We start from the raw sequence: 55403 nt of genomic DNA, 5'->3' as shown, positions 1-55403 counted from the left end.
ATCGTCGCGACGGCACAGGCGTGCGGGGCGGACGCGATATACCCCGGCTACGGCTTCCTGTCGGAGAACCCCGATCTGGCGGCGGCATGCGCGGCGGCCGGCATCACCTTCGTCGGCCCGAGCGCGGAGGTGCTCGAGCTCACGGGTAACAAGTCCCGGGCGATCGCGGCGGCGCGGGCGGCGGGTCTTCCGGTGCTCGCTTCCTCGCCACCGTCGACATCGGTGGACGAGCTGGTGGCCGCCGCCGAGTCGATGACGTTCCCGCTGTTCGTCAAGGCCGTCGCCGGTGGCGGCGGGCGCGGGATGCGCCGGGTCACCGACGCGGCGTCGCTGCCCGAGGCGATCGAGGCCGCCAGCCGCGAGGCGGAATCCGCGTTCGGGGACGCGTCGGTGTTTCTCGAGCAGGCGGTGATCAATCCGCGCCATATCGAGGTGCAGATCCTGGCCGATAGCCAGGGCAACGTCATTCACCTCTACGAGCGGGACTGCAGTGTGCAGCGCCGCCACCAGAAGGTTGTCGAGATCGCACCGGCACCCAACCTGGATCCGGCACTGCGCCAACGGATCTGCGCGGACGCGGTGGCTTTCGCGCAGAGCATCGGCTATACGTGCGCCGGCACCGTGGAGTTCCTGCTCGACGAACGCGGCAATCATGTGTTCATCGAGATGAACCCGCGCATCCAGGTGGAGCACACGGTCACCGAGGAGATCACCGACGTCGACCTGGTGTCGGCGCAGCTGCGGATCGCCGGCGGGCAGAGCCTGGAACACATTGGCTTGAGCCAGAATTCGATCGTTCCGCACGGTGCGGCCTTGCAGTGCCGGATCACCACGGAGGATCCGGCGAACGGGTTCCGGCCGGACACCGGCCGGATCACCGCCTATCGCACCCCGGGTGGCGCGGGAATCCGGCTGGACGGCGGCACCACGCTCGGTGCCGACATCAGCGCGCACTTCGACTCGATGCTGATCAAGCTGACCTGCCGGGGCCGCGACTTCGCCACGGCGGTGCGTCGGGCGCGCCGTGCGGTCGCCGAGTTCCGCATCCGTGGTGTCTCGACGAATATCCCCTTCCTGCAAGCGGTTCTGGACGATCCGGACTTTCAGTCCGGTCGCATCACCACGTCCTTCATCGAGGAGCGCCCGCAGCTGCTCACCGCCCGCAGCTCCGCCGATCGCGGCACCAAGATTCTGAGTTACCTGGCCGACGTCACCGTCAACAAGCCCCACGGCGAGCGTCCGTCCGCGGTGTACCCGCACGACAAGCTGCCAGACGTCGACCTGTCGGTGGATCCGCCGGCGGGTTCCAAGCAGCGGTTGACCGAACTCGGGCCGGAGCGATTCGCGGCGTGGCTGCGGGAGTCACCCGGTGTCGGCGTCACGGATACCACCTTCCGCGACGCCCACCAGTCCCTGCTGGCGACGCGGGTGCGCACCAGCGGACTGATCAAGGTGGCGCCCTACATCGCCCGGACCACACCGCAGTTGTTGTCGATCGAGTGCTGGGGCGGTGCCACGTACGATGTCGCGCTGCGGTTCCTGAAGGAAGACCCCTGGGAGCGGCTGGCAACGCTGCGCGAGGCGTTGCCGAACATCTGCCTGCAGATGCTGCTGCGCGGACGCAACACCGTCGGGTACACCCCTTATCCGGAGACGGTCACGACGGCGTTCGTCGAGGAAGCGACGGCAACGGGCATCGACATCTTCCGGATCTTCGACGCGTTGAACAACGTCGACTCGATGCGGCCGGCCATCGACGCCGTGCGCGAAACCGGGGCATCGGTGGCCGAGGTGGCGATGTCCTATACCGGCGATCTCAGCGATCCCGCCGAAAAGCTTTACACGCTGGACTATTACCTCAAGCTCGCCGAACAGATCGTCGAAGCGGGCGCGCACGTGCTGGCGATCAAGGACATGGCCGGGTTGTTGCGCGCGCCCGCGGCGACCACCCTGGTCTCGGCGCTCAAGTCCCGATTCGACCTGCCGGTGCACGTGCACACCCACGACACCCCGGGTGGGCAGCTGGCGACCTATGTGGCGGCCTGGCACGCCGGGGCCGACGCCGTCGACGGCGCCGCGGCCCCGCTCGCGGGAACCACCAGCCAGCCCGCGCTGTCGTCGATCGTGGCCGCCGCGGCCAACACCACCTACGACACCGGGCTGTCACTGGCCGCGGTGTGTGACCTGGAGCCGTATTGGGAAGCGCTCCGAAAGGTGTACGCCCCCTTCGAATCCGGCCTCCCCGCCCCGACGGGCCGCGTCTATCACCACGAGATCCCCGGTGGTCAATTGTCGAATCTGCGCCAGCAGGCCATCGCCCTGGGGCTCGGTGACCGGTTCGAGGACATCGAAAACGCCTATGCCGGAGCCGATGCCATCCTGGGGCACCTCGTCAAGGTCACCCCGTCCAGCAAGGTGGTCGGTGATCTGGCGCTGGCGCTGGTGGGCGCCGGCGTCAGCGCGCAGGACTTCGCCGAGGACCCCGCCCGCTATGACATCCCCGACTCCGTCATCGGCTTCCTGCGCGGAGAACTCGGTGACCCGCCCGGCGGCTGGCCCGAACCGTTGCGCACCAAGGCATTAGAAGGACGCGGCCCGGCGAAGCCTGAACAGGAGCTGTCGGCCGACGACGATAGGGCGTTGGCCACCCCGGGCGCCGACCGCCAGGCGGCGCTGAACCGGCTGCTGTTCCCCGGGCCCACCAAAGAACTCGAGGACCATCGCGAACAGTACGGGGACACCTCTCGGCTGAGCGCCAACCAGTTCTTCTACGGATTACGCCACGGCGACGAGCATCGCGTCGAGCTGGAGCGCGGTGTGGAGCTGTTGATCGGCCTAGAGGCCGTCTCGGATGCCGACGAACGTGGCATGCGCACGGTGATGTGCATCCTCAACGGTCAGCTACGCCCGGTCGTGGTGCGCGATCGCAGCATCGCCTCCGACGTGCCGGCGGCCGAAAAGGCCGACCGCGCCAACCCGGACCACATCGCGGCTCCCTTTGCCGGGGTCGTGACGGTGACCACCGACGTCGGCGAGGAAGTCGAAGCCGGCCAGACGATCGCGACGATCGAAGCGATGAAGATGGAAGCCGCCGTCACCACGCCGAAGGCCGGCACGGTCGCGCGAATCGCGGTCTCGCAAACGGCACAGGTCGAGGGCGGCGACCTTCTGGTGGTGATCGACTAGCGCCGGAGGCTGCTCTTGATCAGGGCAGCGCGCGCCAGGGTCTGTTCGGCCTGCTTCACGTGGGCGGCGTCGACCAGCACGCCGTTCACCCCGACGGCACCGCGGCCCTTGGCCTCGGCCGCCCGGTAGGCGGCGACATTGGCTTCGGCCCGGGCGATTTCGTCGGCGGTCGGGGCGTAGACCTCGTTGGCGACGGGAACCTGGTCGGGATGGATGGCCCACTTGCCGGTGTAGCCGAGCAGCGACGCGCGCCGCGCGTCGCGTTCGTAGCCCGACAGGTCCCGGTAGTCGGGATACGGCGCGTCGATCGCGTCGATGCCGGCGATGCGGGCGGCCACGATCACCTTGTTGCGCGCGTAAGCCCAGAATTCGCCGGGATATTCGCCGAGTGGGACGAAGTTGGTGTCCACCCGGGCGCCCTGCGACAGCGAGAAGTCACCCACGCCGAAGATCAAGGCATCCAGCCGAGGGCTGGCCGCCGCGATCTCTTCGGCGTTGGCCAGGCCTTCGACCTCTTCGATGAGGACCTCGAGCCGAATGCGGTTGCTCAGGCCGAGTTTGGCCTCCAGCTGAGTGAGCAGCACGTCCACCCACCACACGTCGCGGGCCCTGCGGGCTTTCGGAATGATGATCGTGTCCAGGTTCTGGCCGGCCTTGGTCACCACCTCGACGACGTCGTCGTGGCACCACGGGGTGTCCAGCCCGTTGATCCGGATGGCACGGGCGGTGTGGCCCCAGTCGATGTCGTTGAGGGCGGCGATCGCCTTGGCGCGCGACTCCTCCTTGAACGCCACGGGCACCGCGTCTTCGAGATCGAGGAACACCAGGTCGGCGCCGCACTGGGCGCCCTTCTCGAACATGTTGTCGTTGCTCGCGGGTACCGCGAGTTCGGAACGACGGAGCAGATCGGTCACCAGTGAGGTCCTTTTGTCACAGCACGCCGCGGGCGTGCAGGTCGTCAATGTCGTTGGCGGTCAGCCCGAGTAGTTCGCCATAGACCTCGGCGTTGTGTTCGCCGAGGCGAGGTCCGAGATGCTCGACCGTGCCGGACACCGAGGAGAACCGCGGAACGGGTGCCTGCACCTTCATGGCTCCCAGCTGGGCGTCCTCGACGGTGATGAACACCTCCCGATGCGCCAGTTGCTCGTCGGCGATTAGATCGCCGATGTCATAGACGGGGGCCGCGGCCACCTCGTGGGCGTCGAAAATGGCCATCGCTTCCGAAAGAGTCTTTGTGGCAACCCAATCGGCCACCACCGCGTCGACCTCCCGGGCTCGGGCCAGCCGTCGCTGCGGGTCGGAGAACTCCGCGTCGGCCAGCAGGTCGTTGCGGCCGATCGCCCGGAACACCCGCAGGGCCAACGCCGGTGAACTGCCCGACATTGCCAGCCACTTGTCGTCGGCGGTGCGATAGGTGTTGCGCGGCGCGGAGATATCCCATCTGTTGCCCGATCGCTCGGGCACCAGACCCAACTGGTCGTAGCCCAGCAGCGTCTGCTCCAGCAGCCGGGCCAGCGGATCGATGAGGTTGACGTCGATCAACTGCCCGGGCCCGCCGTGCACGTCACGGTGATAGAGCGCCATCAGCACCGCGTAGGCCGCGTTCAGCGAGGCGACACCGTCGGCCAGCATGAACGGCGGCAGGGTGGGAGGCCCGCCGGCCTGGCCGGTGATATGCGCGAATCCGCTCATCGCCTCACCGAGCGTGCCGAACCCCGGGCGCTCACTCTTCGGCCCGCTCAATCCGTAACCGGTGATGTGCAGCATCACGATCCGGTCGTTGACCGCACGCAGGCTCTCATAGTCCAGCCCCCACTTGCGCAATGTCTGGGGGCGGGTGTTGAAGATGGCGACGTCGGCGCGCGCCACCAGACGGCGCACCAACGCCTGGCCCTCGGCGCAGCGCAAGTCCAGCGTGATCGAACGCTTGTTGCGCGAAATTGACTTCCACATCAACCCGACTCCGTCGCGCTGATTGCCCCAGCCGCGGATCGGGTCGCCGTGCCCGGGTTGTTCCACCTTGATCACGTCGGCGCCGAACTCGCCCAGGTAGGTCGCCACCAGGGGTGCGGCGGCCAGGGTGGCGAGGTCGAGTACCCGCAGCCCGTCAAGCATTGGCACCGGCGGCCACCCGCGCGCACGAAGGGCGCTGCAGCCCAAGGTGTTCCCGCAACGTCGACGCCTCGTACTCGGTGCGGAACAGCCCCCGGCGCTGCAGCTCCGGAACCACCATGCGCACAACGTCTTCGAACGCCCCGGGCAGATGCGTTGCGGCCAGCACGAATCCGTCGCAGGCTCCGGTTTGAAACCAGTCCGCCATCTGATCGGCGACCTGGGGGCCGGTGCCCACGAAACGGGGGCCCTGCAGCAGGGTGGCGCGATGGTTGGCGAGGTCGCGCAGCGTGACCGCTTCCCCGCCGATATGGGTGCGCAGGTTCTGCACCAGACCGCGGATTCCGGAGACGGAGGCCAGCAGTTCGTCGGTGACCGGATCGTCGAGATCGTGTTGGGCGAAGTCGTAATTCATCAATTCCGACAAGAGCGTCAGCGATGCCATCGGATGAACCAGATCATCCAGGAACATGGCTTCGCGCTCCTTGGCGTGGGCTTCCGACTCGCCGACCACAGCGTATGCCATGGGGCAGATGCGAACCGCGGCGGGATCGCGGCCGGCGTCGGCGATGCGGTCCTTCTGATCGGTGTAGTGGCTGCGCGCCACGTCGATCCCGGGATCACCGGTGAAGATTAATTCCGCCCACCGCGAGGCGAATTCGCGTCCCCGTCCCGACGAACCGGCCTGGATGATGACCGGGCGGCCCTGCGGGGTTCGCGGCACCGTCAACGGCCCGCGCGTGGAGAAGAATCGGCCGACGTGGCCCAACTCGTGCACCTTGGTGGGATCCGCGTACTGCCCCGACACCCGGTCGTGCAGAACGGCGCCGTCCTCCCAGGTGTCCCACAGCCCGGTTACCACGTCCATGAATTCGTCGGCTCGGTCGTAACGTTCGTCGTGGCCGAGGTGGGCGTCGACGCCGAAGTTCTGTGCCTCGCTGTCGTTGACCGAGGTGACCACGTTCCATGCGGCGCGGCCGCCCGACAGGTGATCCAGCGAGGCGAACGTTCTCGCGACGTGGAACGGCTGGTAGTAGGTCGTCGAGTAGGTGGCGCCCAGCCCGATCCTGGAGGTGGCCTGTGCGAGTACGCCGAGGATCACGCTGAGGTCCAGCTTGACCGGGCGGGCGCCGTACTGGACGGCCTCGCCCACCGAGCCGCCGTAGACGCCGGGCATCGCCAGACGGTCGTCGAAGAACATCAGGTCGAAGCAGCCCTCTTCGAGCTGGCGGCCGATCTTGGCGTAGTAGGAGGCGTCCAGGTATCGGTGCTCGGTTGCGGGATGCCGCCAGGAGCCCGCGTAGACGGAAGTGCTGCCGGCCTGCATGAAGGCGACGAGGGCAATCTTGTCGGTGCGCATTTTTGAAACGTAACATCTGATATTTCAGATATCAAACGCTAGATGTGCCGTTTGGTATTGTGCGCAGGTGCCGAGGATCGATATTTCCGGAACCGTCCGTGAGCGCGCCGCGCGCGAGCTACGCGACCGGATTCTCACCGGCGCACTGCCCGCCGGGGCGCGGGTCGACCTCGATGCGATCACGGAGGAATTCGCGACCAGCCGCACCCCCGTGCGAGAGGCGCTGCTGGAGCTGTCCTTCGAGGGCCTGGTCCAGGTCGCCCCACGCAGCGGCGTGACCGTGCTCGGCATCAGCCCGGACGACGTCCTGGACAGCTTCACCATCCTCGGTGTGCTGACCGGGCAGGCCGCGGCGTGGGCGGCCGCACGGATCGAGCGACCGGAGCTGGAGACACTGCGCGAACTCGCGGCCGACGTCGTCGCTCGATCCGGTGACGACAGCATCGGCGAGGCGAACTGGCATTTCCATCAGATGATCCACCGCGCCGCGCACTCGCCCCGGCTGATGAACCAGATCAAACAGGCCGCCCGGGTGGTGCCGAGCAATTTCCTCACCCTGTTCCCCGAGCACGAGAAGCACTCACTCGACGAGCACCAGGAGCTATTGGACGCGCTCGGCGACAAAGACGCCGAGCGGGCGCGCGCCATTGCCGAACGACATGTCCTGGACGCGGGTCGCTCGCTGGCCGACTGGCTGGAGCAGCGCCGCGACGGTTGACCGCGGGCGCCGGTCAACTGTCAGCCGCCGCCGGCTCCTCCGCCTGCGCCACCCGCGGCACCACCCCCGCCCGCCGGGGGGCTTTCGCCGCTGCCGCCGTAGGGCACTTGCTGCGGAGCGGGCGCAGGTGGAGCCGGACTGGACGATGTCGGCGTCGGCGGCGCCTCGGGAAGAGTTGCCGCTGCACTCGCGCCCGCACCACAACCGACCGCCAGCGCCACCAGGGTGGTACCACCTAGCAGGGTCATCGTCATCATCGCCTCAGATCTCAACGGATCTCCCCTTTTCGTCTGTGAGCATGGCTTCGAGCTCACATACCCGCATTCCGGTTTTGCAATCGCGCGTTAACGATTCGAGGCGGTCAGCTGAGTGCGGGCAAGACCTGGTCGGTGAGCAACTGGACCGACTTCCACGCTTCGTCGACCGGCATGCCGCCGACCAGGGGGTGCATCACGAGGGGCCCATAGTTGTCGGCATCGCGCACCTCCGTGATCAGCTGCTCCGGGGTGAGGAAGCGGTATCGTCCCGACGCCCTGACCTGGTCCAGCGTTTGAACACCGGGCAGGTGCATGAGCGAACGCTGATCGGTGGACCACCGGCCGTAAGTCACTGCCTCCCAAAGGATATGCTGTCCCAGCTCCGCCCACGCCTGGTCGGGGTCCTCGTGCAGGTAGATCATTCCGCGGTTGACCGGCCCCGGCATGAGGATGAACGGCGACATGCCCGCCTCCGCACACAGCTCGCGGTAATAGTCGGCGATATCGGGCAGGTGGTCCGCCAAACTGAGCGGCAGCCGGAACCGGGCCGCGCGCCGCGCCGTGGCACGTGCGCCACCCCCGACGTACAGCGGGGGATGCGGCCGCGACCAAGTGCCGGTGCAGATTCCGTGTTCCGGATCAGTACCCGACCACACGGCGAGCATTCGTTCCAGCAGGGCATCCATCAGTGCACCGCGCCGGCTGAAATCGGCTCCGAGAGCGTCATATTCGACCGTCCGGTAGCCCAGGCCCACCGTTGTGTGCAGACGTCCGCGGCTCATGTTGTCCACGAGGGCGATGTCCTCGGCAAGTCGCACCGGATTCCACAATGGCCCCAACGCGCAATCGACGCTCGCGATCAGCTTCGAGGTCCGGGCCAAAAACATCGCCGCGGCCATGATCGGATTGCAGCTCCACCCGTGTCCGGTCGCGTGATGCTCGTCGACGCTGACGGACGTGATGCCGTGGGACTCTCCCCACTGTCCCAGCTCGAGCGCCGCGGATAAGAGCTTGCCCTGCGTGCGTGGATCGCCTTGCGGGGAGGCGAGATTGAAGCGCAGCACCGTCAACAGCATCTGCCCGCCTTGCTACGCTTCCGGGCCGGCCGCCGCCTGCAGGAAACCCGGAAAGTCCGGGAACAGCGCGCGGTCGACGATCTCGATTCGGGTTCCCGCGTCGTCGACGTAGTAGGCGAAGAGCGCCAGATCGCCGTTCGAAGACGGGTCCGCGGTGTCGGCGGTGGCTTCGAAGCTGAAGCCGTTGTCTTCCAGCATCTTTGCACTCTCGGCCAGGTTGTCGGTCCAGTAGCCGAGGTGGTGGATCGCGTTGCCGGGTGCCGCCGTCCAGGCCGTCCCGGGTACCTCCTTGATCAGTTCGACGTGCGGCGCCTGCAGCGAATAGACGAAAGTCGAAGTGATCTCTTGGGTTCCGCCGGCAGTGCGAAAGGGCAAGGTGTAGCTCACCGGGGTGATCCACCGGTAACCGGCCAGCGCGCTCAGCCTTGCCATCGCCGCGTCGAGGTCGGGCACGATGATGCCGGTGTGGTAGAAGTCCTCGGGCCGTAACGCGAATGCCGTCATGTGTTCCTCGCTATCTGGTTGCGCAGCCAGGCACTCTCCCAGAAGTTCGTGCTGCTGGCGAGAAGTTTTTCATGGGCGTCGCGCAACACGGCGCGAGCCCCCGGATGATCCCCCGGAACAAGCTCGGCCAGGTGGATGGCCTGCAGCGCGCGATCGGCTGCCAAATGAGCCCGGGCACGCTCCAGCAGCGCATCGGCGCCGGCCAGTTCGACTACGTCGGCGGCGACGGAATCGAACCCGACGGGGTAAAGCTCGGTGGTCGATTCGTGGTGGAACCAGCCGGAGTAGTTCTCCCAGACTGCCCGCACGTCCCAGGCGACTTTGCCGTAGCCCTGTCCCACTTCGTATTCCGCGGGAAGCGTGATTTGGCGCATCAACGTGCGAACATCCTTGCCGGCGTTCATCCCGTCAACGGTTTGGTCGTGGATGTACTGGATGGCGTTTCGCAGCCTCGTGAGCTCTCGGTCGATGCGCTCGGCGCCCTGGACGGGCTCGAAGTGCCCGGTCACCAGCAGGTCGGCCTGCAGGTCCCGCACCCTGTCCACCGACGCGATCGCCGTCAACGCGTCCCGATACCGATCGCCGCGCATGGTGACCAGGTTGGGAATGTGCCCGATCAGCGGACCAAAGGTGTTTCCACACAGGCAGATCCGCTCGTTGGGCAGCCATACCACGAGGGAGTCGGTGGTCTCTCCACCGGGCACCGAAATCAGTTCCATTCGCCGGCCGCCGATTTCCAGGCGCAGGGTGTCTTCGAAATCGATGTCGACCACCGGCACGCTCTGGCCCGCCAGCCGCGACGTCCCCAGGCGCCGTTGGATGGCCTGAATGCCGGTGGCCAACGTGTCTTTGAATGCGAAAGCGCTGCGGCTGGCCCGATACGGGATCAGCCGGTCGTTGTCGTCGCGCCAGCTCTTCCAGTTCGCCTGCGCGACAACGATCGTGTCGGGATCACGCACGCTGTCCAGGCCGCCGACGTGATCGACGTGGCCCTGCGTGAAGATGATGTAGCGCACCGGCGACGGGTCGACGGCGTCGAAGTTGGCGCGATGCACCGGCCCCTCGAAGCCCATCCCGGTGTTGATGACCACCCGACCCTCGGTCGTGGTGAGCAGATACGAGTTGGACAGGCCCGGCGAACACCACAGGCCCGGGGCGATCTCCTCGGCCCTCTCGGCGGACGCCGGGCGCATCGCGTCGGCGCCCGGCCGGCTCCGATAGACCGGTTCGGACATCGCTGGTGACTCCTTTTATTCGGGACGGACGTCGAACTTATCGAGGTAGAAGCCGAAACGGCTGCGCAGTTCGTCGGCGGAGGTGCCGAAGTGCCGCTGCAGTTCATAGTGGATGCGGCCGTGTTTTCCCCGTGGATTACCGTCCAGGTAGCGCTGGAACCGTTCGCGTACCTTGGGCGGCAGCTCCACGCCGGCACGCTGGTACAGCTTTTCGAGCACCGGCGTCTCGTTGCCGCCCAGCTGGTGGAAGTTGATGTCGATGCTGCGTTCGGGCGCCACCAGATGGCGGTCGCGCACGCATGCGCTGAGGAGTCGATACACGCGGTCAGTCCAATAGTCCAGCAGCCACTGCGGATCAATGCTGCTGCGGCGCAACCGATCCGAGTACGCCATCATGGTGATCGCCGACTGGATCACCGCGGCGGGGTCGCGGTGCGTGAAGGCTACCGTCGCGTCGGGAAACGTCGCCATCAACGGGCCGAGCTGCTCGCAGTGCTGCGGACTCTTAAGCACCCATGTCCGTGGACCGCGCAGGAAGGTCAGCGCCTGCAGCACCTTCTTCATGTACGCGTAGTGCCGAGTTTGGTCGAGGCCCAAGTAATAGTCGCGCCAATCGGGCACGCGCGCATGCCATTCCAGCACGTACGAGGCCATGTCCAGGTCGAGAAGCTCCACTTCCTCCTCGATCGCCTCGGGAAAACGGTCATGCATCGCGGCCACCACGGGTGCACTCGCCATCAGCGCATCATGTTCCGCTTTCGCGCGGGCATAGCGGGGATCGACGCCGAAGATGTCGGGGCCCTGCCCCAGTGCGGGAATGGGATCCTGGCTCTCCCAATACGGCAGCGCGCGCCGGCGCGGGTCGGAGGCAATGAGATTCACCAGATGGGTGGTGCCCGAACGCGGCATCCCGACGACGATGAACGGTTTTTCGATCGGGATAGATTCTATTTCGGGATAGCGCCGGATGAGTTCGGTGAGCGATATCCGGTTGCGGAGCAGGCGCACGACACGTTGGCGCAGCGATCCGCGGGTGAGCTGGCGCAGCGCGTCGTCGGCTTCGATGGCCCCGACGTGCGCCCGCAGCCGGTCGGCGAAGCCGTCGGTGTCGTCGAGGTCGGCGGTTCCGGCCGGCAGGCCGGTCTGCTCGATGGCCTCGGCGAGCATCCGATCGATGTCCAGATCGACGGGCTTGGCTTCGGTGAATTCCAGGATCTGGCGCTGCACGTCGGTCAGTCGGGGCGCCGTCAGGTCGTCGAAGTCGATGTCGTCAACCGCGGAACCCACCGCAACCCCTCTCCGACGCATCAGGTGAGAAAGACGACACAGACGCTAGCCGCGGCGCAGATCCGTCGTGCATCCACCTCGCCGCGCCCGGCCGGCGCTAGAGGTTGGCCAGATCGTCGGGGACGTCGACCTTGTGTTCTTGCAGCGCCTCCAGGGGCACCACCTCGAGGGTGCTCTCGTGCGTCGCGGCCAACACCACCGGGGCGGCACAACCGTCGTGGTGGGCGCGCAGCCAGTTCAGCGCGGTCACGCACCAACGGTCGCCGGGCAGCAGACCGGGGAACCTGTACTCGGGCACCGGCGTCAACAGGTCATTGCCGATCGAGCGCTGGTGCTCGAGGAATTCGGCGGTCATCACCGCACAGATCGTGTGCCGCCCGAGATCCTGTGGACCGGTCTTGCAACAGCCGTCGCGATAAAAACCGGTCAGCGGGTCCGTGCCGCACGGTTCCAGCGGGCCGCCAAGCACGTTTCGATCTGGCACCCGTTCAGTATTGCGCTCTCGAGGGTGAAGTTTGAAGAAAATCTGCCGACTGCTTCGTCGGGTTTTCGCGTGACGGACCCATCGGGTGCCCGTGTGGACGCCCGGGCATCGGGCGTGTTAACTCGAATCGATGTCGACGCCGCCCAACCAACCCGGAAATCCGCCCGGTGAGCCACCCTGGGGATGGCAGCCTCCGCAGGGATATCCGCCCCCGCAGCCCTACCCCGGCTTCCCGGGGTATCCCGGCTATCCCGGATACGGCGACCCCCAGGCGCCGTACGGCCGCGATCCGGTGACCGGGCTGGCGCTGTCCGACAAGTCTGCGACCACCGCCGGCTTACTTCAGCTGTTCTTCGGCGTGTTCGGTATCGGCCGCTTCTATATCGACTCGACGCAGATCGCGGTCGCGCAGCTGTGCCTGGGGCTGTTCGGGGTTCTCTTCAGCCTCTTTTGTTTTCTCGGATTTCCGGTCCTGCTCGGCGTCACCGTCTGGGCCATCGTCGACGCGATCATGATCTTCACGGGCAGCGTCAAAGACAAGTACGGTCGCAAGCTGCGTTAGGCGCCTGAGTTGGACAACGTTTTCAACTGTCCGCCAACACTTTTGGCTTGCGTTGGGCCCAGATTTTAACCTGGACGACTTCGCCACGATCCAGGGCGCGCCGGTGGTAGTGGTCACGGATTGGTCACGATCGCGGGCGAACTTGGCCGTGCGACGGTGCCGACAACGAACCTGTCGCGACGCGCTGAGCAAATCCCGGGGAAATCGTCCCGAAAACTTATCGTCACATCGTGGAACGACGTACGGCCCTGAAACTCCCTCTGTTACTGGCGGCGGGCGCCGCCGTTGCTCGGGCACCTCGGGCCTCCGCGGAGGAAGCGGGCCGGTGGTCACCCGAGCGCGCGAGCCGTTGGTATCAAGCGCAGGGCTGGCTCGTCGGAGCGAACTACATTCCGGCGAACGCCATCAACCAGCTCGAGATGTTCCAGCCCGATACCTTCGATCCGCGGCGCATCGACACCGAACTCGGCTGGGCCCAGTTCTACGGCCACAACACCGCGCGGGTGTTCCTTCATGATCAGCTGTGGGCCGCCGACCAGCGTGGCTTCCAAACGCGCCTAGGGCAATTCGTCGACATCGCCGCGCGCCACCGCATCAAACCGCTGTTCGTGTTCTTCGATTCCTGTTGGGATCCGCATCCACGCGCGGGGCGCCAGCGCGCGCCCAGGCCCGGCGTGCACAACTCGGGGTGGGCGCAGAGCCCGGGCGCCGAACGACTCGGCGACCCTCGCTACGTCCCGGTCATGCGCGACTACGTCACCGCGGTCATGACCCAATTCCGCAACGACAACCGGATTTTGGGCTGGGACCTGTGGAACGAGCCCGACAATCCCGCGCGCCAGTACCGCAGCGTCGAAAGAAGCGACAAGGAGCAACTGGTCACCAATCTGCTGCCCCAGGTGTTTCGGTGGGCCCGGGCGGTGGATCCCAGTCAGCCGTTGACAAGCGGTGTGTGGCAGGGGGATTGGGGGCAAGCTCAGGGGCGTAGCGCGATCAGCGACATCCAGCTTGCCAACGCCGACGTGATCACCTTCCACTCCTACGCCGGGCCTTCGGGGTTCGAAAATCGGATCAACGAACTCACCCCGCTGGGCCGGCCGATTCTGTGCACGGAGTACATGGCGCGCCCCCAGGGCAGCACCGTCGAATCGATCCTGCCGGTTGCCAAGCGCCACAACGTGGGCGCCATCAACTGGGGCCTGGTGGCCGGCAAGACCCAAACCTACTTCCCCTGGGACTCATGGGATCACCCCTACACCTCGGTCCCCAAGGTGTGGTTCCACGACCTGATCCGGCCCGAGGGCCGCCCGTTTCAAGACATCGAAGCGCTGACGGTGCGAAAGCTGGCCGGTAGCCAGACCTGATCAGGGTTGCGGCCGGGGTAACCCTTCGCTGAAGCCGATCAACGCTCGCCCGCCACAGTCCGTCCGGTAGTAGGGTTATACCTGCTCAGAAGGGGGCGGCGATGGTCGTCGGTGTTGGTCGGCTACTGGCGGCGTCATGACGTGGGAAAATTTCACCGAAGCAGAACTGATCGCGGCGGGCGGCGGCGATCCATGGGCGATCAATCAGAGCCTGCAGGCCGGCAGCCCGTTTCAGATCGACCGTTTGGCGGAGGCCTTTCACGGTGCCGGTCGGCACACCGCCGAAGCCGACCACGCCTTCGAAGACGCGCGGAAACGCTTTGCCGCCGCTTGGAACCACCAGGACGGTGGTCACCCGATCAATGACTCCGACGAAGTCCAACGAGTCACCAAATCCCTTGGTGCACAGTCTGAGCGACTACCGAAGATCGGCGCCGATCTGGAATCCATCGCCGCCGCGTTGGCCGATGCGCAAAAGCAAGGGGCTCAAGAGATCGCCCTGCTGGACAGCGAGCTGCGGGGACTCGACAGACTCATCCACGCGATAAATCATGACCTGACATTCGAACTCTCCGCGTCGGAACGCGACAAATTAGAGAAGCTGAGGGACGCTGCGCACGCCCAGGCCGCGGACGACGTCCGCGAAGCCGTCAAGCAGATGAATTCAATTCGCAACGCCTACTCGGACACCTTACGGAAATCGATGAGCGCTCTGCATGCCGACGGTTACGACATCCCGAAAGCCGTAGACGGTTGGATCGAAAGCCCACTGAAACCCGGTGAGGTAAGAGATCTCGGTCCGATCGCCGGCACCGGCGGCATTCCCGGCATCCCAGGAATTGGGGCGGCCGACTTGGGGGAAGTCGTCGAGGTACCCGGGCAGCCCGGGAAGTACCTCGCTATCTTTGGTGATTCGTTCTCCGGCAATAAGGTCGGTGAGGGCGAGCACTATCGATCTGTCGCCGTTCCAGTGACCTTCGATGCCGATGGACGCCCGCATTTCGGGGCGCCATTGACGGGAGCAGAAGGTAGCGGTCGCGAGCTATTTCCCATCCCAACGGAAGCGAAGGGGGTTACCGACACCCTGCCAGCTGGGACGATCACGCTCGGCGACAAAACCTACATGATGGTGACGGGCACTCAGGGTGACTTGAAACCCGTGGCTTCGTGGCTGGTCGAGGTTAATGGTGACCCCGGTAAGGGGTGGGCCATGGTGCCGGGGTCGTTTCGGGGCGCGGGCGAAGCGCCCACACAGGTCAGCGGCTATAAGGGTACTGACGGCAAGGTCTACATCGCCGCCGATTCCTTCGACCGCAGCCGAGGCATCACCATGTACCGCGCGGATCCCGGCAACGTGTTCGATCGTTCAACCTGGCAGCCGTGGAACGGGAACGACTGGGGAAAGCCCGGACAGCAGGCCGTACAGGTAACCCCGAACCGTTACGGGGAGCTGAGCTTTCGAGAAATCGGCGGGAAGCCCGTCTTGTCTGGCTTTAACGTAGACGCGCATAAGGGAAGTATTGAAGTGCGGGTAGGAGCCAACCCGACCGAAATGTTTAGTGCGAACGTGCCCACAACCCTCGTTGCGCAGAATGGCGACCCAGGAGGCCCGAAGTTCATCCCACAACCGTACGGTGGATATATCCTGCCCGGATCAACGCTCGAAGATTTGAAATTATTTGGAAGTCAATGGAATACGCTTAAGGATGCGAACGGCGTGCCGTTCGGTACTCCGTATAACACTCGAGAGTTTCAACTTAGCCCCTATCACTGACCCGCCTGAACCGATTGGATGCATATGGCCATCAACAAACTGGTCGGCGTCACGACACTCGCCGGAGCTACGTTGTTAGTTGCCTGCACGGCGCACGCCGACCCACCTCGATTTCCCGATCTGAGCGCAGACGCACCAGTGAACGTCCGCGACTACACGATCGACGTTTCCAACCCTGGCCGGCCGCCCCTGCCCACGGTGTATTTCCTCACTCCCGATGGGGTCGTCTGCAACTACATGCCCGACCAAGCACAGTGCACTGGCAACAACCTGCCCGGGATCCCTCCCGCGCCTTCAAATCCCGACGCGGGAATCACCGGAGTCAATTGGATCGGAACCACCACTGGGCTGAAGCAGACGAATGAGGGTGAACCATCACGCGTGATCGACGGACAGCCAGTCAAAACGCTGCCTCCGGGCCATTCCATCACGGTGAACGGCATCATCTGCGGGGTCGACAACTCAGGCACGACCGCGTGCAAGGACCCGCAAGGCCGTGGCTTCGTGCTGTCGCCGAAGGGATCTGGGTGGCTGCCCCACGTGTGAGTACCGCTCGAGCGTGGCGGCAACACAGTCGCCGGGCATAGCGACAGAAGTTACGACTTGAAAAAAGCTTGGTCCAAGGTTTTACGACGCCGCGAAATCCCCGACGGCGGTCATCTTGTTGCCGTCCCAGGCGGTGGCGAAGCCGCCCGCGTTATACGCGCAGTTCAAAATGATGTCTCGGTGCGGTGGACTCTGCATCCACATGTCGAGCGCTTCCTTCGGGGTCGCGGCGGATCCGGTTCCCCAGAAGACGATTTCACCCGAGTACCTGCTCCGATAACCCGCAGCGGTGATTCGCGCCTGCGGTGATGAGCCGTCCGACCCGATGTGGCCGCTGACGCCGTTGCGCAACATGTCATCGGCATGGCGCTGGGCGGCTTCGGTCAAGCGCGGGTCGTCGCTGATCGGCGGGCATCCCGGGCGAAGCTGGTTGATACCGCTGTACAGCGCGGTCCCCGAATCGTCGGCGTGCGCGACGAATCCGGACAGGGCGCCGGGAGCCGTGATGAAGGCAGTACAGATCGCGAAGACGGCGATGATCTCGACTTTGCTGGCCATGATGCCTCTTGTCGCGCGCTCGCTTTGCTGTTTTTGGTATCTAAATGTTACCCATTTTCAACCAAGAACGATCACGAATCGCAAATCGATTCGCGGCGCTCAGTGACCGGCGTTGCGGGCCAGCTCGATTGCGTATTGATTCACGAAGTTGCCGGCCGGCGGATCACCCTTGCCGCATGTTCCGTCCGATTCGCCGGGGCGCTTGATCCACAGGTAGGCGTCTGCGTGTGCGCCCGCGGTGCTGGCGGTCGGCGGAGTGCCCAGTGCTCGGCCGCTGGGGTTGCACCAGTTGAGGTCGGAGTCCGGGGCCGGTCCCGCACCGTTGCGCGACGTGTCGATCACGTAGTGCGAGCCATTCGTGAGGCCCGAAATGGCCTCGCCATAACCGATTTCGTCCTCGGTGGTGAAGAAGTTCGCGGTGTTGATGCTGAAACCCCGCGCGTGGCCGACGCCGGCCTGATTGAGCCGGGCGGCCATGTCGTCGGCGCTGTGCCAACGCAAGTGACCCGCGTCGACGTACACGGCCGCGTTCGGATCGCGGGTGAAAGTGTCGACGGCGTAGCGGATCAGGTCGAAGCGTTCCTGGCGCGCATCACCGGACAGGCAGTCGGCCATGGCCAGCGCATCGGGTTCGACGACGATCGCCACTCGCGAAGCCCCCACACCGGATGCGATGCCGTCGATCCACGAGCGGTAGGCGTCGGCCGAGCCCATGCCGCCGGCGGCGAAACTGCCACAGTCGCGGTGCGGGATGCCATAAATCGCCAGCACCGGAATGGCGCCGGCCGCATTCGCGTCGCCGACATACTTCCCGACCGTTGCCGCCGATCCGCCCGGGACGATCCAGTACGCCTGCGGCGAGTTGGCGATGGCGGTCAGCTCGGGACTCGGCGGATCGGCGCTCTGCGAGGCGCGCATGGCCGCCGATGTCGGGTTGACGTAGAACGGCGCCCCGGCCAGCGGGTCGCCGTCGGCGGCCAGCCGCACCGGCGGGGCGGGACGGACCTGCACGGGGGCCGCAACCAGGCCCATGCCGGCGACGGCCGCAACCGTAATTAAGGGGACGATCCACCGTGCGGCTGCACCTGCAGCTGACAAGTTCACCTGAGGAAAATTAGTGGCTCGCAAGCATCGAGCGCCAATCGACGGTTCGGTCTACTGAGGACGGTTACGGCGACCCGCTTACATCGAGCCGCGCCCGCCGGGACCGCCGGCAAGCAGGCCGGCCGCGAAGGCCGCGCCCTTGTCGATCACCGCGGCGTTGGTCGAATACGTGTCATGCGCGGCGAAATTCATCCCGTCGGAACAGATGGGGTCCTCGGCGGCGCACACCTGGATGGTCTTGGCCTGATAGAGCGGGCCGATGGCAACCGGCGGCTCACCGAAGAAGTTCATCGCCTTCTCGTTGGGCAAGGCGAAGAGCACGACCGAGGAGACGTGGTTGGCGATTTCCGGATCCAGCGGTTTGGGGACGCTCGCGGGATCGATCCCATCAGGTACGACGGGCGAGGTGACGAAGCCCATCACGGCCGCCCCTTGGGAGTAACCGCCGAGCACCATCTTGGTGGTGGGGCAGTCGTGCGCCATCGACACGACGTGTGCGGCAGCGTCTCTGACGCCGGCCTCACCCGCGTTTGTCCAGTCATGCGTGGCGGGGTAATCGACCGCGTAGACGTCGAACGATTTTGCGCCGACGCGCGGCTGCAGCGAGTCGACGAATGCCTGCCCGGTCGGACCGAGGCCGGGCGGATCGTCGGTGCCGCGGGCGAACACGACCTGCACATCCGGGCACGGACGGGCGGTTGCGGCGGGGATGGCGGTCACGAGGGCCGAAGCGGCGGCGCCCGACGCCGCGGCTACCGCTGAAGCAACAAGACAAGGGCCTTGACGTGCGCTCATGCCGCTGTTTGCCCAAAATTGTGATTTTTAAACCGCGGCCATCTGCCGCCGACCGGCGTGAGCCGGGGACGGCGCGCAGAATTCGCTCATGGAACGATCAGCCGGTTCCAGCAAATCTGGCAACCGCTTACGTCCGTGCAGTCTTGGCGGTGGCGGAGGGATTTGAACCCTCGGACGGTTTTAGCCGTCACACGCTTTCGAGGCGTGCTCCTTAGGCCGCTCGGACACGCCACCGCCGAGCAGCTTACCCAACGGCGGGCCCGTCACCCCAATCGCTGGCGGGCGAAGAAGGCCTCCAGTGGCGCGGCACACTCCTGCGCCAGCACACCACCGCGCACTTCGGGGCGGTGATTGAGCCGCCGGTCGCGGACGACATCCCACAACGATCCGACCGCCCCCGTCTTGGGCTCCCAGGCCCCGAACACCAGGCGGGCGATGCGCGACAGCACCAGCGCACCCGCGCACATGGTGCACGGTTCGACGGTGACCGCCAGCGTGGCGCCCTCCAGCCGCCACCCGTCGCCGAGCACCTCGGCGGCCGCGCGCAGCGCCAGGATCTCGGCGTGCGCCGTCGGGTCGCCCAGGGCCTCGCGGGCGTTCACCGCGCGGGCCAACTCGGTTCCGTCGGCGCCGACCACCACCGCACCGATGGGCACGTCACGAGGACCCGCCGTCGCGGCAACCGACAGCGCGGACCGGATCAGGTCTTCGTCAGATCTCACCGACCGGTCCTGATGGCGGCGACCCGCCGCGCCCGGCTCCATCAGCGGTGACGATCCGCTGCGCCCGGCTCCATCAGCGGTGACGATCCGCTGCGCCCGGCTCCGCCGCGCTTGCGATCGCCACGGCCGCGCTTGCGATCACCGACCGAGGCGGTCGATCACCGCCGACAGCTGGTCGGCGAAGCCCATCTCGCGGGCGATGCGGCCCAGCTGCTCGTCGGCGTACAGATCGGTCTCGTCGACGATGACGCCCAGGACCGCCTCGGGAAGCCCGATGTCGGACAACAACCCTAAGTCGCCCTCTTCGAATGGATCCGAGTCCTCCAGGTCCTCCGGATCGAGGTCGGCGTCCAGCTTGTCGAGCACTTCCGCGGCGATGTCGTAATCGAGCGCGGCGGTGGCATCCGAGAGCAACAACCGCGTCCCCGACGGCGCCGGCCGCACGATGACGAAGAATTCGTCGTCGACGTCCAGCAGGCCGAAGACCGCCCCGGAACTGCGCAATTCACGCAACTCCGTCTCGGCGGCCGACAGGCTTGTGAGCGACTTACGGGCCATCGGGGCGCAGCGCCACTGGCCCTCTTCACGCACCACCGCGACGCCGAAACCGTCCGGCGTGTCCGCGGACAGGCCCTGGGCAGAGGCCCGTTGTGCTCCCATGGCCGCTTACGGTAGTCCCTGACCAGGCCCCTGACCAGATGGCGGCGGGTCGCCTCGACATCTGGCGGCACCGCCCCCGACCGGATGTGCCAACCTTGGAATGTGGCACGCCCTCCTTCAAAGACACCGGTGTGTGTGCTCGGGCTGGGGCTGATCGGCGGCTCGATAATGCGGGCCGCCACCGCGGCCGGCCGTGACGTGTTCGGCTATAACCGCTCGGTCGAGGGCGCCCAGGCCGCGACCGCCGACGGCTTCGATGCCACCACCGACCTGACCGCGACGCTGTCTCGCGCCGCCGACACCGGGGCGCTGATCGTGCTGGCCGTGCCGATGCCGGCGATGGCGGGCATGCTCGCCCACGTCAAGGAGACGGCCCCGCACTGCCCGCTGACCGATGTCACCAGCGTCAAGCAGGCGGTGCTCGATCAGGTCGTCGCGGCGGGGCTGCAGGAACGCTTCGTGGGGGGCCATCCGATGGCGGGCACCGCGCATTCGGGGTGGACGGCCGGGTATGCCGGGTTGTTCACCGGGGCTCCGTGGGTCGTCAGCGTCGACGACCACGTCGACCCGGCGGTCTGGTCGACGGTGATGACGTTGGCGCTCGACTGCGGCGCCGTCGTGGTGCCGGCCCGATCCGACGAGCACGATGCCGCCGCGGCGGCCATCTCGCATCTGCCCCACCTGCTCGCCGAGGCGCTGGCGGTGGTGGCCGGAGACGTGCCGTTGGCTTTCGCGTTGGCCGCCGGCTCGTTCCGCGACGGGACCCGGGTCGCGGCGACCGCCCCGGACCTGGTCCGGGCGATGTGCGAGGGCAACTCCGACCAGCTGGTGCCCACCGTCGACCGCCTCCTCGAGCTGCTGTGCCGCGCCCGCGAATCGCTGGCCGCGCACAATTCGGTCGCCGACCTCACCGAATCCGGCCATGCCGCGCGCATCCGCTACGACAGCTTCCCGCGCAGCGACATCTTTCACGTCGTCGTCGGCGCGGAGAACTGGCGTCAGGAATTGGCCGCCGCGGGCCGGGCCGGTGGGGTGATCAGATCCGCTCTGCCAAGCCTGGATAGTCGACGATGAATCCCTCGTCATCGACGCTGACCGTGGTGTCGGAGATCGGCGAGCGCAGTTTGATCTCGGCCGGGCCGCCGGTGTTGCTATAGCTCACGGTGTCCGCCGTGATGGACATCTCCGGCAGGTTCACGTAGACCACAGGCAGCGTCACCGAGGCCGGCCGCTCGTATAACCCGAGCCGCCGGATGGGCAGCGCGTTGAAGAACGGGCTGAACTCCACGTCGACATCGAGCGCACCGTTGTAGGCCGCCCGACGCTCGCCCTGGTGGTCGGTGACCAGCCACATGTTCTCCTCGTCGCGGGCAAGCGAGAAGACCCGCTCCCGCTCGGCCAGGGTGACGGTCATGCCGAGCCGCTTGGTGGCGCCGGTCTCATCGGTCAGCAGGTCGTAATAGGCGCCGAACGCCGGGGTGGTTTCGGTGGCGGCGGCAATGATGCGGCCATTGGCCTTGATTCTGTTGCCGGACACCTGGACTCGTACCGATTCCATGCGGGGAGCATCCTGTGCGCGCCAGGTGAGCATCGCCTGCCACACGCGGCGAGACGGATCAGAGGGGGCTGCGTTCACTCATCTACCGTAAGACGTGCCCGCCAAGCGATGCGGAAGTGCCCGGTATGTTCGCCGCAGCCGCCCGGTGCCCGGCACCGAAATCCACACCGCCAACGCCAGCAGACCGTCGAGCACCAGCGCCAGCGCGGCCACCATCAGCGCCCCAACCAGGGCGAGATGAAACTCACGTTCCTTGATTCCGTCGATCAGGTATCTGCCCAGTCCACCGAGGCTGGCGTAGGCCGCCACGGTCGCGGTCGCCACCACCTGCAGCGTGGCGTTGCGCAGGCCACCCAGGATCAACGGCAACGCATTCGGCACCTCGACGCGCAGCAGCACCTGGGCCTCGGTCATGCCCATCGCCCGGGCGGCATCGACGACCGTGGGCTCGACATTGGCGATCCCGGCATAGGTACCGGCCAGCAGCGCCGGCACACCCAGCAGCATCAGCGCCACCAGCGACGGTCCCAGACCCAGCCCGAAGACCAGCGTGCCGAACAGCAGCACGCCCAGCGTCGGCAGGGAGCGCAAGCCGTTGACGGCGCCGACCACCAGCAGGGTGCCCCGCCCGGTGTGCCCGATGATCATGCCGACGGGAATCGCGATCAACGCAGAGGCGGCCACCGCCAGCGCGGTGTACTCGAGGTGTTCGAGGATGCGGGCGGCGAGCCCGACGGGGCCGGTCCAGTTGTCGGCGGTCAACACGTAGGAGATCGCCCGAGCGACGAAGTTCACCGCGCACCACCGACCACGGGCGCGACGACCGCGCGGCGACCGGTACGCCGCGTGGCTTGCGCCCACGGTGTTGCCAGCCGGCCGGCCACGACGATGAGCACGTCGATGACCACCGCCAACACGAACAGCGCGATGATGCCGGCCAGGATCTGATCGCTCTTGTCGGTTTGGTAGCCCTGGGTGAACCAGCTGCCCAGCCCACCGATGCCGATGACCGAACCCACGGAGACCATCGCGATGTTGGTGACCACCACCACCCGCAGTCCGGCGACGAGCACCGGAACCGAAAGCGGCAGTTCAACTTTGAGCATCCGTGTGACCGGCGAATACCCGACGGCAGTGGCGGCGTCGCGCACCTGGGCGGGCACCGCGTCCAGCGCCTCGAGCACGGCGCGCACCAGCAGCGCCGCGGTGTAGGCCGTCAACGCCACTAGCACATTGGCCTCGTCGAGGATGCGGGTCCCGATGAGCATCGGAAGCACCACGAACAGCGCCAGCGACGGGATGGTGAACACGACGCTGGCGACCGCGGTCGTCAGCCGGCGGGCGATTCGGGTGCGCTGCACCAACATTCCCAGCGGCAGGGCGATCGCCAGCCCGATCAGCACCGGCACCAACGACAGCCGCAAATGCACGACGGTCAGCCCCCAGGCGTCGTCGAGATGGCTGAGCAGATAGTGCATCGGCTAGGTCCCTCGAGGTTCCGCCGAGCCCAGGCGCTGGGCCTGGACCGCGGCCAGCACGTCGTCGGCCAGCACCCCGCCGATGACCTTGCCGTCGTCATCCACGGCGACCCCGATGCCCGACGGCGACGACAGCGCCGCATCCAGCGCGTGGCTCAGGTTGCCCCGCGGCCGAAACAGCGATCCGAGCCCGCTCATGCTGTCCGTCAACGGCATGCCGTCGCGGTGCCGACGCACTCCGGCGCCGTCGATCCAGCCGATGGGCACACCGCCCGAATCGACCACCACGGCCCACCCGCCGGAAGGCTCTGTCTGCGTGGCCTTTTCGGCCGCGACCCGCTCGACATCGTGCAGCGGCAGTCCCGCCGCGTCGAGGAGTTGTAACCATCGGTAGCCGCGGCCCAGGCCGATGAACCTCGACACGAAATCGTTGGCCGGCCGCGACAGCAACTCGGCGGGCTGGTCGAACTGTTGCAACGAACCGCCCTTGAACACCGCCACGCGATCGCCGAGCCGCAGTGCCTCATCGATGTCATGCGTGACGAAGACGATCGTCTTGTGCAATTCGGCTTGCAGGCGCAGTATTTCGTTTTGCAGGTCGTGGCGAACCACCGGGTCGACGGCGGAGAACGGCTCGTCCATCAACAGGATGGGCGGGTCGGCGGCCAGTGCGCGCGCCACGCCGACCCGTTGTTGCTCGCCGCCGGAGAGTTGCGCGGGGTAGCGGGTCGCGAGTTTGGCGTCCAGCCCGACCCGCTCGAGCACCTCGTAGGCGGCTCTGCGGGCGGCCCGGCGGCCCTGGCCCCGTAAGACGGGAACCGTTGCCACATTGTCGATTACCCGCTGGTGCGGCATCAGCCCGGCGTGCTGGATCACATACCCGATCCCGAGGCGCAGTTTCACCGGGTCGCGGGTGGACACGTCGACCCCGTCGATCGTGATGACGCCCGAAGTGGGCTCGATCATCCGATTGATCATGCGCAGCGCCGTGGTCTTGCCGCTGCCCGACGACCCGACGAACACGGTCAGCTCCCCGTTCGGGACGCTCAGGCTGAGCTGGTGCACGGCGGTGGTTCCGTCGGCGAAGGCCTTGGTGACTTTGTCGAAGACGATCAAGTCATCCTCCGATCGGATGGTTGAAGCCGTTGTCCCGTATCCAGTTTCGCGCGGCCTGATCCGGATCGATGCCCGAGTTCCCCGACACCGCCGCGTTGAGTCCGGCGACACCGGCGGTGGTCAGCTTCCTCGACACAGCGTTCAGCACGTCCCTGAGATGATCTGATTTCTTCTGCGAATTGACCAGCGGCACAATGTTTCCGGCCATGAAGTTGTGTTCGGGGTCATCGAGGGCCACCAGGTGGTTCTGCGGGATGGCCGGGGACGTGGTGAAGACGTTGGCGGCGTTGACCCTTCCCCCGACCAATGCGCGCACGGTGACCGCGCCCCCGCCGTCGTCGATGGCGACGAAGTTGCCAGGTTTGATGTCGAGCCCATACTTCTGCCGCAGTCCCGGCAGCCCGGCGGGGCGGGTCGCGAATGCCGAGGGGGCACCGAATCGCACGTCCGGTGAGTGAGGGGCCAAATCGGCGATGGTCTTCAGACTCCAGGAGTTCGCCGTCTGCGCGGTGACGCTGACGGTATCGGTGTCGGTGGCCGGCGCGGGCGCCAGGATCGACAGGTCACCGGGCAAGCGCTGGTGCAGCTCCACCTCGACGGCACCCAACATGGTGGCCTTGGACTGCGGGGCGAAATACAGCAGCAGATTGCCGATGTACTCCGGTACCAGGTCGATGGAATGGTCTTTGAGCGCAGGGATATACGTCTCCCGGCTGCCGATACCCATCCGCGTGCCCACCTCAAACCCGTTGGCCTGCAAGGCCTGTGCGTAAATCTCGGCGATGATCTGCGATTCCGGAAAGTCTCCGGAGCCGATGACTATGGAGTTGGGGCTTCGAACCTGCGCTCCCAACGGATCGGAATTGCTGCACGCCGCAACAACGCACATCGCCATCAGCAGGGCTGCCGCGCGCATGATCGTGCCTTGCGGGTGCGGCAGCGTCGTCATACCGCCGACCCTAATGCCCGAACCGCGCGGACGCTGGCCTGCGGAATTGGTGGCGGTGAATCGGTTTCATTCTGCGTCGGATAGGGCAAAGATGGCAGTATGAGCAGCCACATCCCTGCCTCGCCCGGGCAGCCGCCCCCCAAGCCCGATCCTGCGGCCAAGACCGGCGCACCCGCCAGAGAACCGGCTATCGGGTTCACCCGCGCCGGGGCACTGTGGTCCTCGCTGATCGCCGGCTTTGTGATCCTGATCCTGCTGCTGATCTTCATCACCCAGAACACGACACCGACAGACTTCCAGTTCTTGGGCTGGCACTGGAGCCAGCCCAAGGGCGTGGCGATCTTGCTGGCGGCCGTGGTCGGCGGGCTGATCACCGTTGCGGTCGGCACCGCACGGATCCTGCAGTTGCGCCGCGCGGCCAAACGGCAGCACGCGGCCGCCGCACGCTAGCCCGGCAGCTTCGCCAGTTCGGCCAGACCGCGCGAAATCAGCGGCGACACGACCTCCGGTGCGTGATCGGAGTCGGCGCCGCGGGCCTGATCCGACATGCGTCGCCGGAAGTCGATGCCGGCGGCGATGATCGCGAGCTTGAAGTAGGCCAGCGCCATGTAGAACTCCCAATGGGCCAGCGATGTACCGGCCACCAGCGAATAGCGGTCGGCCAGTTCGTCGGCCGTCGGCAACAGCGGTGACGTCCACGCGGCCTGGGCATTGACGATCAAATCCAGGGCGGGGTCGCGGTACACGCACATCAGGGCGGCGTCGGACAGCGGATCCCCCAGCGTGGAGAGCTCCCAGTCGACGACGGCACGCACCTTCGTCGGGTCGTCGGCGTCCAGGATCGTGTTATCGATCCGGTAGTCGCCATGCACGATCGAGGTCCGGCTCTGCTGCGGAATGGCTTCGCCCAGACCGGAATGCAGCCGCTCCACGTCGGCGTCGCGTCGATCCTCGGGCAACCGGACCAGCGACCACTGCGAGCCCCACCGCCGCACCTGACGCTCCAGATATCCACTCGGCTTGCCGAAATCGGCCAGCCCGACGGCGTCGGGATCGACGTTGTGCAGATCGACAAGCACCCGGATCAACGAGTCGACGCAACCCCCAATCACGGTGTGACTGAACGATTCGAGTTGAGCGCGGCGCCGAACCACCTGCCCGGCGACGAACTCGACGATCTGGAAGGGAGCGCCCAGCACCGAATCGTCCTGGCACAGCCCGATCGTGCGCGCCACCGGCACGGGGGTGTCCTGCAGCGCCGCCACGACGCGGTACTCGCGGGCCATGTCGTGCGCCGACGGGGTCAGGCCGTGCAGGGGCGGCCGGCGCACCAGCCAACTGGTGCTGTCGTCGTAGACGCGGAACGTCAGATTCGAGCGACCCCCGGAGATGAAGTCCGCGCGCAACTCGCCGTCGCGCCCGATTCCCAGCGAACGCAGGTAGGAGTCCAGCGAGGCCAGGTCGAGCCCCTCGAGTTGGTCAGCTGAAGTCACCGAACTTGTCTACCACCGCCGACCTCGACGCGGTGCACCACCTGCGAGTTGCGGGCGTGGGGTTCAGGCGCTGCCACGGCCCGCATCGTCGTCGAGCAACCTCTGGTTTCGCGGCAACAGGTCCCAGACGTGTTCGGTGGTGTTGACCGCGGCCACCGTCGCTTGACCGGACCGGGAGAACAACAGCCGAGTCACCGACGCGTAGTCGACGGGGAAGGACAGCAGGCGGGCGGTACCCAGAATTTCATGCAGCAGGACGTTGATGACCCCGCCATGGCTGAACACCGCGACCGTGTCTTCGGAAGCGGCGGCCGCGACGAGGTCGTCGATCGCGGCGCGCACCCGCGCCCGAAAAGCGTCCTCGTCGACCGCGCTCGGCAGATGCCCCTGCGCCAGGCGCGCCCACTCCTCCGGCATCTCCGCGCGGATCTGCTCGACCGGGATGTACACCGGAAGGTCGCGGTCGTACTCGGCGAAGCGATCGTCGATCTCGACGCTGAGCCCGCGATCCGCCGCGACCGGCTCGGCGGTCTGGATGGCCCGGCGCTGCGGGCTGCTCACCACCCGCGAAATGGGAAACCTGGCGAGCGCCTTGGGTAGTCGTTCGATCTGGGCCAGCCCCTCCTCGGACAGGTCCGGATCGGAACCTTGGCCGTGTTCGCTGCGCAACGGCAGCGCATGCCGGACCAGAAGCACTTGCATATTTCGTCCCGTCGTTCGATGGTGGGCAGCGCCAGTTTCTCACCGCGCCCGGCGACGCCGATCTCGAGGAGGACGGATGACCGAACCGGACAGGGATTGGGACGCCACCTACCGGCAGGCCGTGCCGCCGCCGTGGAGCATCGGCCGGCCCCAACCGGAGCTGGCCCGTCTCATCGATCAGGGCAAGGTGCGCAGCGAGGTGCTGGACTCCGGCTGCGGGCATGCCGCGCTCTCGCTGACCCTGGCCGCGCTCGGCTACACCGTCGTCGGCCTGGACGCCAGCGCGACCGCAATTCGGGCGGCCACCGCCGCGGCCGCCGAGCGGGGACTGAGCACGGCGACCTTCGCGCAGGCTGACGTCACCGACTTCGGTGGCTATCCGCCTGGTTCCGACGGCCGCTTCGCCACGATTCTCGACAGCGGCCTGTTCCACGCGCTGCCGCCCCACCGGCGCCACGACTACATCCAGTCCATCTTTCGGGCCGCCGCGCCGGGAGCCGCGCTCTACATCCTGGCCTTCGCGGCCGGCGCGCTGGATGACGCCCATTCGGACCGGCCGGGCCCGCGCGGCTTCACCGAATCCGAATTGCACGACGCGGTCGCGACGCTGTGGCGCGTCGACGACCTGCGCGCGGCGAAGGTTTACGGCAACGACGACACCGGCGGGTCGTCGGATGGTCCACTGGCCCACCTGGAGCACGACGACGAGGGCCACTTCATGGCCCCAGGGTTCCTGCTGAGCGCGCACAAACCGGACTGACCGGGCTACGGCCATGGAGAATGCTATTCTCCATACGGAGATTGGGGTGTGCGCCGATGGTTGGACGGTGACTCGCGTGGGCGAACCGGGACTCGACGCGGGCGTCCTCGCCCGCTGGCTGGATGCAAACAACGCCCCGGGTGGCGGCGAGGAACCGCGGCTGACCCAGCTCAAGGGCGGCTCGCAGAACACCCTTTACCTGATCGAGCGCGGCCCGTCGGAGGCGCGGACGAGGATGGTGTTGCGGATGCCCGGCGCGCGCGCCGACGCCGCCCGCATCGACGGGCTGCTGCGGGAGATCCGCCTGGTGCGGGCGCTGTCCGGCACCGATGTCCCACACGCGGCGCTGATCGCCGCCGACGACACCGGCGACGTGCTCGGCATGCCGTTCTACGTCATGCAGGCGATCGACGGGTGGAGCCCGATGGACGGCGGGTGGCAATCGCCGTTCGACACCGACCTCGAGGCCCGGCGCGGCCTGGCCTTCCAATTGGTCGACGGCGCGGCCAAGCTGGGCCGAGTGGATTGGCGCAAACAAGGACTCGAAGGCTTCGGCCGCCCGGATGGATTCCACGAGCGGCAGGTCGATCGCTGGCTGGCGTTCCTCGACGCGTACAAGGTCCGCGAGCTGCCCGGCCTGGACGTGGCCTCCGACTGGCTGCGCCGCAACCGTCCGGCGCATTACCGGGCGGGCATCATGCACGGCGACTATCAGTTCGCCAACGTGATGTTCGCCCATGGCGAGCCGGCGCGGTTGGCCGCGATCGTGGACTGGGAGATGACCACGGTCGGTGATCCGCTGCTCGACCTGGCGTGGTGCCTGCTGGGCTACGACGGCGAGAAACCGCGCGAGGACGGGTTTTATCTCGACATGCGCGGGATGCCCACGCGCAGCGAGCTACTGGGGCACTACGAATCCGTCAGCGGGTTGTCTACCGAAAACATCGACTACTACCTGGTGCTGGCCAACTGGAAGCTGGGCATCGTGCTGGAGAAGACCTACGCGGCCGGGGTAAGGACCGGCTCGCAAAAAGGAGGAGTCGACCCGAAGATCACCGACGCGTTCGGCCCGATGATCCTGCAGCTCATCGCCACCGCGGCCGAGCTGGCCCGATCTCACAAGGTGTCCTGAAATGGGTTATGCCGAAGAGCTTTTCGACCTCACTGACCGGGTAGTCCTGATCACCGGCGGCAGCCGCGGACTGGGACGTGAGATGGCGTTCGGTGCGGCCCGCTGCGGCGCGGACGTGGTGATCGCCAGCCGCAACCTCGACAACTGCGTCTCGACCGCCAAGGAGATCGAGGCCGAGACCGGCCGTGCGGCCATGCCGTATCAGGTGCACGTGGGGCGCTGGGATCAGTTGGACGGCTTGGTGGAGAAGACCTACGAGCGGTTCGGCAAAGTCGACACGCTGATCAACAACGCAGGCATGTCGCCGCTGTACGACAAGCTCACCGACGTGACCGAGAAGTTGTTCGACGCCGTGGTCAATCTCAACCTCAAGGGGCCGTTCCGGTTGTCGGCGTTGGTCGGTGAGCGCATGGTGGCGGCGGGTCGGGGTTCGATCATCAACGTGAGCACGGCCGGATCGTTGCGGCCGACACCAGACATCATCCCCTACGCCGCGGCCAAGGCCGGGCTCAACGCCATGACCGAGGCGTTGGCGAAGGCGTTCGGACCGGCGGTGCGGGTCAACACCCTGATGGCCGGGCCTTTCCTCACCGATGTCAGCAAGGCCTGGCATCTGGATGCGGCACATCAGAATCCGTTCCAGCACCTTTCCTTGGAGCGCGCGGGCGACCCCCGCGAAATCGTCGGCGCCGCATTGTTTCTGGCATCCGATGCGTCCAGCTTCACCACCGGCTCAATTCTGCGGGCCGACGGCGGGATCCCTTAGCGAGCAGGAGGTTGGGCCATGCCCTGGGACTTTTCTACCGAGCCCGAGTTCGAGGAGAAGCTCGAATGGATCCGCGGGTTCGTTCACGACGAGGTGGAACCGCTCGAGGTGCTGTTTCCCGGGTGTGAATTTCTGCCGCTGAACGACGAGCGGCGCCGCATCGTCGACCCGCTCAAACAGCAGGTGCGCGACAAGGGTTTGTGGGCACCGCATCTGGGGCCGGAACTGGGAGGGCAGGGCTTCGGCGCGGTCAAGCTGACGCTGATCAACGAGATCCTCGGCCGCAGCCCCTGGGCGCCGATCGTGTTCGGGACGCAGGCGCCCGACACCGGCAACGCCGAGATCATCGCCCGCTTCGGCACCCAGGAGCAAAAGGACCGTTACCTGGCGGGCCTGCTGTCCGGTGAGATCTTCTCGTGTTTCTCGATGACCGAGCCGCAGGGCGGCGCCGATCCGCGGGTCTTCACCACCCGGGCGGTGCGCGACGGCGACGACTGGGTGATCACCGGGCGAAAGTACTTCTCCTCCAACGCCTCCGTCGCCTCCTTTTTCATCGTCGTCGCGATCACCGACCCCGACGTACCGGTGCATACCGGCGCGTCGACGTTCCTGATCCCCGCCGGCACCGAGGGACTGGTGTTGGAGGCCAACCACCATCTGGTCGGGGCCGACCCGCACGAGCCGGGCCATTCCCTGGTGCACTACAACGACGTGCGAGTGCCGTCCGACGCGTTGCTCGGAGAGCCCGGACAGGGCTTCCTGATATTGCAGACCCGGCTGGCCGGCGGGCGGCTGCACCACGCGATGCGCTCCATCGGGATGGCGCAACGCGCCGTCGAGATCATGTCGCGCCGGGCGAAAAGCCGCTTCACCCAAGGCAGCCTGCTGGCCGACAAACAACTGGTCCAGGAATTCGTCGCCGACTCCTACACCGAGTTGATACCGTTCCGGCTGACCGTGCTGCACGCGGCGTGGTTGATCGACCAGGGTGACGAGCGCGCCGCCCGGGCGGAGATCGCCGCATGCAAGATCCTGGCCTCGCAGGTGCTCAAATCGATTGCCCTGCGCGCGATCCAGGTGCACGGGGCGCTGGGGCTCACCGATCAACTGCCCTTGGTCAACGTCCTGCTCGGCGGCATCGCGCTGGGCCTGGCCGACGGGCCCACCGAGGCGCACAAGGTGAACCTGGCCCGAATGCTGCTCAAGGGTTACGAGGCCGAGGAAGGCGACTGGCCCAGCGAGATGCTGGATGTGCGGCGCGCTGCGGCGCGCGCCAAATACGGTGAGCTCGTTGACCTCTGACCGCGTGACCGCGGCGGTCGAGCGGGCGCTCGACGACCGCCAGCGCGGGGCCACCGAGGAGGTGGAACGCATCCTGGCCGCCGCGGTGCGCGTCATGGAACGCGTCGCGCCCGAACCGCCCCGCGTCAGCGACATCGTCGCCGAGGCGGGCTCGTCGAACAAGGCGTTCTACCGTTATTTCGCCGGCAAGGACGACCTGATTTTGGCGGTGATGGAACGCGGGGTGGCGATCGTGGTGTCCTATCTCGAGCACCAGATGGCCAAGGAATCGCATCCGCGCGACAAGGTCATGCGGTGGATCGAGGGCACGCTGGCGCAGGTGGCCGACCCGCACCTGATCAGCATGACCCGTGCGGCGGCCGGCCAGATGTCGGCCGGCACCAGTTGGCGCGCGGCCGATCAGGAAATGATGCGGCCGCTTCGCGAGCTGCTCGTCGAACCCATTGCGGCGCTGGGCAGTACCGACATCGAGCGGGATGTCGAGGCGGTGTTCAGCTGCACCGCGGCAACGATGCGTCGCTACGTGGGTTCGGTCGAGCAGCCCGGCGCCGACGACATCGCCCACGTGGTGCGGTTCTGTTTACGGGGATTGGGGGTCAGTTGATGCGCGCGGTGATCTGTCGTTCCTATGGCACGCCCGAGGACCTGGTGATCGACGACGTGCCCGATCCCGTTGCGGCTCCCGGCCAACTGCTGGTGCGGGTGCGCGCCGCGGCGGTCAACTTTCCCGACGTGTTGTTCATCGCCGGCAAGTACCAGGTCAAAATCCCGCCCCCGTTCATACCCGGCAACGAGATCGCCGGGGAGGTCATCGCCGTCGGCGAGGGTGCGCCGTTCCGTCCGGGGCAGCGTGTTTCCGGGACCACCTTCGGGGCGTTCGCCGAACAGGCGCTGCTCGACGCGAGCCAGGCCGAGCTCATGCCCGACGACGCCGACTTCGCCTCGGCCGCCGCCTTCGGCGTCACCTACCGCACGGCCTATCACGCGCTGCGCTCGACGGCCGCTGTCACGCAGGGTGATTGGGTGGTCGTGCTCGGGGCCGCCGGCGGCGTGGGGCTGGCCGCGGTGGACCTGGGGGTCGCGATGGGGGCTCGGGTGCTGGCGGCGGCGTCGAGCCCGGAGAAGCTCGAGCTGTGCCGGCGCCGCGGGGCCGAGGTGACCGTGGACTATGACCGCGAGGACCTGAAGACCCGCATCCGTGAGCTCACCGGGGACAGCGCCCGCGTCGTGCTGGACCCGGTGGGCGGACCGTATTCGGAGCCGGCGCTGCGCGGTCTCGCGCGTGGCGGCACCTTCGTCACGCTGGGCTACGCCGCGGGCTCCATCCCGGCGATTCCGCTCAATCTCATTCTGCTGAAAGACATCTGCGTGCGTGGCATGGAGATCCGGACCTTCATGACCGACAGGCCCGACGACGCCGTGCGCGACCTGGCGGAGTTGGCGCAGATGTTCGCCGCCGGCACGGTGCGGCCGTACATCGGCGCGCGATTCCCGCTCTCGGAGACCGCGGCGGCGTTACGGCATGTGGCCGACCGCAAGGTGCTCGGCAAGGTGGTGATCGACGTCGCGTGACGCGGTGTCATGGCGTGACGATGTTGAAATTCGGATCCGGGTCGTCGAGCACACTCAGCAGGGCCTGCAGCGCGCCCTGATTCCCGGATAGCTCCAGGCCCGGTGAGCTGAAATCCCCCGTCGCCACGGCGAGCAGCCGAATCTTGTTGGCCAGCTTGACCGTAACGGTGGCGGTGGCGGGATCGGGCGCCGCCTTGCGCCGAACCAGCACCCCGTTGCGCAGGGTGAGTCGATAGTTGACCGCGGTGTCGGCGAAGGCGATGTCGATGGCGATGTCCAGATCCCAGCTGCGCGGTCCGTTGACGCGGATCGCCAGGCTGTCGAAGATCTGCTCCGGCGTCAGTTGGGACAGCAGGGTGGGCGATGTGACCTGACCCGCGGTGCCGAAGGTTCCGTCGCGCAATTCCGTTGCCCCGCTCAGGAAGAAGTTGCGCCAGGTCGCGTTCTCGGCCCCGTAGGCCAGCTGCTCGAGGGTGTCGGCGTAGAGATCCCGCGCACCGGCGTGCTCGACGTCGGTGAAGACCGCGTGGTCCAGCAGCGTCGCGGCCCAACGGAAGTCGCCGGCCGCGAACGCATCCCGCGCGAGGTCGACCACTCGGTCGATTCCGCCCATCGCCTCGACATACCGCGGCGCCAGCGCTTCGGGCGGATGAGGCCACAACCGGCCGGGGTTGCCGTCGAACCAGCCCATGTAGCGCTGGTAGATCGCCTTCACGTTGTGGCTCACCGATCCGTAATACCCGTGTGTGTGCCAGGCCCGCTCGAGAGTCGGTGGCATCTGGAACATTTCGGCGATCTCGACGCCGGTGTGGCCCTGGTTCAGCAAGCGCAGTGTCTGGTCGTGCAAATACGCGTACATGTCGCGCTGCAGTGACAGGAATTCGACGATGCTGTCCCGTCCCCAGGTCGGCCAATGATGCGAAGCGAAGACCACGTCGGCACGCTCGGCGAAGGTGTCGATCGCTTCGGTGAGGTAACCGGACCACGCGTGCGGATCGCGCACCAGCGCGCCCCGCAGGGTCAGCAGGTTGTGCAGGTTGTGCGTCGCATTCTCGGCCATGCACAACGCGCGGAAACGCGGGAAATAGAAATGCATTTCGGCGGGCGCCTCGGTTCCGGGCGCCATCTGGAACTCGATCTCCACGCCGTCGATGGTGTGCTTCTCACCGGTCTCGCGGATGTCGACGGTCGGCACGATGAGGGACACCTCGCCCGTGGACGTGGCCTGCCCGAGCCCGCAACCCACGTGGCCCTGCGGTCCGCGCTCCAGCGTCACGCCGTACATGTACGTCGCGCGTCGCAGCATCGCCGGACCGGCATAGACGTTTTCGGACACCGCGTGCTCGACGAAGCCGTCCGGCGCCAACACCGTCACCGCACCGGAATCCACCTCCGCCTGCGAGGTGACGCCCAGTACGCCGCCGAAATGGTCGACGTGGCTGTGGGTGTAGATCACCGCCACCACGGGACGGTCACCGCCTCGCTGGCTGCGGTACAACGCGAGCGCGGCCGCAGCCACCTCGGTGGACACCAGGGGGTCGATGACGATGATGCCGCCGTCGGACTCCACGAAGGTGATGTTGGAGATGTCCAGTCCGCGAACCTGATAGATGCCGGGCACCACTTCGTAGAGGCCTTGCTTGGCGGCCAGCGTCGACTGCCGCCAGAGGCTGGGATTAACCGATGTCGGGGCGGCATCACTCAAAAACGAGTAGGCGTCGTTGTCCCACACCACCCGCCCGTCGGCCGCTGTGATCACGCACGGAGACAGGGCGGCGATGAATCCGCGGTCGGCGTCGGCGAAGTCCGTTTGGTCATGCAATGGCAGATCGTGGTCGCGATGGGCCGACTCGATGACTGCGCTGGGAGGCTTGTGGTCCACGGTCGTACCTTGCCATCAAAGCGGCCTCGATCAAGGTGATTCGGGCGGCTTTTCGCCCTCCAATTAATGAACACAGCAACAATTTCTGCGGGTTCTGGATCCCGACTCAGTTAACCCGCATACTGCCCAGACGGCCCTCAATGCCGAGGACCGCAACTATCGGGCAAAGGAGAACAGGTGAAGCGTCAACTGACGGTCGCGCTTGCTGGAGCGGCCATTCTTGCCGCGGGTATTTCGGGCTGTTCGAGTAGCAAATCAAATGGCGTTTCGACCTCGGTGCCGGGAGGCTCCGTGTCGGCCGGCGGTAACAACTCGTCGAAGGTCATCATCGACGGCAAGGACCAGAACGTCCAAGGCACCACTGTCTGCACCAAGGCTGGCGGCAACATCTCAATCGCGGTCGGTGGGAACCAGACCGGGATCAGTGTCGTGCTCGCCGACGCCAATCCGCTCGCGGTGAAGGCGGTCCAGCTCGGCAATGTCAACGGCGTGACGCTTCAGTACGCGCAAGGTAGCCAGGGCAACGCCTCGGCGACCAAGGACGGCAACACCTACAAGGTCACCGGCACCGCCAGCGGCGTCGACATGGCTAACCCGATGCAACAGGTGAACAAGCCGTTCGAAATCGACGCGACTTGCTCCTGAGCTAAGAATCGTGGGCGGGCGGTTGCCATCCATTGGGTGGCAACCGCACCGTGAACTCGGTCCGGCCCGGCGCGCTGTCCACCTCGATCGTCCCGTTGTGCGCCTTGACAACCGCGGAGACGATCGCCAAACCCAGCCCGGTGCTACCGCCCTTGCGCGAGCGCGAAGAGTCGCCGCGGGCGAACCGCTCGAAGACCTCGGATTGCAGCGCCGCCGGGATGCCGGGCCCGTTGTCGATGACCTGCAGCACGGTGTGCGACGGCTCGGTGCTCAACCGGGTGGTGACAACGGTGCCCGCCCCGGTGTGGACGCGGGCGTTGGCAAGCAGATTGGTCAGCACTTGGTGTAGCCGCGCCGCATCCCCGGTGACGACCACCGGTTCTTCGGGCAGGTCGAGTTCCCACTGATGATCGGGTCCGGCGACGTGTGCGTCGTTGACCGCGTCCACGGCCAACCGCGACAGATCCACCGGTTCGCGTTCCAACGGCCGGCCCGAATCCAGCCGGGCCAGCAGCAGCAGGTCCTCGACGAGGCGCGTCATCCGCTCGGTCTCGGACGCCACCCGGCTCATCGCCTGCGCCACCGCCTCGCGATCGTCACCCATCCGCTGCGTCAGTTCGGTGTAGCCGCGGATCGCCGCAAGCGGCGTGCGCAGTTCGTGACTGGCATCGGCGACGAACTGGCGGACCCGCGTCTCGCTGGCCTGCCGCGCCGACAGGGCGGCGGCGATGTGGTCGAGCATCTGGTTGAGGGCGGCGCCGAGTTGCCCCACCTCGGTGGAGGGATTGGCGTCGGACTCACGCACGCGCACCGGCAGTTCGACCTCACCGCGCGCCAGCGGCAAGCCGGCTACCTTGCTCGCGGTCTGCGCGACGCGGCGTAACGGCGCCAGCGCCCGCCGGATGATGATCACGCCGGCCGTGGTGGCGGCGACCAGCGCGATGACCGTCACGATGGCGAAGATGACCAGCATCCGCATCAGGGTGGTGTCGATGTTGGCCATCGACAGGCCGGTGACGATGACGTCGCCGCCGTTTCGGCTCGGGGCGGCGACGACCCGGTAGCGGCCCAGCCCGTCCAGGTTCAGCGTCACCGGCTTGCGACGGTCGGCGATCGCGGACAGCTGCTGCTGGGCGGTGGGGCTCAGCTCGGCCCGGTCGCCGCTGCTCGTGGTGTAACCGGCGTCCACCGTGTTGCCGTGGCTGACCACCGCCGCCACCATGCCCGCCGGCTGGCCCGGGGCATCGAGGAACCGCGGACCGGGGCCCGGCCGTGGATAGACGTGCTGATGCCGCCAGCCCGAATGCGGCGGCTCGGGATACATCAGCGCCGAGCGATAGGAGGTGCCGGCCAGCTGTCCGTCGAGCTGTGCCACCAGGTGGTGGAGCAACGCCAGCTCGGTCGCCGCGGTGATGCCCACGCAGACGATGGCCAGCACGACGATCTGTCCGACCAGCAGCCGCAGCCGCAGCGACCAGACCCGCCGCGTGTCAGCGGGCCGGCTTGAGGACATAACCCGCGCCGCGCAGCGTGTGGATCATCGGTTCTCGGCCGTTGTCGATCTTCTTGCGCAGGTAGGAAATGTAGAGCTCGACGATGTTGGATCGGCCGCCGAAGTCGTAACTCCATACCCGGTCCAGGATTTGGGCCTTGCTCAGCACCCGCTTGGAGTTGCGCATCATGAAGCGCAGGAGCTCAAACTCGGTGGAGGTCAACGAAATTGGTTCGCCGGCGCGGGTGACCTCGTGACTGTCCTCGTCGAGCACCAGGTCCCCGACCACCAGCTGTGCGCCGCTGTCCACCGTGGTGACCCCGGTGCGGCGCAACAGCGCCCGCAGCCGCAGCACGACCTCTTCGATGCTGAACGGTTTGGTGACGTAGTCGTCGCCACCGGCGGTCAGGCCGGCGATGCGGTCTTCGACCGCGTCCTTGGCGGTGAGCAGCAGCACCGGCAGCTGCGGGTTCTCCTCGCGCAGTTTGTGCAAGACGTCGAGCCCGCTCATGTCGGGCAGCATCACGTCGAGAACCACCACGTCGGGCCGCTGCGAGCGGGCCGAAGCGATGGCCGACGCGCCATCACCGGCGGTGGAGATGTTCCAGCCCTCGTACCGCAGTGCCATTGACACCATGTCGGCCAGGACGGATTCGTCGTCGACGACCAAAACGTTGATGGGGTTGCCGTCCGCACGGCACATGACAACCCGCTCTACCGAGGCTCGGGGCTGCGTCACAAGTTCCAGTATCCGCCGACGGCTGAGCCGCGGCTATGCCAAACCTATGCGTAGCCTGTGAAACAAATCGCGCGACTGCTCAGCAGTCGCGCGATTCGTTCTTCAGTCAAGCCGTTAATACCAATAGCGCCGGCCGGCGACCGGGCGGCCGACCGAGCCCAGGATCCACAGGATCGCTCCGATGACCAGCAGCACGATGCCCAGCGTGGTCAGGATCGGTACGTGGAAAAAGTATCCGAGAATAAGCAGGACAATCCCTAAGATAACCATGTCAACTTCCTTTTGAGTGAGCGGTTAGAGGTTGATCGATTGCATTGAACTTGGTTGCGGCAGATGGCAATCCGTGACTTTCGGATTGACACCGAAGTAATTCAAGGGTCCGGCGATCACGGTCACCGCAACCGTGCCCGCCGAGGCGCATGATGTGTTGTCGTTTTTGAAGTAGTCGCGCTGCCACGCCGCGAAGACTCCGATCAGCAACCACACCAACGCAACCGTTCCGATGATCCCGCTGCCACGCATCGCGACCTCCAATGTGGACGAGAAGAAGTTTCTCGTGGACGTGAAGTTACCCATTCGACTTATGTCTAAACATGCAATGGGTTATGCGGCAGTGCTTGTCGGCACAACTCGCCGCGTCAGAGGTGATCAGCGAGCCAGGTCGCGGCCCGCTTCTTCGACGCACGGGACAGCCAGGCGTCCTGGATCAGCTCAGCTAATTCGGTTCTGCTGATTTCGCCCAACCGACTGGCCCGCACCAGGACCGAGGGGTGCCCGTCGAAGTGGTTCGTGGTGAAAAACGGCGATTCGGGATAGGAAACCAGCGCCAACTTGTCGCTCTCCGATTCCACCCAGAGCATGATCACGTCGGCATAGCGTTCGCCGGTGTCCGGATCGGTCGCGTCGGGCCGGGGCGTGCGGAAAAAGACGAACGACTTCCCGCCCACCTGGTAAATGGCGTTGCCCTTGGGCCCCGCCAGGCGCTGAACGTGCGGCATCGCGGCGGCGATCTCGTGCACGTCGCTGAGCCGGGCGCGTCGGGCAGCCATGACCGCGAGCGTACCGATGGCCGACGCCGGTGGTGAGAGACGTTGCCCCTAAGGAGATTTGATTTACCCCGCCGTTCGCTGCGCGGACACGTAGAGGGTGGGCGGCATGGAGTCCTCCGAACCCTGCGGCACGCTGCGGTCATACCGCGCCATCAACTCCGCGAACGACGCCGTCGTGACATCCCAGCCGCGCTCGCGCAGCCAGGCGTCGACCGGCGTGCGCTCCTCGGCGTACCACAGGTCGTCGAAGTCCGTGATCTCGGCGTTGACCAGCTCGGCGGCCGCCGCCCGCATCCGTCGCATGTCGTCGCGCTGCCGCTGGACCCGCCCGGGGTCGGTGAAGCCCGAGTCGGGCACGTTGGAGGCGAGCCAACTGCCCGCGACGCTCAGCGAGTCGATCCGCTCGAACAGCAGGTCCTGGGCCTGCGCCGGCAGGTAGCGAACCAGGCCCTCGACCGACCAGACGGCCGGCGCCGACGCATCAAATCCGGCCTCCTGCAGCGCTTTCGGCCAATCCTGGCGCAAATCTATCGGAACATTGACCAGCCGCGCCTTCGGTTCCGCGCCGTGCTCGCGCAGTGTCTCGGACTTGAATTCCAGCACCTTGGGCTGGTCGAGCTCGTAGACGACCGTGCCGTCGGGCCACGGCAGCCGCCAACTGCGGGCGTCCAGGCCGGCCGCCAGGATCACCACCTGCCGAACGCCGGCGTCGGCGGCGCCGAGGAAGAACTCGTCGAAGAACGCCGTCCGGGTGGCCATGAAGTCGACCATCAGTTGCAGCCGGTCGCGCAGATCCGGCTCGATGTCACCGGCCTTGGCCAGCAGCGCGGGGTTGGCGTAGATGCTCCACATCCCCTCCCCCGCGGCGTCGACGAACACCCGCGCGAACGGATCGCTGATCAGCGGGTTCTCGCTCTCGGTCTCGGCCGCGCGAGCCGCGGCGACACCCAGCGCGGTGGCGCCCACGCTTTGAGTGATCTCCCAGGAATCATCGTCGGTCCGCGGCATGGCCAGTTCCTTCCCCAGAAAGTAAGTTACGCACACTATTCTTCCAGCCCCCGCCGCCCGGGGCCGCCCGTCGCCGCTGTCCTAGTCTTTTTCCCAGACGGTCCACAGGTTGCAAGGGAGTGCCATGACGCCCATCCCGCCGCGCACGCCGCAGGAGGTGTTCGCCCACCACGGCGCCGCACTGGCCGCGGGCGACCTCGACGAGATCGTCGCGGACTACGCCGCGGATGCCGTGGTGATCAGCCCCGCCGGCATCGCCCGCGGCACGCAGGCCATCCGCCAGGTGTTCGAGGAGTTGCTCGCCGACCTGCCGAATGCGCAGTGGGACTTGAGAACTCGCCTTTTCCACGAGGACGTGCTGTTCCTGGTGTGGACCGCCGATTCGGACGTCAACCGGGTCGACGACGGCGTGGACACCTTCGTGTTCCGTGACGGCATGATCCGAGCGCAAACCGTCCGATACACGCCGCACCCGAAGGGCTGACGAGTGGAACCCGTGAACCTGGAAGCCGTAGCGCAGTGGATGTCCGGGCAGGGGCTCGGTGAGGGGCCCCTGCAGGACGTTTCCAACGTCACCGGCGGCACCCAGAACGTGATGCTGCGATTCACCCGGGCCGGCCGGCAATACGTGCTGCGGCGCGGGCCACGGCACTTGCGCCCGCGCAGCAACAGCGTGATCCTGCGGGAGACGAAAGTCCTTGCCGCACTTGCCGGTTCCGATGTCCCGCATCCGCACCTGATCGCCGCCTGCGAGGACCCGAGCGTGCTGGGCGACGCCGTCTTCTACCTGATGGACCCGGTCGACGGCTTCAACGCGGGCGAGGGCCTGCCGCCGCTGCACGCCGGCGACGCCAAGGTGCGCCACGGGATGGGCCTGTCGATGGCCGACGCGCTGGCCAAGCTGGGCGCCGTCGACCACGTCGCGGTGGGGCTGGCCGACTTCGGCAAGCCGGAGGGTTTCCTGGAACGCCAGGTGCCACGCTGGCTTTCGGAGCTGGAGTCCTACAACGAGTACGAGGGCTACCCCGGGCCCGACATCCCCGGCATCGAGGAGGTGTCCACCTGGCTGGAACGGCATCGGCCGGCCAATTGGACCCCGGGCATCATGCACGGCGACTATCACGCCGCCAACGTGATGTTCTCCCGGACCGGGCCAGAGGTGGTCGCGATCGTCGACTGGGAGATGTCCACGATCGGGGATCCGCTGCTGGACCTGGGCTGGCTGCTGGCCACCTGGCGCCAGCCCGACGGTTCCAGCGTGTTCAGTCACGCCCTGGGCGGCCAGGACGGGCTCGCCAGCACCGATGAGCTCTTCGAGCGCTACGCCGCCAACACCACCCGCGACCTGTCCGACATCACCTGGTACACCGTGCTTGCCTGCTTCAAGCTGGGGATCGTGATCGAGGGGACGCTGGCCCGGGCGTGCGCCGGGAAGGCGGAGAAGGAGGTCGGCGACCAGTTGCACGCGGCCACGGTGCATCTGTTCGAGCGGGCGCTGGGCCTCATCTCCAGCGCGGCCTGACCCACTAACATCTCCTCTCGTGCCGCCTTATCCCGAGGAACCGGATTTCTACTCCGAGCCCACCGCGGCCGCGCGGTACGGCGGATATTACGAGCCCGAGGCCCCACCGCCCGAGCCGCCGACGCCCTGGTATCGCCGTCCGGCGGCGCTGGTCGCGGCCGGCGCGCTCGGGGTGATCCTGCTGGCCGCGCTGGTGTTCGCGGTGGTCAAGCTCACCAGCGGCTCACCGGCGCCCAGCCCCGCGACCACCACGACGGCCGTCCCGTCCACCACCGCGCCGGTGACCACCACGACGCACGCGCCGCGGCACCACGGCGGCGGTGGCGGCGCGCCCACCGAGACCGTGACCGAAACGGCCCCGCCGCCCAGCACGGACACTCCCACGACGACGGAGCCACCGAGCACCGTCACCGTTTCGCCGAGCACTGAAACCAGCACGGTCACGCAGACCGTGACCGAACCGCCCAGACGGGGACCGTTCGGCGGACCCTTCCAGCCCCGCCCCTAGCGCGGCGACATGCACGCGAGCGCCGGCCTGGTCCGGCCGGCAGCTGCGCCGGATGCGGCCGCGTGCCTTGCCATTTACCGGCCGTACGTCGAGCACACGGTCATCAGTTGGGAGATCGACGTCCCGACCGAAACCGAGATGTCCGCGCGCATCGCCGCCGCCCAGGCCGGCCACGAATGGCTTGTGCTGGAACGCGATCGCCGGGTGATCGGCTTCGCCTACGGGCACGCGTTCAATCGCCTTGCCACCTACCGGTGGTCGACCGAGACCGGGATCTATCTAGAAGCCGGCCATCGCCGCACCGGCGGGGGCCGCGCGCTCTACACCGAGCTGTTGCGCAGGCTCGCCGAGCGGGGCTACCGGCAGGCGTTCGCCGGCATCACCCAGCCCAACGAGGCCAGCACCGGCTTCCACCGCGCGTTCGGGTTCACCGACGCGGGGCTGTACCGCCGCGTCGAATGGAAGCACGGCGGCTGGCACGACGTCGCGTGGATGCAGCTGGACCTGAGGCCCGGCGCCGCACCGGATGAGCCACCCGGCCCGATCGTCTCGCCGGGCCGCGCGCGCGAGTCGGGGGCCTAGCCGCCGGCGCCGCCACCGCCCAGGAAGCCACCCGCGCCGCCGCCACCGACGAAACCACCGGCACCGCCGCCACCCAGGAAACCGCCGCCGGCGCCACCACCGATTTGCTCAATGCTGATTGTCATGGGCGGAAGGTATCGACGGGAAACCGCGCCGACAAGAAACTGGGTCTGAACGATTCGAATCATTTCGGGTTGCCCAACCCTGAGCTAGTGAGCGCGCCCGAAGGGATTCGAACCCCTAACCTTCTGATCCGTAGTCAGATGCTCTATCCGTTGAGCTACGGGCGCCTGTTCTTCAGTTGTCGTTCCGTGTTGCCGCTAAAGGATCTAGCGGAGGCGAGAGGATTTGAACCTCCGGTCCCCTTTGAGGGGGACAACTCATTAGCAGTGAGCCCCATTCGGCCGCTCTGGCACGCCTCCCTTGGACTTTCTGAGGGTACCGACCCCTTTCCGGTCTCGCGGAACCGGCCATACTGTACACAGCTGACACGTAAACTGTCGAAGTGACTGCCCGCCTGCGCAACGAACTGGCCGGACTGCCAGTGTATGTGCCCGGCAAGAACGTGCCGGGCTCGATCAAACTGGCCAGCAACGAGACCGTGCACGGGCCGCTGCCCAGCGTGCACGCCGCCATCGAACGCGCGGTAGCCGTCGTCAACCGCTACCCCGACAACGCCAGCGTCGACCTCAAGGCCGCGCTGGCCATGCACCTGGGTTCCGACGTCGCGCCCGAGCACATCGCGGTCGGCAGCGGTTCGGTCACGCTGTGCCAGCAGCTGGTTCAGATCACCTCGGCCGCCGGCGACGAGGTGATGATCGGCTGGCGCAGCTTCGAGTGCTACCTGCCCATCATTCAGGTGTCCGGCGCGGCCACCGTCAAGGTGCCGCTGACCGACCACACGCACGACCTCGACGCGATGCTCGCCGCGATCACCGACCGCACCCGGCTGATCTTCGTGTGCAACCCGAACAACCCGACATCCACCGTCGTCGATCCGGACGCACTGACGCGCTTCGTCGAGGCCGTGCCGCCGCACGTCCTGATCGCGATCGACGAGGCCTACGCCGAATACATCCGCGACGGCCTGCTGCCCAACAGCCTGGAGCTGGCCCTGACCCACAGCAATGTCGTTGTGCTGCGGACCTTTTCGAAGGCCTACGGGTTGGCGGGCCTGCGGGTCGGCTACGCGGTAGCCCATCCGGACCTGATCACCGCGCTGGACAAGGTCGTCATGCCGTTCGCGGTCACCAACGTCGCGCAGGCGGCCGCCATCGCGTCGCTCGAGGCCTCCGACGAGCTGATGGCCCGCACTGATGCGCTGGTCCTCGAGCGCGCCCGGGTCAGCGCGGGATTGCGCGAGGCCGGGTTCGAGCTACCCGCGTCGCAGGCCAACTTCGTCTGGCTGCCGCTGGGTGAGCGCACCACCGACTTCACCGAGCAGGCCGCGGAGGCACGCCTGGTGGTGCGGCCGTTTGCTGACGAGGGCGTGCGTGTCACCATTGGTGCGCCGGAGGAAAATGACGCCCTGCTGCATTTTGCCCGCGATTGGATTGCCCGCACCGAATCGTAAGGAGTCGCCCGTGGACCTCGCGCGGAAGAAGTTCACCGAGTTCAAAGAGCGCAGCGGCGACATCGCGGATTCCGAGCTCGACGACTTCTGGGCCGAACTGGCACCCGCGACCATCGAGGGCATGCTCGGCGAATGGAAGGGCGGCGAATTCCAGACCGGCCACAAGATGAACGGCCAGCTGGAAAAGGCCGGCTGGTACGGCAAGACCTTCAAGTCCGCCCGCGACGTGCAGCCGCTGGTCTGCCTGGACGCCGACGGCAATAAGTTCTCCAACGTGGAGATGGGTAAGGGCGAGGCGAGCCTGTGGCTGGAGGACTTCCGCGGAGAGGTCACCGCCACAATGGTTTACGACGGCCAGCCGGTGCACGACCACTTCAAGAAGATCGACGACGACGCCGTGATGGGCATCATGAACGGCAAAGGCGTGCGGGATAACGGCAAGTACTACTACTTCTACCTGGAACGCGAGTAGGTCTGGGCGCTCGAGTGTGCCTTCGTGCCGCCGAGTGTGAATTGACGGCGTTGAGTGTGCATCCAGGGCGGCGACGCGCCGTGCGAACCCGCCGTGGCCTCACACTCAATGCCCAGGCTTCACAGTCGGTGGCTAAGGGCTAGGCAGCCCGAGCTAGCCCGCCGGGTTGCGACCCGTGAACGCGACCAATTGTTCGAGCGCGCCGGCATCTTCGGGGACGTCGACCGGGTCGTCGAATCCGGCCTGACCGCGTAGCTCCGGCCTGATGATCTGGCGCGCCAGGCCCAGCACGTATTCGGACAACGGCTCGGGCGCATTGATGTCGTGCCCCACCGCGGCGGCGTAATCCCAAGCGTGGACCAGGAATTCGATCGACAGGATGCCGCACGCGCTTTTGGCGGGGATCTCGCCCTTGCCGAACGGGACCGAGCCGTCCAGGCCATGGCGGTGCCAGGCGTCCAGCGCGGGCCGGGCCGCGGCGATCACCTGACGTTCCACCGAATCGCCCTCGTCGCGCTCCGGGATCTGGGCGCCGACCATGCCGCCGAGCGCCGAGATCGAGTTCAGCAGATGCCCGGTCAGCGCTGAGACGTCGAATTCCGTGCACGGCGTCCGTCGCGACAGATCGTCGGCGGCGATGGTGTGCACCACGCGCTGCAGCACCCCCAGCGTGTCCTCGGCGCTGTGTAGCTCGTCGGTGGGCGGGGAATGCGGTCCGGGTCGCAAGTCAGGAGCCATATTCGCCACGCTACGGTCTCGATATGGCGCAAGCATACGAATCCGTCACCGTCGAGACGAAAGACCACGTCGCCCAGGTGACGCTGATCGGGCCGGGCAAGGGCAATGCGATGGGACCGGCGTTCTGGTCGGAGCTGCCCGAACTGTTCGCCGCGCTGGACGCCGAACCCGAGGTGCGGGCCATCGTGCTGACCGGCTCGGGCCGCAACTTCAGCTACGGCCTGGACGTGCCGGCGATGGGCGGCTCGTTCACGCCGCTGCTGTCCGGCGACGCGCTGGCCGGACCGCGCGCGGTCTTCCACCGCGAGGTCAAGCGCATGCAGGCCGCGATCACCGCGGTCGCCGACTGCCGCACCCCCACCATCGCCGCGGTGCACGGCTGGTGCATCGGCGGCGGCGTCGACCTGATCTCGGCGGTCGACATCCGCTACGCCAGCGCCGACGCCAAGTTCTCGGTGCGTGAGGTCAAGCTGGCCATCGTCGCCGACGTCGGCAGCCTGGCCCGCCTGCCGATGATCCTGAACGACGGACACCTGCGCGAGCTGGCGCTGACCGGCAAGGACATCGACGCGGCCCGCGCCGAGAAGATCGGTCTGGTCAACGACGTGTACGCCGACGCCGACGCCACCCTGGCCGCCGCACACGCCACCGCCGCGGAGATCGCCGCCAATCCCCCGCTGACCGTGCACGGCATCAAGGACGTGCTCGACCAGCAACGAACCGCGGCCGTCTCGGAGAGCCTGCGGTACGTGGCCGCCTGGAACGCGGCCTTCCTGCCGTCGAAGGACCTGACCGAGGGCATCTCGGCGACCTTCGAAAAGCGGCCGCCGCAGTTCACCGGCGAGTAGTCCCGCGCCACGTACCCTCGCTGAGGTGACGACACCAGACGGCAAGATCCGCCTCCCGGCCGACCTGGACTCCGTGACGACGATCGGCGCCGAGGACCACTCCGAAATCGACAGCGCCGCCGTCGACCGGATCTGGCAGGCCGCCCGGCATTGGTACCAAGCCGGCTTCCACCCCGCCATCCAGCTGTGCATCCGCCGGCACGGCCGCGTCGTGCTGAACCGGGCGATCGGCCACGGTTGGGGCAACGCCCCCAGCGACCCGCCCGACGCGGAGAAGATCGTCGTCACCCCCGACACACCGTTTTGTGTGTATTCGGCGGCCAAGGGCATGGCGGCGACCGTCGTGCACATGCTCGTCGAGCGCGGCGTGTTCTCGCTCGACGACCGGGTGTGCGAATACATCCCGACGTTCACCAGCCACGGCAAGCACCGGATCACCATCCGGCACGTGCTGACGCACAGCGCCGGACTGCCCTTTCCCACCGGGCCCCGACCCGACGTCACCCGCGCCGACGACCACGAGTACGCGCAGCAGAAGCTAAGCGAGTTGCGGCCCCTCTACCGTCCGGGGCTGATGCACATGTACCACGCGCTGACCTGGGGTCCGCTGGTGCGCGAGATCGTCTACGCGGCCACGGGCAAGGAGATCCGCGAGATCCTGGCCACCGAGATCCTCGACCCACTCGGCTTCCGCTGGACCAACTTCGGCGTCGCCAAGCAGGACGTCCCGTTGGTCGCGCCCAGCCACGCCACCGGGCGTACGCTCCCGCCGGTGGTCGCCCAGATTTTCCGCAAGGCGATCGGCGGGACCGTGCACGAGATGATCCCGTACACGAATTCGCCGATGTTCTTGACCACCATCATTCCGTCGTCCAACACGGTGTCGACCGCGCAGGAGATGTCGCGGTTCGCCGAGATATGGCGCCGCGGAGGCGAACTCGACGGTGTGCGGGTGATCAGCCCGGAGACCATGTACGGCGCGGTGACCCAATGCCGAAGGCTACGACCGGATTTCGCGGTCGGGCTGCAGCCGGCCCGCTGGGGTACCGGCTACATCCTCGGCACAAACCGGTGGGGGCCGTTCGGGCGTAACGCGCCGCACGCGTTCGGCAACCTGGGCCTGGTTAACATCGCCATCTGGGCCGACCCCGAGCGCGGCCTGTCGGCCGGCGTGGTGAGCAGCGGCAAACCCGGGCGCGATCCCGAGGCCCGCCGGTACACCGCCCTGCTGGACACGATCACCGCCGAAATCCCATCCGGTTGACGACGACGGCAGTGGGAACACTGCCCTCATGGCTACCTATCGAGTGCTCGACCCGAAGGGCGAGGTCGTCGCGACCAAAGACATCGAAAGCGCCGACGACGCACACGCGTGGTTCGTCGACCAGAAGGCCGACAACAGCGAGCTCGGCTGGCGCATGGAAGTCGAACACGACGGCGAGTGGCATTTCTTCGACGACACCGAGGGCGACCGAAGCTAGGTGTTTGTCCCCCGGCTGGCGGGGCAACCAACAACGCATGGACTCGCAACGCTTCCGCAAGCTGCTGGACGCACCGGGGCCGTTCGCTTCGGTCTACTTCGATGACTCACATGACACCCATGACGCCGAGGCGCAACTCGAGCTCAAGTGGCGGGCGATCAAAGAAGAACTGGAACGCTCACACGCCGCAGCGACGGTCGTCGACCAGATCGAGGACGCGATCAAGAACCTGCGGCCGCCGATCGGCCGCAGCGGGCGGGCGGTGATCGCCAGCGCCGACGGCGTGGTGATCAACGAACATTTGGCCCGACCCGCCGCGACCGATGTCGTCCGGGTATCCGAATTGCCTTATCTGGTACCGATTCTCGAGCAGAGCTTCGATCATCCCGATTATGTGCTGGCGGTCGTCGATCACAGCGGTGCCGACATCACCACCCACATCGGCGGAACGCTGCGCGACGAGACCGTGGACGGTGGTGGTCATCCCGTGCACAAAGCCGCCGGTGCGGAGACCGCGGACTACGGCGATCCCCAGTTGCGCACCGAAGAGGCCGCACGCAAGAACCTGCGCGCCGTCGCCGACCGCGTCGCCGAACTGGCCGACGACAAGGCCATCGAGGTGATCTTTGTGGTGGGCGAGGTGCGCTCGCGATCCGACCTGCTGGCCGAGTTGCCGGAACGGTTACGCGAGCGCACGGTGGCACTCGAGGTGGGAGCCCGGCACAGCGGGCACGACTTCGGTGAGATCGAGCAGGCCATCGAAGCGGAGTTCGTCAAGCGCCAGCTGCGCACCATCGACGATGCCGCGCAGCGCTTCACCGCCGAGATCGGGCGGCAGTCCGGGCTGGCGGCTGAGGGCTTGGGCGCGGTCTGCTCGGCGCTGCGTCAGGGCGCCGTGGAGACGCTGATCATCGGTGACATCGGCGACGCGACCGTCGTCGCCGACGAAGGCCTGACGACGCTCGCTCCCAACGAGAACGTGTTGTCCGAGCAGGGCGCCGCTCCCGCCAAGACGCTGCGGGCCGACGAGGCGCTGCCGTTCTCGGCGATCTCGGTGGGCGCCGCCCTGGTGCGCACCGACGAGCGCATCTCCCCGGCCGACGGGGTGGGCGCGGTGCTGCGCTACGCACCCACGCTGCACCAGAGCGTTGAGTGATCAGGAGCGGTGGCGGAGGGATTTGAACCCCCGGACGGTTTTAGCCGTCTCTCGCTTTCAAGGCGAGTGCATTAGGCCGCTCTGCCACGCCACCGCTGATCAGGGTAGCGGGACTCGGTAGCGTGGCCACCATGCGCGCCATCGTCGCCGAATCTTCCGATCAACTCTCCTGGCAGGACGTGCCCGACGTTTCCGCCGGGCCCGGTGAGGTCTTGGTCAAGGTCGCCGCCGCCGGCGTGAACCGCGCCGACCTGCTGCAGGCGGCCGGCAAGTACCCGCCCCCGCCGGGGGCGAGCGAGATCATCGGCATGGAAGTGTCCGGCGTCATCAGCGAGGTCGGCGCCGACGTGACGGGATGGTCTGTCGGACAAGAGGTTTGCGCGCTGCTCGCCGGGGGTGGTTACGCCGAGTACGTCGCCGTCCCCGCCGGCCAGCTGCTGCCGATTCCCGACGGCGTCGACCTGGTGGACGCGGCCGGGCTGCCCGAGGTGGCCTGCACGGTGTGGTCGAACCTGGTGCTGACGGCACACCTCGGCAAGGGCCAGCTGCTGCTGATGCACGGCGGGGCCAGCGGCATCGGAACGCACGCGATCCAAATCGCCCGGGCGCTGGGTGCGCGGGTGGCCGTCACCGCCGGATCGCAGGAAAAGCTGCAGACCTGCCGCGACCTGGGCGCCGAGATCACCATCAACTACCGCGACGAGGACTTCGTCGCCCGGCTGCAGGAGCACGGCGGCGCCGACGTGATCTTCGACATCATGGGCGCCTCCTATCTGGACCGCAACATCGACGCCCTGGCCACCGACGGGCAGCTCGTCATCATCGGCATGCAGGGCGGCATCAAGGGCGAGCTCAACATCGGCAAGCTGCTCGCCAAGCGGGCGCACGTCATCGGCACCACGCTGCGCGGGCGGCCAGTCAGCGGCCCGAACAGCAAGAGCGAGATCGTCGCGGCCGTGACGGCCAAGGTGTGGCCGATGATCGCCGACGGCCGGGTCCGCCCGATCATCGGCGAGCGGATGCCCATCGAGCAGGCCGGCGCCGCGCACCGGAAGCTGGCCGACGGAGAGGTGCACGGCAAGGTCGTGCTGACCGTCTAGAACCGGGCCGGGCTCAACCCAGCGAGGCCAGCGCGCGGACCAACTGGTCGACTTCGGCCGTCGTCGAGTAGTGCGCCAGGCCGACGGTGACCGCGCCGCCAACGTCGTTGACGCCCAATACGTCCAGCGCGCGGGAACTTTCGTTGGTGACGGCCAGAATTCCGTTGTCCGCCAACCGCTGCACGACGCGTTCGGCGGGCACGCCGTTCAACGCGAAACTGACCACCGGGATGCGCACCTCGGGACGGCCGATCACCATCACCAACGGCAGCGAGCGCAACGACACCATCAGGTAGTCGTAGATCCGGTTCAGGTACGCCGTGGCGGATTGCATCGACACCGCCAGGCGTTCGCGCCGGTTGCCGCGGGCGGATTCGTCGAGCGAGGCCAGGTACTCGATGCTGGCCACCACCCCGGCCAACAGACCGAACTGGTGCGCGCCGATCTCGAGGCGCGCCGGCCCGGTCGCTTTAGGATCCGGCGAGATGGAACTGAACGAGTTGAGCAGCGCCGGATCGCGGAACACCATGGCCCCGATCGGCGGACCGCCCCACGCCGCGGCATTCACCGCCACCACGTCGGCGTCGGTCTCCTTCACGTCAAGCAACCGGTAGGGCGCCGCGGCGGAATGGTCGACCACCACCAGGCCGCCGACATCGTGCACCAGCTTGGTCATCGCGCGCAGGTCGGTGACCGTGCCCAGCGTCGCGGAGGCCGAGGCGACGGCGACCAGCCGGGTCGACTTGCCGATCAGGCCCTCCCACTGCCACGTCGGCAGCTCACCCGTCTCGATGTCGATCTCGGCCCACTTGACCTTGGCGCCGTAGCGGTGCGCCGCGCGCAGCCACGGGGCGATGTTCGCCTCGTCGTCCAGGCGGCTGACGATGACCTCGTAGCCCAGGCCGGCCCGCGACGACGACGCCTCGGCCAGCGCTGAGAGCAGGATCGCCCGATCGGCGCCCAGCACGACGCCGGCGGGTTCCACGTTGAACAGATCGGCCACCGCCGCCCGCGCCGCCTCGAGAACGGCGGCACTGCGCTGCGCCGACGGGTGGGCGCCCACGGTGGTGGGACCGGACCGGCGGAAGGCGGTCGACACGGTCGTCGCGACGGAATCGGGAACCAGCATCCCGCTCGGGGCGTCGAAGTGTACCCACCCGTCACCCAGCGACGGATGTAGTCCGCGCACCCGGGCGACGTCGTATGCCATGTGGGCCACCTTAAAGCTTCCGCTTTTTGCGAAACTGTGACGGTAGCGGGTGCCACAGACGTTCCGGCCAGTCGGTGGCCTCCCGAGCCAGGGCACCCGGCCAGCCATACTAGTCGAGTGGGGCTCTGGTTCGGAACGCTCATTGCATTGTTCTTGCTGATAGCGCCCGGGGCGATCATCGCACGTATCAGTCAGTTGTCGTGGCCCGTCGCTGTCGCGGTCGGCCCGGCACTGACCTACGGCATGGTCGCCCTTGCCATTATTCCGTTTGGTGCCATCGGGATTCCGTGGAACGGGTGGACGGCGCTGGCGGCGCTGGTGGTGGTGTGCCTGCTGATGACCGGTTTAGCGCTGCTGCTCGCCCGCTACCGCGACCGCGACGCCGAGGCCCGCGCGATCAGCCGGTGGCCGGCCATCACGGTGGGGGCCGGGGTGGCGCTGGGGTCCATGCTCGTCATGTGGGCCGCCTACCGCGGGCTGGCCGCCCATTGGCAGACCATCCCGAGCACCTGGGACGCCGTCTGGCACGCCAACGAGGTGCGGTTCATCCTGGACACCGGCCAGGCGTCGTCGACGCACATGGGCGAGCTGCGCAACGTCGAGACCCACAAGACGCTGTACTACCCGTCGGTGTTCCACGCGCTGATCGCGGTGTTCTGCCAGCTGACCGGGGCGGCGCCCACGACCGGCTACACGCTGAGCTCGGTTGCCGCATCGGTGTGGCTGTTTCCCACCAGCGCGGCGATGCTGACCTGGCATCTGCTGCGGGCGCGCACCACCGAGTGGCGCTGCGCCGGGGCGGCGGCCACCGCGGCCGCGCTGTCGGCGTCGTTCACCGCGATCCCCTACGTCGAATTCGGCGTCGCCGCGATGCCCAACCTGGCCGCCTACGGGGTCGCGGTGCCCGCGTTCGTCCTGATCACCTCCACGCTGCGACACCGCGACCGCATCCCGGCGGCCGTGCTGGCCTGGGTGGGGGTCATGTCCGTGCACATCACCGGCGGCGTGATCGTGTTGTTGTTCCTGGTGGCCTGGTGGGTGATCGACGTGTTGTGGCATCCGGTGCGCGGCAGGCTGGCCGATTTCATCGCGCTGGCCTGCGTCGCGGTGCTGACCGGACTGATCCTGCTGCCGCAGTTCATCAGCGTCCAGGGACAGGAAGACATCATCGCCGGGCACTCGTTTCTGACCCACCTCAGCAAAAAGCGGGGATTGTTCGACGCGGTCTTCCAGCACTCCCGGCACCTCAACGACTTCCCGTACCAGTACGGGCTCATGGCGCTCGCGATCCTCGGCGGACTGGTCTTCGCCTACAAGAGGATCTGGTGGCCACTGGCGGTCTGGCTGCTGCTCGTGGTGGTCGACGTCGACGCCGGGACGCCGCTCGGCGGTCCGGTCGGTGCGGTGGCCGGGATGTTCGGCGAGTTCTTCTACAAAGATCCGCGCCGGATCTCGGCGGCCATCACCCTGCTGCTCGAGCCGATGGCCGGCGTCGCGCTGTTCACGATCGTCGTCGGCGTCGTGGGCGTCGCGAAACGAGTGGCCGCCAGGGTCAGACCGTCCCTGGCCAGCGATCGGCGCCTGGGGCCGGTCCCGGTGTGGATCGCCGCCACCGCGACGCTACTGGTGGTGGCCGCCGTGCTCACCGGGCGTCACTACCTCTATCGGCACATAGTGTTGTTCGGCGACAAGTACGACTCGGTGATGATCGACCAGCGCGATCTGATGGCGATGGCCTATCTGGCCAAGCTGCCCGGCGCGCACGAGACGTTGATCGGCAACGCCAACACCGACGGCACGGCCTGGATGTACGCCGTCGCCGATCTGCATCCGCTGTGGACGCACTACGACTACCCGCAACAGATGGGCCCGGGTCCCAACCGGTACATTTTCTGGACCTCGGCCCGCAAAGGCGATTCAGATCCGCGGGTCCTCGAGGCGATTAAAGCGCTCAATATTCGGTACATCTACACGAGCTCGCCGACTGTCCGGGGGTTCGCCGTACCCGAAGGACTAGTGTCACTGGATAAGTCGAAGTCGTGGGCGCTGATCTACGACAATGGCGGTGCCCGAATTTATGAATGGCGCGGAAACGGCGCGACGCCCCACTCATAGTCCACAAAGGATGGTGAAGAGTTGAGTACCCGCAACGATGACGACGGCGTCGAGATCATCGGCGGCGTCGACCCGCGGATGATGGCACTGGCCGAGGACGACGGCGCCGACGAGCGTTCCCTGACCGATCTGGTCGAGCAGCCCGCCAAGGTGATGCGGATCGGGACCATGATCAAGCAACTGCTCGAGGAGGTGCGCGCCGCACCGCTCGACGAGGCCAGCCGTAACCGGCTGCGCGAGATCCACGCGACCAGCATCCGGGAACTGGAGGAGGGCCTGGCGCCGGAGCTGCGCGAGGAGCTGGACCGCCTGACCCTGCCCTTCAACGAGGACGCGGCGCCGTCCGACGCCGAATTGCGGATCGCGCAGGCACAGTTGGTCGGCTGGCTGGAAGGACTGTTCCACGGCATCCAGACCGCGCTGTTCGCCCAGCAGATGGCCGCCCGCGCGCAGCTGGAAAAGATGCGCCAGGGCGCGCTGCCGCCGGGCATGGGTAAGCCGGGCGGCGCGCCCGGGCACGGTCAGTACCTGTAAGCGAACTCGAGTAGTTGACGGTGTCGGGTCCTCACATCGAGACGCACAACGCATGGGTGGAATTTCCCATCTTCGATGCGAAGTCGCGTTCGTTGAAGAAGGCCTTCCTCGGCAAGGCCGGCGGCACGATCGGCCGCAACAGCTCCAACGTCGTTGTGGTCGAAGCGTTGCGCGACATCACCATGTCCCTCGAGCTGGGCGACCGGGTGGGGCTGGTGGGCCACAACGGCGCGGGCAAATCGACTCTGCTGCGCCTACTTTCGGGCATCTACGAACCCACCCGCGGATGGGCGACGGTCACCGGCCGGGTCGCGCCGGTCTTCGATCTCGGGGTCGGCATGGACCCCGAGATCTCCGGCTACGAGAACATCATCATTCGCGGCCTGTTCCTGGGCCAGACGCGAAAGCAGATGCTGTCCAAGGTCGATGAGATCGCCGAGTTCACCGAACTGGGCGACTACCTGTCGATGCCGCTGCGCACCTATTCCACCGGCATGCGGGTTCGGCTGGCGATGGGCGTGGTCACCAGCATCGACCCCGAGATCCTGCTGCTCGACGAGGGCATCGGCGCGGTGGACGCCGACTTCTTGAAGAAGGCGCAGTCGCGGTTGCAGAGTCTGGTGGAGCGTTCCGGAATCCTGGTGTTCGCCAGCCATTCCAACGAATTCCTGGCCCGGTTGTGCAAGACGGCGATGTGGATCGATCACGGCGTCATCCGCATGTCGGGCGGCATCGAGGACGTGGTGCGCGCGTACGAAGGCGAAGACGCGGCCCGGCACGTCCGCGAGGTGCTCGAAGAGACGCAGCAAGCGAGTCGGGTCGAGACACCCCTGGCCCAAAGAGCATCCGGGGATGAGTGAGACCGTCTTCGCCGTCGTCGTCACCCATCGGCGCCCCGACGAGCTGGCCAAGTCGCTCGATGTCCTGAGCACGCAGACCCGGCTGCCCGATCACCTGATCGTGGTGGACAACGATTTTTCCGGCGACGACCGGGTGCGCGACCTGGTGGCCGGCCAGCCTATCCCCACCACCTACCTGGCTTCGCGCCGAAACCTGGGCGGCGCAGGGGGTTTCGCGCTCGGCATGCTGCACGCGCTGGCCCAGGGCGCCGATTGGGTGTGGCTGGCCGACGACGACGGGCGCCCGCAGGATTCGGGCGTGCTGGCCACCCTGCTGGCGTGTGCCGAGAAGTACGGCCTGGCCGAGGTGTCGCCGATGGTGTGCATCCGGCCGCCCAGGATCGGCCGGAACTCATCGGATCCGCAGGGATGCAGGTAGACGGTGTCCAGGCAGGTCCCGAACGGCAGGCCGGATCGCACCAGCCGGCGGTGCAGTTCCACCTCGTCGCCGCGGATGAACAGCCGCAGATCCGGGACACCGACGGCGTCCAGGGTGGCGGCCCGAAACAACGCGCCGTTGAACAGCGACGCGATCCCGGGCAGCAGGTCCTGGCCCGCCTCGGTGCGTAATTCGCTTGTGCGCCTGCGCCATACCAGGCCGCGACGCAACGGGAACGCCAGCCGCTCCGGGTCGGCCATGTTGCACACCATCGGCGACACCTCGGCCAGGCCGTACTTCTCGGCACACGCCAGCAGGGTGGCCAGCACGCCCGAATCC

Annotated in this window: 59 protein-coding genes, 4 tRNA genes and 2 pseudogenes (1 of these 65 running past the window's edge); 30 read left to right on the top strand and 35 right to left on the bottom strand. The window is 67.0% G+C overall.

The annotated features are described in order from the left end of the window. Window positions 1-3186 carry the 3' portion of a pyruvate carboxylase gene (locus A5622_RS27580; protein ID WP_066882489.1) on the top strand. The gene continues 198 nt to the left of window position 1, outside the view, so only the last 3186 of its 3384 coding nucleotides appear in the window; its start codon lies beyond the left edge, outside the window; it ends in the stop codon at window positions 3184-3186. On the opposite strand, the gene A5622_RS27575 is transcribed toward A5622_RS27580, so the two are convergent. Genes A5622_RS27575 through A5622_RS27565 form a run of 3 tightly spaced genes read right to left on the bottom strand, consistent with a single transcriptional unit; the run spans window position 3183 to window position 6658 of the window. Continuing rightward, window positions 3183-4100 (bottom strand): CoA ester lyase, encoded by a 918-nt coding sequence (locus A5622_RS27575; RefSeq protein WP_066882487.1) that lies wholly within the window; start codon window positions 4098-4100, stop codon window positions 3183-3185. The two genes, A5622_RS27580 and A5622_RS27575, sit on opposite strands and share 4 nt — an antisense overlap. Before the next feature lie 16 nt (window positions 4101-4116). Then, a complete protein-coding gene (locus A5622_RS27570) occupies window positions 4117-5301 on the bottom strand; it encodes a CaiB/BaiF CoA-transferase family protein (RefSeq protein ID WP_066882485.1) in 1185 nt (394 codons plus the stop codon). Next, the gene (locus tag A5622_RS27565) at window positions 5294-6658 is read right to left on the bottom strand and encodes an LLM class flavin-dependent oxidoreductase (RefSeq protein ID WP_066882483.1); all 1365 of its coding nucleotides are present in this window, start codon (window positions 6656-6658) and stop codon (window positions 5294-5296) included. The genes A5622_RS27570 and A5622_RS27565 overlap by 8 nt, the downstream gene beginning before the upstream one ends. 67 nt (window positions 6659-6725) lie before the next feature. Between A5622_RS27565 and A5622_RS27560 the strand changes: the two genes are divergently transcribed. Further along, window positions 6726-7376: a GntR family transcriptional regulator gene (locus A5622_RS27560; protein WP_066882482.1), complete on the top strand. Its 651-nt coding sequence runs from the start codon at window positions 6726-6728 to the stop codon at window positions 7374-7376. A gap of 361 nt (window positions 7377-7737) precedes the next feature. Here the strand turns inward: A5622_RS27560 and A5622_RS27555 are convergent, their stop codons facing one another. From A5622_RS27555 to A5622_RS27535, 5 genes are all read right to left on the bottom strand, one after another. Next, complete coding sequence (locus A5622_RS27555; protein WP_066882480.1) at window positions 7738-8709, bottom strand: LLM class flavin-dependent oxidoreductase; 972 nt, start codon at window positions 8707-8709, stop codon at window positions 7738-7740. Window positions 8710-8721: 12 nt separating this feature from the next. After that, the gene (locus A5622_RS27550; protein WP_066882479.1) at window positions 8722-9213 is read right to left on the bottom strand and encodes a VOC family protein; all 492 of its coding nucleotides are present in this window, start codon (window positions 9211-9213) and stop codon (window positions 8722-8724) included. Further along, complete coding sequence (locus tag A5622_RS27545) at window positions 9210-10448, bottom strand: MBL fold metallo-hydrolase (protein ID WP_066882476.1); 1239 nt, start codon at window positions 10446-10448, stop codon at window positions 9210-9212. The genes A5622_RS27550 and A5622_RS27545 overlap by 4 nt, the downstream gene beginning before the upstream one ends. A 15-nt stretch (window positions 10449-10463) precedes the next feature. Then, complete coding sequence (locus A5622_RS27540; RefSeq protein ID WP_066882474.1) at window positions 10464-11735, bottom strand: sulfotransferase; 1272 nt, start codon at window positions 11733-11735, stop codon at window positions 10464-10466. 97 nt (window positions 11736-11832) lie between these two features. Further along, a complete protein-coding gene (locus A5622_RS27535; RefSeq protein ID WP_066882472.1) occupies window positions 11833-12219 on the bottom strand; it encodes a DUF2237 family protein in 387 nt (128 codons plus the stop codon). A gap of 130 nt (window positions 12220-12349) precedes the next feature. Here A5622_RS27535 and A5622_RS27530 point away from each other — a divergent pair, with 130 nt between their 5' ends. The 4 genes from A5622_RS27530 to A5622_RS27515 all read left to right on the top strand — a co-directional run bounded on the left by A5622_RS27530 (window position 12350) and on the right by A5622_RS27515 (window position 16465). Further along, window positions 12350-12781, top strand: coding sequence for a TM2 domain-containing protein (locus A5622_RS27530; RefSeq protein WP_066868781.1), 432 nt, complete (start codon window positions 12350-12352; stop codon window positions 12779-12781). Window positions 12782-13011: 230 nt separating this feature from the next. Continuing rightward, the gene (locus A5622_RS27525) at window positions 13012-14145 is read left to right on the top strand and encodes a cellulase family glycosylhydrolase (RefSeq protein WP_066882470.1); all 1134 of its coding nucleotides are present in this window, start codon (window positions 13012-13014) and stop codon (window positions 14143-14145) included. A gap of 136 nt (window positions 14146-14281) precedes the next feature. After that, entirely contained in the window at window positions 14282-15919 is a 1638-nt protein-coding gene (locus A5622_RS27520) for a DUF4185 domain-containing protein (protein ID WP_066882468.1), read from the top strand. A 24-nt stretch (window positions 15920-15943) separates the two neighbouring features. Next, complete coding sequence (locus A5622_RS27515) at window positions 15944-16465, top strand: hypothetical protein (protein ID WP_156749067.1); 522 nt, start codon at window positions 15944-15946, stop codon at window positions 16463-16465. An 81-nt stretch (window positions 16466-16546) separates the two neighbouring features. Here the strand turns inward: A5622_RS27515 and A5622_RS27510 are convergent, their stop codons facing one another. The 6 genes from A5622_RS27510 to A5622_RS27485 form a co-directional block, all read right to left on the bottom strand. After that, window positions 16547-17023: a CAP domain-containing protein gene (locus A5622_RS27510; protein ID WP_197498215.1), complete on the bottom strand. Its 477-nt coding sequence runs from the start codon at window positions 17021-17023 to the stop codon at window positions 16547-16549. Between the two features lie 99 nt (window positions 17024-17122). Then, window positions 17123-18127: a glycoside hydrolase family 6 protein gene (locus A5622_RS27505; protein WP_066882466.1), complete on the bottom strand. Its 1005-nt coding sequence runs from the start codon at window positions 18125-18127 to the stop codon at window positions 17123-17125. A 78-nt stretch (window positions 18128-18205) separates the two neighbouring features. Next, window positions 18206-18922, bottom strand: coding sequence for a cutinase family protein (locus A5622_RS27500; protein ID WP_066882464.1), 717 nt, complete (start codon window positions 18920-18922; stop codon window positions 18206-18208). A 144-nt stretch (window positions 18923-19066) separates the two neighbouring features. After that, window positions 19067-19156, bottom strand: a tRNA-Ser gene (locus A5622_RS27495). Window positions 19157-19185: 29 nt separating this feature from the next. After that, window positions 19186-19644 (bottom strand): nucleoside deaminase, encoded by a 459-nt coding sequence (locus A5622_RS27490; protein WP_066882509.1) that lies wholly within the window; start codon window positions 19642-19644, stop codon window positions 19186-19188. Between the two features lie 138 nt (window positions 19645-19782). After that, window positions 19783-20304: a tRNA adenosine deaminase-associated protein gene (locus tag A5622_RS27485; protein WP_066872937.1), complete on the bottom strand. Its 522-nt coding sequence runs from the start codon at window positions 20302-20304 to the stop codon at window positions 19783-19785. Window positions 20305-20433: 129 nt separating this feature from the next. On the opposite strand from A5622_RS27485, the gene A5622_RS27480 reads away from it, so the two are divergent. Next, window positions 20434-21378: a prephenate dehydrogenase gene (locus A5622_RS27480; protein ID WP_197508110.1), complete on the top strand. Its 945-nt coding sequence runs from the start codon at window positions 20434-20436 to the stop codon at window positions 21376-21378. Here the strand turns inward: A5622_RS27480 and A5622_RS27475 are convergent. From A5622_RS27475 to A5622_RS27455, 5 genes are read right to left on the bottom strand one after another with little or no spacing between them, the layout of a single operon-like run. Continuing rightward, window positions 21341-21940, bottom strand: coding sequence for a putative glycolipid-binding domain-containing protein (locus A5622_RS27475; protein WP_066872942.1), 600 nt, complete (start codon window positions 21938-21940; stop codon window positions 21341-21343). The genes A5622_RS27480 and A5622_RS27475 overlap by 38 nt on opposite strands. Beyond that, window positions 21941-22657, bottom strand: a complete 717-nt coding sequence (locus A5622_RS27470) for an ABC transporter permease (RefSeq protein WP_066872945.1) — start codon at window positions 22655-22657, stop codon at window positions 21941-21943. After that, window positions 22654-23340 (bottom strand): ABC transporter permease, encoded by a 687-nt coding sequence (locus A5622_RS27465; protein ID WP_066882462.1) that lies wholly within the window; start codon window positions 23338-23340, stop codon window positions 22654-22656. Before A5622_RS27465 ends, A5622_RS27470 begins: the two co-directional genes overlap by 4 nt. Window positions 23341-23343: 3 nt before the next feature. After that, window positions 23344-24456 (bottom strand): ABC transporter ATP-binding protein, encoded by a 1113-nt coding sequence (locus A5622_RS27460; protein WP_066882460.1) that lies wholly within the window; start codon window positions 24454-24456, stop codon window positions 23344-23346. 1 nt (window position 24457) lies between these two features. Beyond that, window positions 24458-25405 (bottom strand): ABC transporter substrate-binding protein, encoded by a 948-nt coding sequence (locus A5622_RS27455; protein ID WP_066882458.1) that lies wholly within the window; start codon window positions 25403-25405, stop codon window positions 24458-24460. Window positions 25406-25504: 99 nt separating this feature from the next. On the opposite strand from A5622_RS27455, the gene A5622_RS27450 reads away from it, so the two are divergent. Continuing rightward, on the top strand, window positions 25505-25855 hold the full coding sequence (locus A5622_RS27450) for a lipopolysaccharide assembly LapA domain-containing protein (protein WP_066872956.1): 351 nt from the start codon (window positions 25505-25507) through the stop codon (window positions 25853-25855). Here A5622_RS27450 and A5622_RS27445 read toward each other — a convergent pair. Both A5622_RS27445 and A5622_RS27440 read right to left on the bottom strand, forming a co-directional pair. Beyond that, window positions 25852-26898, bottom strand: a complete 1047-nt coding sequence (locus tag A5622_RS27445; protein WP_066882456.1) for a phosphotransferase family protein — start codon at window positions 26896-26898, stop codon at window positions 25852-25854. The genes A5622_RS27450 and A5622_RS27445 overlap by 4 nt on opposite strands. A 63-nt stretch (window positions 26899-26961) precedes the next feature. Further along, on the bottom strand, window positions 26962-27600 hold the full coding sequence (locus A5622_RS27440) for a histidine phosphatase family protein (protein ID WP_066882454.1): 639 nt from the start codon (window positions 27598-27600) through the stop codon (window positions 26962-26964). Between the two features lie 76 nt (window positions 27601-27676). Here A5622_RS27440 and A5622_RS27435 point away from each other — a divergent pair, with 76 nt between their 5' ends. Genes A5622_RS27435 through A5622_RS27410 form a run of 6 tightly spaced genes read left to right on the top strand, consistent with a single transcriptional unit; the run spans window position 27677 to window position 33132 of the window. Continuing rightward, window positions 27677-28360 (top strand): class I SAM-dependent methyltransferase, encoded by a 684-nt coding sequence (locus A5622_RS27435; protein WP_066872965.1) that lies wholly within the window; start codon window positions 27677-27679, stop codon window positions 28358-28360. Window positions 28361-28373: 13 nt separating this feature from the next. After that, on the top strand, window positions 28374-29492 hold the full coding sequence (locus A5622_RS27430) for a phosphotransferase family protein (RefSeq protein WP_066882452.1): 1119 nt from the start codon (window positions 28374-28376) through the stop codon (window positions 29490-29492). A gap of 1 nt (window position 29493) precedes the next feature. Then, a complete protein-coding gene (locus A5622_RS27425) occupies window positions 29494-30258 on the top strand; it encodes an SDR family NAD(P)-dependent oxidoreductase (protein ID WP_066882449.1) in 765 nt (254 codons plus the stop codon). Window positions 30259-30276: 18 nt separating this feature from the next. Beyond that, window positions 30277-31560: an acyl-CoA dehydrogenase family protein gene (locus tag A5622_RS27420; protein ID WP_066882447.1), complete on the top strand. Its 1284-nt coding sequence runs from the start codon at window positions 30277-30279 to the stop codon at window positions 31558-31560. Next, window positions 31541-32164 carry a TetR/AcrR family transcriptional regulator gene (locus tag A5622_RS27415; protein WP_066882445.1) on the top strand — a complete coding sequence of 208 codons (624 nt, stop codon included), beginning with the start codon at window positions 31541-31543 and terminating at the stop codon, window positions 32162-32164. Before A5622_RS27420 ends, A5622_RS27415 begins: the two co-directional genes overlap by 20 nt. Next, window positions 32164-33132: an NADPH:quinone oxidoreductase family protein gene (locus tag A5622_RS27410; protein ID WP_066882443.1), complete on the top strand. Its 969-nt coding sequence runs from the start codon at window positions 32164-32166 to the stop codon at window positions 33130-33132. Before A5622_RS27415 ends, A5622_RS27410 begins: the two co-directional genes overlap by 1 nt. A 7-nt stretch (window positions 33133-33139) precedes the next feature. Here A5622_RS27410 and A5622_RS27405 read toward each other — a convergent pair whose 3' ends face one another. Then, window positions 33140-35014, bottom strand: a complete 1875-nt coding sequence (locus A5622_RS27405; RefSeq protein WP_066882441.1) for an alkyl/aryl-sulfatase — start codon at window positions 35012-35014, stop codon at window positions 33140-33142. Between the two features lie 177 nt (window positions 35015-35191). Here A5622_RS27405 and A5622_RS27400 point away from each other — a divergent pair, with 177 nt between their 5' ends. Continuing rightward, window positions 35192-35659 carry a lipoprotein LpqH gene (locus tag A5622_RS27400; RefSeq protein WP_066882439.1) on the top strand — a complete coding sequence of 156 codons (468 nt, stop codon included), beginning with the start codon at window positions 35192-35194 and terminating at the stop codon, window positions 35657-35659. Between the two features lies 1 nt (window position 35660). Here the strand turns inward: A5622_RS27400 and A5622_RS27395 are convergent, their stop codons facing one another. From A5622_RS27395 to A5622_RS27375, 6 genes are all read right to left on the bottom strand, one after another. Further along, window positions 35661-37172 carry a cell wall metabolism sensor histidine kinase WalK gene (locus A5622_RS27395; RefSeq protein WP_066872985.1) on the bottom strand — a complete coding sequence of 504 codons (1512 nt, stop codon included), beginning with the start codon at window positions 37170-37172 and terminating at the stop codon, window positions 35661-35663. Continuing rightward, a complete protein-coding gene (locus tag A5622_RS27390; protein ID WP_064880192.1) occupies window positions 37150-37854 on the bottom strand; it encodes a response regulator transcription factor in 705 nt (234 codons plus the stop codon). Before A5622_RS27390 ends, A5622_RS27395 begins: the two co-directional genes overlap by 23 nt. A 150-nt stretch (window positions 37855-38004) precedes the next feature. Then, window positions 38005-38160, bottom strand: coding sequence for a DUF6131 family protein (locus tag A5622_RS29445; protein WP_007771976.1), 156 nt, complete (start codon window positions 38158-38160; stop codon window positions 38005-38007). A gap of 24 nt (window positions 38161-38184) precedes the next feature. Continuing rightward, window positions 38185-38424: a hypothetical protein gene (locus A5622_RS27385; protein WP_066873162.1), complete on the bottom strand. Its 240-nt coding sequence runs from the start codon at window positions 38422-38424 to the stop codon at window positions 38185-38187. 104 nt (window positions 38425-38528) lie between these two features. Further along, on the bottom strand, window positions 38529-38939 hold the full coding sequence (locus A5622_RS27380) for an MmcQ/YjbR family DNA-binding protein (RefSeq protein WP_066882437.1): 411 nt from the start codon (window positions 38937-38939) through the stop codon (window positions 38529-38531). A 63-nt stretch (window positions 38940-39002) separates the two neighbouring features. Beyond that, entirely contained in the window at window positions 39003-39947 is a 945-nt protein-coding gene (locus tag A5622_RS27375; RefSeq protein ID WP_066882435.1) for a class I SAM-dependent methyltransferase, read from the bottom strand. Window positions 39948-40071: 124 nt separating this feature from the next. Here A5622_RS27375 and A5622_RS27370 point away from each other — a divergent pair, with 124 nt between their 5' ends. Genes A5622_RS27370 through A5622_RS27355 form a run of 4 tightly spaced genes read left to right on the top strand, consistent with a single transcriptional unit; the run spans window position 40072 to window position 42559 of the window. Further along, window positions 40072-40431 carry a nuclear transport factor 2 family protein gene (locus A5622_RS27370; RefSeq protein WP_066882433.1) on the top strand — a complete coding sequence of 120 codons (360 nt, stop codon included), beginning with the start codon at window positions 40072-40074 and terminating at the stop codon, window positions 40429-40431. Between the two features lie 39 nt (window positions 40432-40470). Next, the gene (locus A5622_RS27365) at window positions 40471-41469 is read left to right on the top strand and encodes a phosphotransferase family protein (protein ID WP_369806979.1); all 999 of its coding nucleotides are present in this window, start codon (window positions 40471-40473) and stop codon (window positions 41467-41469) included. Window positions 41470-41488: 19 nt separating this feature from the next. Then, entirely contained in the window at window positions 41489-41977 is a 489-nt protein-coding gene (locus tag A5622_RS27360) for a hypothetical protein (protein WP_066882429.1), read from the top strand. Window positions 41978-41986: 9 nt separating this feature from the next. Then, complete coding sequence (locus A5622_RS27355) at window positions 41987-42559, top strand: GNAT family N-acetyltransferase (RefSeq protein WP_066882427.1); 573 nt, start codon at window positions 41987-41989, stop codon at window positions 42557-42559. On the opposite strand, the gene A5622_RS30575 is transcribed toward A5622_RS27355, so the two are convergent. The 3 genes from A5622_RS30575 to A5622_RS27345 all read right to left on the bottom strand — a co-directional run bounded on the left by A5622_RS30575 (window position 42556) and on the right by A5622_RS27345 (window position 42981). After that, on the bottom strand, window positions 42556-42684 hold the full coding sequence (locus tag A5622_RS30575; protein WP_255361718.1) for a hypothetical protein: 129 nt from the start codon (window positions 42682-42684) through the stop codon (window positions 42556-42558). The two genes, A5622_RS27355 and A5622_RS30575, sit on opposite strands and share 4 nt — an antisense overlap. Window positions 42685-42776: 92 nt before the next feature. Next, window positions 42777-42849: transfer RNA gene (locus A5622_RS27350), tRNA-Arg, on the bottom strand. A 43-nt stretch (window positions 42850-42892) separates the two neighbouring features. After that, window positions 42893-42981: transfer RNA gene (locus A5622_RS27345), tRNA-Ser, on the bottom strand. An 83-nt stretch (window positions 42982-43064) separates the two neighbouring features. Here A5622_RS27345 and hisC point away from each other — a divergent pair. Then, a complete protein-coding gene (gene hisC / locus A5622_RS27340; protein WP_066873008.1) occupies window positions 43065-44132 on the top strand; it encodes a histidinol-phosphate transaminase in 1068 nt (355 codons plus the stop codon). A 10-nt stretch (window positions 44133-44142) separates the two neighbouring features. After that, window positions 44143-44604, top strand: coding sequence for a DUF4334 domain-containing protein (locus tag A5622_RS27335; RefSeq protein WP_066873011.1), 462 nt, complete (start codon window positions 44143-44145; stop codon window positions 44602-44604). 153 nt (window positions 44605-44757) lie between these two features. On the opposite strand, the gene A5622_RS27330 is transcribed toward A5622_RS27335, so the two are convergent. Next, a complete protein-coding gene (locus A5622_RS27330) occupies window positions 44758-45342 on the bottom strand; it encodes a TIGR03086 family metal-binding protein (RefSeq protein ID WP_197499631.1) in 585 nt (194 codons plus the stop codon). Between the two features lie 23 nt (window positions 45343-45365). On the opposite strand from A5622_RS27330, the gene A5622_RS27325 reads away from it, so the two are divergent. The 4 genes from A5622_RS27325 to A5622_RS27310 are packed head-to-tail and all read left to right on the top strand — an operon-like array spanning window position 45366 to window position 48827. Next, window positions 45366-46190 carry a crotonase/enoyl-CoA hydratase family protein gene (locus A5622_RS27325; RefSeq protein WP_066873017.1) on the top strand — a complete coding sequence of 275 codons (825 nt, stop codon included), beginning with the start codon at window positions 45366-45368 and terminating at the stop codon, window positions 46188-46190. A 25-nt stretch (window positions 46191-46215) separates the two neighbouring features. Continuing rightward, complete coding sequence (lipE, locus tag A5622_RS27320; RefSeq protein ID WP_066882425.1) at window positions 46216-47454, top strand: lipase LipE; 1239 nt, start codon at window positions 46216-46218, stop codon at window positions 47452-47454. 28 nt (window positions 47455-47482) lie between these two features. Continuing rightward, complete coding sequence (locus tag A5622_RS27315; RefSeq protein WP_066873023.1) at window positions 47483-47671, top strand: hypothetical protein; 189 nt, start codon at window positions 47483-47485, stop codon at window positions 47669-47671. Window positions 47672-47708: 37 nt separating this feature from the next. Then, on the top strand, window positions 47709-48827 hold the full coding sequence (locus A5622_RS27310; RefSeq protein WP_066882423.1) for a hypothetical protein: 1119 nt from the start codon (window positions 47709-47711) through the stop codon (window positions 48825-48827). A 7-nt stretch (window positions 48828-48834) separates the two neighbouring features. On the opposite strand, the gene A5622_RS27305 is transcribed toward A5622_RS27310, so the two are convergent. Next, window positions 48835-48921: transfer RNA gene (locus tag A5622_RS27305), tRNA-Ser, on the bottom strand. Between the two features lie 37 nt (window positions 48922-48958). Here A5622_RS27305 and A5622_RS27300 point away from each other — a divergent pair. After that, window positions 48959-49927, top strand: a complete 969-nt coding sequence (locus tag A5622_RS27300; protein WP_066882507.1) for an NAD(P)H-quinone oxidoreductase — start codon at window positions 48959-48961, stop codon at window positions 49925-49927. A gap of 13 nt (window positions 49928-49940) precedes the next feature. Here the strand turns inward: A5622_RS27300 and A5622_RS27295 are convergent, their stop codons facing one another. Next, window positions 49941-51137 carry a cysteine desulfurase-like protein gene (locus A5622_RS27295; RefSeq protein ID WP_066882421.1) on the bottom strand — a complete coding sequence of 399 codons (1197 nt, stop codon included), beginning with the start codon at window positions 51135-51137 and terminating at the stop codon, window positions 49941-49943. Window positions 51138-51254: 117 nt separating this feature from the next. Between A5622_RS27295 and A5622_RS27290 the strand changes: the two genes are divergently transcribed. From A5622_RS27290 to A5622_RS27275, 4 genes and pseudogenes are all read left to right on the top strand, one after another. Then, on the top strand, window positions 51255-53252 hold the full coding sequence (locus A5622_RS27290; RefSeq protein WP_066882419.1) for a DUF6541 family protein: 1998 nt from the start codon (window positions 51255-51257) through the stop codon (window positions 53250-53252). 78 nt (window positions 53253-53330) lie between these two features. Beyond that, window positions 53331-53786 (top strand): bacterial proteasome activator family protein, encoded by a 456-nt coding sequence (locus A5622_RS27285; RefSeq protein WP_231998015.1) that lies wholly within the window; start codon window positions 53331-53333, stop codon window positions 53784-53786. Between the two features lie 20 nt (window positions 53787-53806). After that, window positions 53807-54646 (top strand): ABC transporter ATP-binding protein, encoded by an 840-nt coding sequence (locus A5622_RS27280; protein ID WP_066873034.1) that lies wholly within the window; start codon window positions 53807-53809, stop codon window positions 54644-54646. Next, a pseudogene (locus tag A5622_RS27275) lies at window positions 54639-55010 on the top strand (glycosyltransferase); the annotation flags it as partial. The gene A5622_RS27280 and the pseudogene A5622_RS27275, both read left to right, overlap by 8 nt. Here the strand turns inward: A5622_RS27275 and A5622_RS28785 are convergent. Then, window positions 55007-55403, bottom strand: a pseudogene (locus tag A5622_RS28785) (glycosyltransferase family 2 protein); the annotation flags it as partial. The pseudogenes A5622_RS27275 and A5622_RS28785 sit on opposite strands and share 4 nt — an antisense overlap.

The sequence above is a fragment of the Mycobacterium sp. 1245801.1 genome (assembly GCF_001673055.1).
In the GTDB taxonomy this organism is placed as follows: domain Bacteria; phylum Actinomycetota; class Actinomycetes; order Mycobacteriales; family Mycobacteriaceae; genus Mycobacterium; species Mycobacterium europaeum_A.
This window is presented reverse-complemented; position numbering and strand designations above follow the sequence as displayed.

Excerpts from the sequence above, each read along its gene's own strand:
- A5622_RS27570 (WP_066882485.1), bottom strand. The coding sequence starts at position 5,301 with ATGCTTGACGGGCTGCGGGTACTCGACCTCGCCACCCTGGCCGCCGCA.
- A5622_RS27565 (WP_066882483.1), bottom strand. The coding sequence starts at position 6,658 with ATGCGCACCGACAAGATTGCCCTCGTCGCCTTCATGCAGGCCGGCAGC.
- A5622_RS27555 (WP_066882480.1), bottom strand. The coding sequence starts at position 8,709 with ATGCTGTTGACGGTGCTGCGCTTCAATCTCGCCTCCCCGCAAGGCGAT.
- A5622_RS27550 (WP_066882479.1), bottom strand. The coding sequence starts at position 9,213 with ATGACGGCATTCGCGTTACGGCCCGAGGACTTCTACCACACCGGCATC.
- A5622_RS27545 (WP_066882476.1), bottom strand. The coding sequence starts at position 10,448 with ATGTCCGAACCGGTCTATCGGAGCCGGCCGGGCGCCGACGCGATGCGC.
- A5622_RS27530 (WP_066868781.1), top strand. The coding sequence starts at position 12,350 with ATGTCGACGCCGCCCAACCAACCCGGAAATCCGCCCGGTGAGCCACCC.
- A5622_RS27520 (WP_066882468.1), top strand. The coding sequence starts at position 14,282 with ATGACGTGGGAAAATTTCACCGAAGCAGAACTGATCGCGGCGGGCGGC.
- A5622_RS27515 (WP_156749067.1), top strand. The coding sequence starts at position 15,944 with ATGGCCATCAACAAACTGGTCGGCGTCACGACACTCGCCGGAGCTACG.
- A5622_RS27510 (WP_197498215.1), bottom strand. The coding sequence starts at position 17,023 with ATGGCCAGCAAAGTCGAGATCATCGCCGTCTTCGCGATCTGTACTGCC.
- A5622_RS27500 (WP_066882464.1), bottom strand. The coding sequence starts at position 18,922 with ATGAGCGCACGTCAAGGCCCTTGTCTTGTTGCTTCAGCGGTAGCCGCG.
- A5622_RS27485 (WP_066872937.1), bottom strand. The coding sequence starts at position 20,304 with ATGGGAGCACAACGGGCCTCTGCCCAGGGCCTGTCCGCGGACACGCCG.
- A5622_RS27465 (WP_066882462.1), bottom strand. The coding sequence starts at position 23,340 with ATGCACTATCTGCTCAGCCATCTCGACGACGCCTGGGGGCTGACCGTC.
- A5622_RS27455 (WP_066882458.1), bottom strand. The coding sequence starts at position 25,405 with ATGACGACGCTGCCGCACCCGCAAGGCACGATCATGCGCGCGGCAGCC.
- A5622_RS27450 (WP_066872956.1), top strand. The coding sequence starts at position 25,505 with ATGAGCAGCCACATCCCTGCCTCGCCCGGGCAGCCGCCCCCCAAGCCC.
- A5622_RS27440 (WP_066882454.1), bottom strand. The coding sequence starts at position 27,600 with ATGCAAGTGCTTCTGGTCCGGCATGCGCTGCCGTTGCGCAGCGAACAC.
- A5622_RS27435 (WP_066872965.1), top strand. The coding sequence starts at position 27,677 with ATGACCGAACCGGACAGGGATTGGGACGCCACCTACCGGCAGGCCGTG.
- A5622_RS27430 (WP_066882452.1), top strand. The coding sequence starts at position 28,374 with ATGGAGAATGCTATTCTCCATACGGAGATTGGGGTGTGCGCCGATGGT.
- A5622_RS27425 (WP_066882449.1), top strand. The coding sequence starts at position 29,494 with ATGGGTTATGCCGAAGAGCTTTTCGACCTCACTGACCGGGTAGTCCTG.
- A5622_RS27420 (WP_066882447.1), top strand. The coding sequence starts at position 30,277 with ATGCCCTGGGACTTTTCTACCGAGCCCGAGTTCGAGGAGAAGCTCGAA.
- A5622_RS27410 (WP_066882443.1), top strand. The coding sequence starts at position 32,164 with ATGCGCGCGGTGATCTGTCGTTCCTATGGCACGCCCGAGGACCTGGTG.
- A5622_RS27395 (WP_066872985.1), bottom strand. The coding sequence starts at position 37,172 with ATGTCCTCAAGCCGGCCCGCTGACACGCGGCGGGTCTGGTCGCTGCGG.
- A5622_RS27390 (WP_064880192.1), bottom strand. The coding sequence starts at position 37,854 with ATGTGCCGTGCGGACGGCAACCCCATCAACGTTTTGGTCGTCGACGAC.
- A5622_RS29445 (WP_007771976.1), bottom strand. The coding sequence starts at position 38,160 with ATGGTTATCTTAGGGATTGTCCTGCTTATTCTCGGATACTTTTTCCAC.
- A5622_RS27380 (WP_066882437.1), bottom strand. The coding sequence starts at position 38,939 with ATGGCTGCCCGACGCGCCCGGCTCAGCGACGTGCACGAGATCGCCGCC.
- A5622_RS27375 (WP_066882435.1), bottom strand. The coding sequence starts at position 39,947 with ATGCCGCGGACCGACGATGATTCCTGGGAGATCACTCAAAGCGTGGGC.
- A5622_RS27370 (WP_066882433.1), top strand. The coding sequence starts at position 40,072 with ATGACGCCCATCCCGCCGCGCACGCCGCAGGAGGTGTTCGCCCACCAC.
- A5622_RS27365 (WP_369806979.1), top strand. The coding sequence starts at position 40,471 with ATGTCCGGGCAGGGGCTCGGTGAGGGGCCCCTGCAGGACGTTTCCAAC.
- A5622_RS27355 (WP_066882427.1), top strand. The coding sequence starts at position 41,987 with ATGCACGCGAGCGCCGGCCTGGTCCGGCCGGCAGCTGCGCCGGATGCG.
- A5622_RS30575 (WP_255361718.1), bottom strand. The coding sequence starts at position 42,684 with ATGACAATCAGCATTGAGCAAATCGGTGGTGGCGCCGGCGGCGGTTTC.
- A5622_RS27330 (WP_197499631.1), bottom strand. The coding sequence starts at position 45,342 with ATGGCTCCTGACTTGCGACCCGGACCGCATTCCCCGCCCACCGACGAG.
- A5622_RS27325 (WP_066873017.1), top strand. The coding sequence starts at position 45,366 with ATGGCGCAAGCATACGAATCCGTCACCGTCGAGACGAAAGACCACGTC.
- A5622_RS27315 (WP_066873023.1), top strand. The coding sequence starts at position 47,483 with ATGGCTACCTATCGAGTGCTCGACCCGAAGGGCGAGGTCGTCGCGACC.
- A5622_RS27310 (WP_066882423.1), top strand. The coding sequence starts at position 47,709 with ATGGACTCGCAACGCTTCCGCAAGCTGCTGGACGCACCGGGGCCGTTC.
- A5622_RS27300 (WP_066882507.1), top strand. The coding sequence starts at position 48,959 with ATGCGCGCCATCGTCGCCGAATCTTCCGATCAACTCTCCTGGCAGGAC.
- A5622_RS27295 (WP_066882421.1), bottom strand. The coding sequence starts at position 51,137 with ATGGCATACGACGTCGCCCGGGTGCGCGGACTACATCCGTCGCTGGGT.
- A5622_RS27285 (WP_231998015.1), top strand. The coding sequence starts at position 53,331 with ATGATGGCACTGGCCGAGGACGACGGCGCCGACGAGCGTTCCCTGACC.